Genomic DNA, 50786 nt, shown 5'->3' on the forward strand with positions numbered 1-50786 from the left:
AGCTCGCCCTCCCAGATGCCGAACACCGCTCCGTCCCGGTCGGCCAGCAGCGCCGCCCGGCCCGGCGGGAACGAGATCGGCCCCACCGCGGTCGTACCCCCGCGCTCCTGACTACGGGACACGGTCTCGTCCGCACTCGCCACCGCGAAATACGGGGTCCACGCGACGGCCGTGTTGACCCCGAAGTTCACCTCCGAGATCCCTGCGACCGGGACCCGCTGCACGCTCGCGACGCGGTACTGGTCGCCCATCGTGCTGCTCGTGCGCCACTCCCAGCCCAGCACGGCGCGGTAGAAGTCCTCCGCCGCCTGCAGATCGCGCGTGGTCAGACTCGCCCAGCAGGGTGCTCCGAACACCGAGTGACTGGCGGTGACCTCACCGTGCAGTGCTGCGTCGCTCTTCATCGTCGTACCGCCTGACCTGCCTGACACCACTGTCATCAAGGGGCGTGGATCGACCCCGGACTCGGGGGTCGCCCAAGAGCCGGGTGCCCCTTCGAACGCGCGGCAACCGCTGTTCCGCGCTCACCGCGCAGCGACCTACGCCAGATGAGTCGCACTGCCTGCCGTGGCGCGCAACAGACCGAGGCGGTCGGGGCTGTCCCGGCCGCCTCGATTCGGCTCACGCAGCCAAACCGCAGGTGGTGCCGACCGTCGAGATCTTCGGACTCGGCGTTCGCTCGGCTCGGTGCGTCCCGTCGAATGTGTCAACGGAGCGAGCAGTCCTACCGGCCGGTCCTCTTCACACGGCCCGCAGCCTTGTCCGCGGTCTCCTGCGTCTTACCGACGATCTGCTCACCGCGGCCCTCGACCTGCATGCCCTCGTCGTCCATGGCCTTGCCAGTGGTCTCTTTCATCTTTCCTTTGACCTGCTTGGCCTTTGCCTTCGCCTTGCTCATGATCCGTTGCCCTCCAATGAGGCTCGAATTGGTGCTTAAACCATGCGCTGGGCACGACGGCTCCGCAACCGAGCCACAAGGCGGTCGCGCAGCCATGTCCGTGAAATACGGCAGCACCAAGAAATGCCAGGACGAAACAGATCAAGGGCGAGATGATGGAGACCCCTCGGCAGAGTCCTGGGATATCAACCCATGCAGCCGTCAGGCCGGCGAACAGCTTCGCGGCAAGGCCCAAGAGACACAGTGGAACTCGCCCGGCGGATATGGGTCACGTCCGTTGGAGTGGTGTATCGACGGCCACTCGGGGATCTCGTTTTGAGGCTGTGCAGTGAGTTCGGTGGGCAGGGCGGTCTCGTCTGTTTCTGACTCGATCGGGTGGAGGCGGACCTTGGTCAGCAGGTCGAGTCGCATGTAGCGGCAAGCCTCGGTCCATGCGGCGCGCAGCCCGTCCTTCTCCCACTCCCATGTCGCACGCCGTGTCTCGACCACCTGTTCGGCGGTGTCGTTACGCGGCCTGAGCTGCCGTGCGTGGGCCGACATGGCGGCCCGGCCACGCGCCAGCGGATCGGCTCCGGTCGGCTGGCGGTAGACGGGCCAATCGCTCACCCAGGTGCGTACACCCATGACGTGTCTTCTCGGGCGGCCGGACTCCTGTCACCAGTCGCGGGCATCTCTCCCAGCGTCACCTGCCGGGGCTCTCGCGGCGCGCGGAGCGTCAGGCGGACGGTTCGTCGGGCACGGGATGCTCCGGACGTCGGCTGCCCGAGTGCGGGGCGCCCCTCCGGCCGGTGCCGGCCTCGTCCGTATCGGGAATCTCCATGTCTGGCTGCTCCTCGGTGACGGACTGTGTCGGGACGCCGACGACGTCCCAGGGGTCCTCGTCAGCGGTGGCCTGCTGATCGGGCGGATCCCTGGGTACCGGCTTCGGTATCGGCTTCTCGCTGGTCCCAGGGGCTTCCGGGCGGCGTTCGCTCACGGCGTTCTCGCTTCCTCGCGCAGGGGGGTGTGTAGTCGCAGGTACCCCGGGGGCCGACGATGATGCTGCCGACGATCAAGGCCCCGCCCCGAGGCTGGTCGGCGGCTGCGCGGAGCGTTGACGAGTTCCCCCACGGTCGTGCGCGACCGCCTCTCGATCCCGACGTTCTTCCGCCTCCGCGGCGTGGTCGCCCTTGATGCGCTCCCCGAGCGAGCAGGCCAGATACCGACGAGGGCGGGACCGCGTAGGTGGTCGCCGTCGGCGAAGCACTCCGCGCCGGTCGAGCATCGTCGAGGCGTCACAACTCGTCGGCATCGTAAGGTTTCCCCTGTGAATCTCCAGGAGTTGCTCGACAAGCAAGACTTCTATGATGCCCCGGCTGTGGTAGCAGGACTCTCCGCAGCCAGGGTACGAAGTGTGGCTACTCGTGGGGCAGTTCGGGTGAGCGCGGACTCGTGCTTTCGCATCGCGTCGTTGACAAAGGTCTTCACCTGCACCGCGCTCGTGAAGACCATGCGAGACAACTCCATGCCTCTTGGTACACCCGTCATCGAGTTGCTTCCTGACCTCGCACCTGACTGGCGAGCCGATGTGCGCCTCACCGTCGAGCAGATCCTCGGGCAGGTCTCGGGGCTGCGCGAGTCTGTGGACTCGACCGCCCTGGCCCCTCTGGGCGACGGACCGCATGCGCTCCAAGAGGCGGCCCGGCTCGTCGTGTGCACGGAAAACGAACACGAGCCCGGGACCCGCTGGTCCTACTACAACGGCAACTACATCCTGGCCGGTGCGGTCCTCGCCGCCGTCAGTGGCACTTCGTACGAGAGGGCGTTGGAGAAGACGCTGCTGGGCCCGTGGAATCTCTCTCGAACGAGCTTCGACGCACCGCGCGACGCGACCACCGGTTGGGACGGACCGACCGAACTTCCACTACTCGGCTACCCGCGTTCGCGCCGCCCCAGCGGAGGCTTGTGGTCGTCCGTCCCGGACCTCCTGGCCGTGGGCGAAGGACTGCTCGCCGATCGGGCCCTGCTGGACGACATCCGCCGGCCCCGCACCACGCCGGACGATCCCATGGTCTACGGGCTCGGATGGGCGCTCGGCCCTTCAGGTCAGATGTATCTCAACGGACGGCTGCCCGGATATCGGGCAGCGATGCTGCTGATCCCCGACAAGGACCACGTGAGTGTTGTCGTCACCAACCAGCAGCACGCCCTCCGCGCCACGGCAAGAGTCCTCAGCGACATGCAGCAGCCCTTGACCAACGACGACGTGGCAACAGCCATCGACCGTTTCGCTGCCTGAGCGGTTGCGGGAACGCATCCGTACGCCGCGGCGGGCGGCACCTGCCGTCCGCCGTCATGTGGACTTCGTGGTCAGCCCGCCGCGCGAGCGGCCAAGGGCTTCCCCGGCCGCGCCGCCTCGGCCAGGAACGGAGGCAGGCGCATGTGCACACGTACCTGCGCGCACATGCGAACTGATCTTTGCGTGGCCCCTCTTGAAGCAGCAGTCGACGTTCGACGCCGTCGGGCTCTCCACCGCCCTGCACACCGTCACCTACTGGGCGGCGAGCCATGCAGGCGCGGACCGACGCTGGAGACTCGAATGTGCCGTCACCACACCTCAGGGCCGCCGCCGTACCACTCGATGACCGGTGAGTCCGCCACATCGATCTCGTCCAAGCCCGCCCAGCCCGCCCGCCGCATGATCTCGGCCAAGCCTCGCAGACTGGACGCCGCCCCCACAGGCTCCCCGTCCACTCGTACTTGGCGCCCCTCCCCCTTGACGGGCGGGCAAACGGTCACGGAACGCTCGGTCATTCGGCAAGCATCGCCCGCAACCGCACGCCGCGCATCCGGACGTAGCACGCGGTGCTGTGTCGGACGCCGTGCTACTGCAGGAGGCGTACAGGTTCGTCTGGACACACATCACCGCTGTCCCGGGCGAGAGGCGCCTTCGGTGAGCCGGGCGTGCTCCTCCACGCCGACCGCCTGGTGAACGCCAGCGGCCGGCGGGTACGCGGCTCTCGACGCCGATCACGGTGCTGCGCAGTGCTCCGGGTCGAAACGCTGGGAGAGGACGACTTCTCAGTGAACGAGCGCCTTGCGCAGCCCGGGCTTCGATGCATCGGCCCACGCGGTCGGCAGTTCCCGTTCGCGACCTTCGGCCACGGCTTGCTCCTGGCCGTACAACAAGCCCCAGGTGAAACCGGGCTCTCCCGCCGCGTGCGCCGCCAGAGCCAGGTGCCGCAGGGCGTCCCGCGCGACGACTGTGTCCTGATGGTTCCCGAGCACCTTCTGTACGGCCTTGACGCGCTTGCCGAGCCGCTTGGCGGGTTTGCCGAGCGAGGTGCGCGCCGGTTCGGTGGCGTACCGCGTCTTCTTCGCCGCCTTGCGGGCCTGGTGGAGAGCCACGTCGCGTTCCGTCCCCGAAGAGAGCTCCAGCGCGTGTGCCACCCGGCCCGCCAACTGGTCGTACTCCTTGAGGATCGCCTTGACCATGACTTTCTCCGGCTTGCGAGCGGCCTTACGACGCAGCGGGGGCTGCTGCGTGAGCGTGGCCAAGGAATCAAGAAGCACTAGGTAACGGGGTGAGACCAGGGCGTCGAGAGTGCGCTGCCGCGCCTTGGAGGCACGGGAGACGTTCCACACCTGCAACCTGGCTTCGACGGGCCCAAGGACCAGCTCCGGGGGCGAGGCCCCGATGCGCACGCCGAGCCGTTCCATGAGGACCTCCTGGTCGCGTTCGGCCCCCAGCTCGCCGCCCAGCCACTTGAGCTCCTCCCGGATCGGATCGGTGACCTCACGTTCCAGCACCGCCCGGTAGGAACGCAGGGTGCTGCGCAGTCGGCGGCAGGCGACGCGCATCCTGTGCACCGAGTCCGGCAGGCCGCGGCGTACCGCGGGATCGAGGTCCACCAGGGCGTGCACCTGTCCGTCCACATACCTGAGGACCTCTTCGGCGGCCGAGCCGGGTACGACGATCTCGGCACGTGTGTGCGCCAGACGCGACGCTCCCGTTCCTGTTTCCTCCAGGGCCCGGCTCAGCTTGGACGGACTACTCGCACGGTCGATGCCCTCCTTGCGCAGCGCCTTGTCCACGAGGTCGAGCAGCAAGGGATCGGCGTCCTCGGCGAGTTCGACCTCCATCTCAGTCCATGCGGCCCGTTTGGCCGTGGCCAGAAGGGAGTCCGCGCGGACCTTGTCGAGGCTCAGCTCAGCGAGGACCGCGCCTGCGGAATCGACGAGGTGCCGCGTGCTGCGTGTGGACCGGATACGGACGACCGGCCTCAGCTCTACCCCTCGGGTGCGAGAAAGGGCCAGGTCACGCAGGGCGTCCGGAACCGTGTCGGACAACGGGACCTGCACCTCCTCCCGGCTGTCACCGGACATGGGCAGTTTGAGGTGCCAGCCCGCATCAGCCCCGCCGGTCCTTCGCCGCAGCGTTGCCGACGCTCCAACCAGGCGCAGGTCGTCAGTGTCGTAGTACACGGCGTCCAGTTCGTCGAGGCCCTTCCCCACGACCGATGCGATGCCGTCCACGCTGGTGAGGTCCGGCAGCCACGAGGTGTCATTGGCCGACGGGGCTTCGTACTTTCGCTCTGTCTCTCGCTTCGTATGGGTCATACCGGGCGCGTGCACGCCTCAGCGCCGCTCAAACACTCGTGAGGCAACATATGCGGCCTCCGGCAAGGAGGCCCGGCCGAGGGCCGCATCGAAGGACATGGTCGTGAAGGGCGTTCGCCGGTGCTCGCGCCACTCATGCCGTGGCGGGTGGGGCGGCGACACGCGTCACCGTGACCGCGACGGTGACAGTGACCGGCTTCGCGACGTCGTGGGTGGCGGGGTGGGAGCTGACGGCGGTCCGTACCCGTTCGTGGACGCTCCTGGCGGTGTCCAGGGCTCGGTAGCCCTCGGCCAGGACGCAGCGCACCTCGATGCGCCATCCCGAACCGTCCGGCGCCCGGTCGGCGCGGATGCCCGCCTCGGGCGGCATGCGGTGCGGTGCCGTGTCCGTCCGGGTAGCCGCGGCGGCTGCCGCGAGGCAGTGGGCCAGGCGGGGTTGCAGGCCGGCCACGCCGGGAACCGCGAGGGCTGCCTCGGCCGCGACGCCGAGAAGCGTGGGCGTGCCGGTGGCAGTCATGACGTGCCACCGCCTGTGGGATGGCTGGGACTCAGGGGCGGCCACGGCTCCAGAACGTCGACCACGACGATGTCGACAGTCGTCACTGCCAGACCCAGGTCCCGTCCTGCCGAGTGAAGGACCGATTGGCGTACCTGATCAACCCGGTCGGGCAGCGGGCGGTCGAGGGCAGCGGCCAGGGTCATGGTCACCCGCACGTCGGTGCCCTCGCCCGCGGGTACGAGCCGACAGGTCGAGGCCCTCACACCGGGGACCGTGTCCGCGGCCCGCCGCAGTACCTTCGCGGCAGCGCTCTCGGCGATCCGCAGCTCCCGGTCCGGGTCGGCCAGGGGCAGCAACCGTCCGAGCCGGATCTCTGCCCTGACGACGTTCATGACACGGTCGGCGAGTGCCTGCAGGCCGGGAGGGTCTTCCTCACGCAGCGCCCGGGTGGCCGCGTTCACCGTGGCCAGTCCCTCGACCGCCTCGCGGCAGTGAGGACAGGACACCGTGTGCGGGTCCGCGGCCGGCGCGGCGTCCCGCACCTGTTCCCAGACCCTGCTGAGCAGGCGGCCGCAGGGCAGTACCTCATCACCCACGAACGGGAGCAGGTCGGCGGCGGTTGGGCTGGTGCGGGGCCCGTCGGCATAGGGCCGTTCGGAAGGCCGGGCCTGCGGGTCGTCTAGCGCCATGGGCCCATCGCCTCCTGCAGGGATCGGCGTGCTCTGAACAGCCTGCCGCGCACCGTCTGCTCACTGGTCCGTGTCACGTGGGCGATCTCGTTGTAGGGCAGGCCCTGCAGTTCACGCAGGATCCAGCAGATCCGCTGACCGGCGTCCAGCTCGGCGAGCGCGCGGGACAGGGCCTCGGTGGCCGCGTCCTGCTCGGCGGACCGGGCGGGCTGGCAGCTCGCGTCGCCCGTCGCGGGTTCGGCGACGGTGTCCAGGGGGACAGGCGGCGGTCGGCGCCGCCGTCGCATGGTCAAGCAGCGGTTGATGGTGATCCGGTACATCCAGGTACTGAACTCCGCACTGTGACGGTACTCCGGTAGACGCCGCCAGGCGCTGACGAAGGCGTCCTGCACGGCCTCTTCGGCGTCCTGGGGGTTGCCGAGCATGCCACGGGCCAGGGCCAGGAGGGACCGGTGGTGCCGCTGGACGAGAACGGCGAAGGAGTCTTCGTCTCCCTCGGCCGCCCGCACGGCAAGCACTCCGTCCGGCAGGTCGCATCCCAGCTGTAGGGAAGCAGTACGTTGAGTCATGACGCTCTCGCAGGGGGCTCGGAAAGAGCGTGTACCCTCACCACGCCTGTGTGATGCACATCACACGTCACGTCTGTGAGAGGTACGCCGCCCCGGGTGTCCAACCTCTTGAGAGACACCACGCAGGTGTCACACCGAGCCACTCGAGGCGACCGCCATGACGGACAACATCACCAGCGTCGGCGGGGGCAGCCGGCCCGACACAGGCGTGAGCGCGCTGAAGGGCCGTACCGGGGCCGGAGCACCGGCCGAGACACGGGGGAAGACCACCATCGCGGACGGCGTGGTGGCCAAGATCGCGGGCATGGCCACACGCGAGGTACCGGGCATCCACAGCCTGGGAGCGGGGATGGCCCGCGCCTTCGGCGCCATGCGGGAACGTGTCCCCGGCGGAGGTGGAAGCGGGGGCGTCACGCGTGGGGTGAAGGTCGAGGTCGGCGAGCGCCAGGCCGCGGTGGACCTGGACGTCGTCGTCGAGTACGGCGTCTCCATCGTCGACGTCGCCGGCGCCGTACGCACCAACGTGATCAGCGCCCTGGAACGAATGACGGGACTGGAGGTCGTCGAGGTGAACATCGCCGTCGACGACGTCCACCTCCCCGACGAGGAGGAAGAGGCCGAACGGGACGAGGGCCGCGTGCGGTGACCGACCGCCGTGACCACGGCCATGCCCTGAGCATGAGCGGGTGCTCACACGGACGATCACGTTCGCGAGACGGGTGAGTGGATGATGAACGCAGCGACGACGGGCCTCGCGGCCGGCATGGCCCTGGGCTTCGCCGGATACTTCGGAGGCTTCTGGGCATTCCTGCTCGTCCTGGTTCTGGGTGTGGCGGGGCTGATCGTCGGCCTCGTCGTGCAGGGCGACCTCGACCTCCATGCGCGGAGGCAGCGGTGACTACCCGGCCCGGTTCCCAACCCCCTGGCGAAGGGGCCGGCCCACCGGGGCGATCCGCCGACCTGCCGCCTCCGGCCGAACGGGGCGCCACCGTCATCCCGGAAAGGGTGGTCGCCCGTATCGCCGCCAGGGCCGCGCGCACAGCCCAGTCCCGGCGCGCCGCCATACCGCCCGACCGGAGCGGGCCTGCGGCACCCAGCGCCTCCGCAGCCGTCCGTACCGGATCGGTGCGCCTGCACCTGGCCATGGACCTGCCCTACCCCACCGACATCCCCCACGTCTGCGAGCGGATCCAGCACGACGTCGCCGAACGGGTGACTCAGCTGACCGGCTTGGAGGTGGGAGAGGTCACCCTCACCGTCCGGCGGCTGCTGACCGCCGCCGACGCGAGCCGGGGACGGGTCCGATGAGGCGCCACGCGGCCCTGGCCGCCGGGCACGCCGCGCAGAATGGAGGACCGGAATGACACCCGACCCGGACCCTCCCGCACGCAGCTCCACGCCACCCGCGCGCCGTGTCACCGTGCCGATGACGAAGGAGCCGGAGGAGCCGAGAGAGCCGACAGAGCCCGGTCCACCCGAACAGGTGCCCCCTCCGCCGGACTTGGTGGCGGGCGAGCACGACAGACGGCACCGGACCCACCGCCCGTGGTCCGCGCGCCGCGTTCCGGCCGCGCTGGTCGCCTCGGTGATTCTCGTGGCGGCGGTCGCGGCGCTGTTCGACGTCGTCGCCGTACGGGCGGGACGCCCTGCGGCAGCCTGGCGACGGCACCTGGCCGACGAATTGGCCACCCGCCCCTTGGACGACGTGTGGGTGCTCACGGGGGCCGCCGTGGCCGCCGTCCTCGGCATCTGGTTGATCGTCCTGGCCCTCACCCCCGGCCTACGCCACTGGCTGCCCCTGCGCTCCCCCACGCCCGGGCTGCGGGCCTCCCTGGACCGCGACGGCGCCGCCGACCTGCTGCGCGACGCCGCCATGCGGGTCCCGGGAGTCAGCACAGGTCGCGTCCGGGTGCGCCGCCACCGCGTCAAGGCCCGCGCGGACGTCCGCTTCCGCGACCCCCAGCAGGTGAAGGACGACCTCACCGCCGTCCTCGGCGAGCAGCGCGACCGGCTCGTCCTCGCCCGCCCTCCCCGCATCGTCGTACGAGTGCGGCGACGCACCGACTGAGCGAAGACCCCCGACACCGGAGCCGACACCATGACGCCGCGAACCGTACTCAACCGCAGTCTGCTGGCCCTCGCCGGACTGGTACTGCTCGGCGGCGGTCTGCTGATTCTCTTCGCCGGGCTCGACGTCTACCGGCGACACGATCTGGTCCCGCCCGTCGGCTGGCCCCTGACCACCCCGCACGACGTCCTGCTCGGCTCCGCCGACCGGGCCCGCTGGAGCGGTCAGGGCTGGTGGTGGTGGCCCGCCGTCATCGCCGCCCTCACGCTCGTCGCCCTGCTCGCCCTGTGGTGGCTGCTCGCCCAACTCCACCGACGCCACCCCGGAGCGCTGCCCGTCGGCGGCACACCCCCGCAGGAAGGCGTCGAACTGCGCGACCACGCGCTCAGCGACGCGATCGCCGCCGAAGCCGGTGCCCTGCCGGGGGTTGAACATGCAACCGTGCACATCACTGGGCGGCCTGCCCACCCCCGCACCCACATCACGCTTGCTCTCACCCCCCAGGGTGCACCCGGCGCCGCCCTCGACGCCCTGTACGAAGGCCCGCTCCGTACCGCTCGTCGGTCCACCGGCTCCCCCGGCACCGCCCACATGCACACCGACGTCCGCCTACAGGTCGCCCACCACAAACCGCACCGCGCACAGTAAGGCAGGACACCGACGGCCTGCCTCAGCAGCGGATCCCGCTTGCAAGCACGAAGTGCTCCCAGTTGCCGGGCCCCGCGGGCAGGCGCACGGTGAACAAAGACGTGGCGGTCCTGGACGGGCCGCGTTTCCCAGCGTCTTCGAGAGGACGGCGATTCCGATGGCCAAGGCCAAGGGCAATGCGAAGGTGCATCAGATCAGGGGCAAGATGAAGGAGACACTCGGCAAGGCCCTGGGGGACTCATCTATGCAGCAGGCAGGGCGTGGGGAACAGCTGCGCGCCAAGGCACATGAGATGACGGAAAAGGCGACAGGCCACCTCCGTAAGCGGAGCGGGCACTGATCGAGGACGTACGGCTGATCCGCATCTTCGGGGGCTCGTGTCGTCAACGTCGATATCGCGCCGGACGCGGGTGATCGCGCAGTGGTTCAAGCGCCGCGCCCGCGCCCGTCCGATGGCTTCTCCAACCGGTCGCTCACTCCGGCCAGAAGACGTCGCTCAGTCCGGCCAGAAGACGAGGTCTAAGAGTCCGGGAACACCAGCCGACCAACTCCCGGGGCAGGCCATGCCGAGGGGAATCGCACGACTCGGGCCGCGTCAGCCCTCGTCCTCGTCCTCCTCTTCCTCCTCGGCGTACTCGTCCTCTGGCCCCTCTTCGTCGTACTCCTCTTCTTCCTCTTCTTCGTCGGGCGCCTCTTCGTCGTACTCCTCCTGCTCCTCGTCCTCCCCTGCCGCTTCCTCCGCTTCCAGTGCTTCCTCATGGCTGCGAACTACCTCGCCGTCGCGGATCTCCCCGCGCCAGCCCTCGACGTCCTCGTCAGCGAACGTGACATAGCGCTGGAAGTTCTTGAAGTCCAGCCGCAAACGGCGTCCTTGAACACGCCACAGGTTGCCCGTCTTCTCGAAGAAACCCGAGGGGTAGTACTCGACGACAAGCACAATCCGCGTCAGGTCGGGCGTGAGTTCGTGGAAACTGACACAGCCGTGAGTAGTGCCCTTCGCACCCTCGGAGCTCCACACGATTCGCTCGTCCGGCACCTGTTCCTGAACCGTCGCCTTCCAACCACGAGTCGAGGGGCCGACCTTCACCTTCCAGTCACTGGCGGTCTCGTCGTTCCGGGACACACTCCGTACGCCTTTGGTGAAGTCGCTGAACTCCTCGTACTGGGTCCAGTAGTTGTACGCCACGCGGATCGGCACACCGACGTCCAGTACTTCAATGATGTTCATCACCTTGGTACTGCCGGACTTGCCTCCGCGTCCCCCGCCGAAAACGTTCTTGACCTTGTCCATCACATTGTCTTTGAGGCCTTTGGCCTTCTCACCGACGAACGCCTTCAAGGGTGAATCACCTTTGAGGATGCGTCCGCCGATGCCGAGAACAGATCCGCCGTTCTCGGCCGTGTCAAGGAGTTGGTCGGTGACATCCCCCAACTTTTCCCCGGCCTTGTCGACGAGATGTTCGACCTGAGCACCGAGGAAGTCGGTCAGTTCGTCGCGCAACATGTCGAGGCCGGAGCCCTCTCCCCGGCCGGAGTCTCGCTCTTTGTCGGCCATGACCTACCTCCGCCGCGCGGGAGTCTTCTTGGCAGTCGCCTTCTTCGCGGGGGCCGCCTTCTTGGACGGGGCCTTCTTCGCGGACGCACTCTTCGTCGGTGCCCTCTTCGCCGCCGCCTTCTTGGCAGGGGGCGGAGACTTCTTCGCGGTCTTCTTCGCCGGCGCCGACTTCTTGGCGGCAGCCTTCTTGGCCGCGGGCCTGTGCGCCGCCAACTTCTTGGCCGGGGGCCTCTGCGCCGCGGTCTTCTTCGCGGGAGCCTTCTTCTCGGGAGCCCTCCTCGCAGGAGTCCTCTTCCTCGCGGGAGCGGCTTCCTTGGCGGCCGCCCTACGGGGAGAGGGTTTGGCCGCCTGCTTCTTTCCCGCTACGGGGCGGCGACGACGCCGTGGCGGCTCCTCCTCAGCCTCTTCCTCTGGCTCTTCCTCCTCCGGTTCTTCTTCCTCTTCTTCTTCCTCCTCCGCTTCTGCCTCCGGTTCTTCTTCCTCCGGTTCTTCTTCCTCCTCTTCCTCTTCTTCTTCGAATTCCCCCTCAGGCTCTTCCTCGCCCTCTTCCTCCTCCGGTTCCTCCTCGTCTTCGTAGCGCTCCTCGCCCTCCTCCGGTTCTTCCTCGCCCTCTTCCTCCTCGCCCTTCTCCTCACCGATGCGCAGCGTGCGCTCATGGAGAGAGTCGGCGAGACCGGCGAGGCGCCGGTCGGCGGTGGCGGCCAGGGCTTTGCGTCCGGCGTCCAACAGCTCGCCGCGCACCTGCTCGTTCAGCTCGGCGACTCCAGGAACGTCACCGAGTTTCTTCAGGCCGGTCGTCAACAGCTGCTGCGGATCGAGCCCAAATCGGCGACCTGCGAGATAGGTTGCCAGCCCGAAGGCGAAACGGGCTTTCTTCGTACGTCCGAGCACATAGCCAGCTGCGACCGCGGCGGCGAGGCCGATCTTGGTCGTGTCGTTCATGAGCCGGTTCCCTTCGGAAAGGGGAGGTGAACACACTCGAATACGGGCCAACATCCCCTGCTCAACCAGCGATTGAGACAGAAGCGGATCGCACGCGACGCGTCTCTCGGCCCGCTGAGAGCACCCCGGACACGCCATGCGGCCCCACCGGGGCAGGGCGTGACCCCACCGGGCAGGTTCGCTCAGAGCCATCCATGCCCGAAGATATGTACCCCTATATGGTGGAATTATAGTGTTCGCGCGTGGAGTATGGCGCGCGCTTCGACCACCGGAGAGACCATGGCCGCAGCAGAACCCCGGCGGCGATCCAGCAGCAGCAGCCGCGGCACGGACCGAGGGAACACAGGTGGCCCCCGGCGACGCTCCGGCAAGGGCAACGCAGCCTGGGCCATTCGTTCCGCCGTCGAACAACTTCAGGAGTTGCTCGGGCGGGCCCCCGAGTCCGTCTCGGCACTGAAATCCACCGAAGCCGGTTGGGAGGCCGACGTGGAGGTACTCGAACTGGAACGCGTCCCCGAAACCACGAGTGTGATGGCCACCTACCGAGTGACGCTGGACGAGGAAGGCGACCTGGTGGAGTACCGAAGGACGCGCCGCTACAGCCGCGGCCAGATCGACCGGCTGGGCTGAGGCCGCAACGGCCATGAAAGGAGGCACCATGACGGTGGTGCCACAGAGTGGAGGCGCTGTCGCGCGCGGTGGTGGCGGTGGCACCAGCCTCTACGACGTCTTGGAACTCATTCTGGATCGCGGGCTTGTCATCGATGTCTTCGTCCGCGTGTCACTGGTGGGGATCGAAATCCTCAAGATCGACGCTCGTATCGTCGTGGCCAGTGTCGACACCTATCTGCGTTTCGCCGAGGCATGCAACCGTCTCGACCTCGAGACCGGGAGGAAGGCACCGGCCCAGTTGACCGACATCGTCGGAGACACGGTGGAGAGCGGAGCCAAGGGCAAATCCAAGGGGGCCCTCTCCGGCGCGGCGGAAGCGGTCACCGATTCCCTCAAGGGGATCACCGGCCGTGACGGCGGCGAAGAGGAGGAGGCCGAGGAAGAAGACGAGGGCAAGGAAAAGGAACCCGTGGAGAGGCGACGGCGGCCGGCTCGGCGCACCTCCCGACGTGAGCGCGAATAAGGCTCGCCCGGCGAGAAGGAATGAGCCATGGCCGTATACATCTACTCCATCACCGGCAAGCAGCACCCGCTCCGCCTCGACGGTCTCAGCGGAGTCGGTGAGTCACCGGCGGGCCTGCGGGCAGTCACGGCGGGACCGCTGTGCGCTGTGGTCAGCGACGCACCAGAGGATCTACGCCCCAAGCGTCGCGACATCATCGCCCACCAGGAAGTGCAGAAGCGCCTCATGGCTGACGGCACTGTGCTCCCCATGCGGTTCGGCCTCATCGCCGAGAACGACGAGGCCGTCCGGCTGGCTCTGGAGCAGAATGCCGCGGACTATACGGACAGGCTTCAAGTACTGGAGGGGTGCACCGAGTACCACCTCAAGGCGTCGCAGGACGAAGACGCGCTGCTGCGGCAGATTCTGCGGGAGTCGGACGTGGCGCGAGAGCTCAATGACGAGATCCGCGTCGGCACCGCCGCCCCCGACACATCACTGCGACTCGGTGAGCTGGTCGCCCAAGAGGTGCAGGCACGGCAAGAGGCGCTGGCGGCGGGTGTGGTCGAAGCACTGCGCCCCTTCGCCCGGACGCTTGAAACATCCCAGCCGACGGGTTCGGACTTTCTCAACGTGTCGTTCCTGGTGACCGAGGACCAGGAAGACACGTTCCTCGCCTCCGAGTTGAGCGTCGCCCACCAGATGGGCGACGACTTCGACTTCCGGCTCAACGGCCCCCTGCCCCCCTACAGCTTCGTCTGAAGGAGTTCTCATGGGCTTGCTCACACAGCTCGTCACCCTTCCCCTGGCGCCCGTGCGCGGCGTCGTATGGGTCGTGGAGCGCGTCCGGGAGGAAGCCGAGAGCCAGTACTACGACCCCGCGCCGGTGCACCGCGAACTCGCCGAGCTCGAACGTCTCCTCGTCGCGGGCGACATCGACGAGGAGACGTTCGACCAGCGCGAGGACGAACTGCTCGACCGGCTGGAGGAGATCCGTGCCTATCGGCAGGGATGCAACTCCTGATCCGGCACGAGGGAATACGAGGCCGCAACCGTGACTGAACCCCTGGCCAACAGGCTTGGTTCCTATCCGTCCCGATCAGCGCCCCCCTACGCGCAGGGATCCTCCGCGAATCTCGCCGACATCCTTGAACGGGTACTCGACAAGGGCATCGTCATCGCAGGCGACATACAGATCAACCTTCTCGACATCGAGCTGTTGACCATAAAACTGCGTCTCCTGGTCGCCTCCGTCGACAAAGCGAAGGAAATGGGCATCGACTGGTGGGAGCACGACCCTTCGCTGTCCTCGCGGAGCAGGGGTGAACAGTCACTGGCCGAGGAGAACCGCCGGTTGCGGGCCGAGATCGATGCCATCCGCCAGGGCAACGCCCTCCCCGCAAAGGAGGAAGCGCCGCAGGACACGGGCCGCCGTCGCCGGGGAAGTGCTCGCGATGAGTGACCCGCTGACATACGCGTATGCGGTCGTACGCAACGTCGAGGGACTGCGGGAGGCCACCGCGTCGCTCCGAGGCGTCGCCGACTCCCCGGTCAGCCTACTCACCGACACCGGCGACGATCAGCTGGGGCTCGTGGTGAACCATGTGCCCGGACAGGACTTCCAGGAGGACGCCCTCAAGCAGCATCTCGAGGACCTTGAGTGGCTGGAGGCGGTGGCCCGCGCTCACCACGGCGTCATCGAGGCCTTGGGCGAGCGCACCACCGTTCTTCCACTGCGCCTGGCAACCGTCTATCTCGACGACAACCGGGCGCGGGAGGTGCTGGAAGCCGGGCGGACCATGTTCGCGGAGCGACTGGCTCGACTCTCCGAACATGTCGAATGGGGCGTCAAGATCTACGTCGAATCGTCCGCGGCCCTCGCGGCGCCGACTGTTCCCGCGGCAGACCTGACCCCCGGGCGCGCCTACCTGCGAAACCGCCGACAACAGCAAAGTGTTCGCGACACCGTGTACCAGGCGGCGCAGAAGGCCGCCGAGCGGGTGGAGGTCGCGGGCCGCAAGCACGCCTCCGACCGTGTCCGGCATCGCGTACAGCAGGGTCTTCTCGCCGACGCGGCCGGCGCCGTCGGCGAGAACGTCGTGAATGACGCGTACCTTGTGCCCCTGAAGCGTTGCGACGATTTCCTGGCCGACGTGGCGCATGCCGCTGACGGGCTGGACGGGGTGCGGGTCGAGGCCACCGGCCCCTGGGCTCCGTACTCCTTCGCCATGCCACTCGATGAATCCGGCGGTGCTGCAGCTGCGGAGGGAGCACCCCCGTGATCACGCCTGGCCGTGCACCCGAGGCGGAGCGGCTGCCTCAGCGGCAGGTCGCTCTCATCGATCTGTTGGACCGACTTCTGAGCGGTGGGGTCGTCCTCACCGGTGACGTTGTGCTGTCCATCGCTGACATCGATCTCGTACGTATCTCACTGCGTGCCCTGATCGTCTCCATCAGCGAGCAGAACCCCTCGCCATGGACGAGGACGAATCCGCCGCGAGGCGGCGACCATGACAGCTGAGGGCGAGAGACGGCCGCCGAGCCGCGCGGACGAGGTCGCGGAGGCCGCCGCACGCGCCTTCCGGCTGCTGCCCGCCGCCCCACGCGACCTGGACCCGCCGGCCGGCAAGGGCTCGCGTTCCCCGGCCCGGCGGATCAGCTCCGACCGCGACACCGTCGAACGAGACCTCATGAAGCTCGTCCTCACTCTCGTGGAACTGCTGCGCCAGCTCATGGAACGACAGGCCCTGCACCGCGTCGACCAAGGAGACCTCACCGACGAACAGGAAGAACGCCTGGGAGCGACCCTCATGCTCCTCCACGACCGCATGAGCGACCTGTGCGCCCAGTACGGACTGACCATGGAGGACCTCAACCTCGATCTCGGGCCGCTGGGCACACTGCTGCCGCCCTCCGACTGAACCCCCGGCAACGCGGTCGGCCTGCGCCGGCGCCCACGGGCACCTGCTCCGCTTCCAGCAGGAGAGCGAGTGCCCTCGGTCCAGCCGCGAAGAAGAGCGGCCATGTGAGACGTTCTGGATCACGGGTACTCCGTACACATGGATTTCTGGTCGAAAGAACCGCCATTGCCGCCGAGCCGGGGCCCCATTTCGACGGCGATAGCCGAGTACTTGAGAAGTACAGGGCCGCCTCCCGACGAGGGGACGGTTGCAGACGCGTCCTCCTTCGGCGAGGACTGGCAGCTCGGCCTGTATCTCTGTTACGAGCTGCACTACCGGGGTTTCGCCGGCGTGGACGCCGCCCGTGAATGGGACCCTGACCTGCTCAAGGCCCGGGCAGCCCTGGAGCGCCCTTTCCTGAAGGCCCTGCGCCACCAGGCGACACGGCATGAACGCGCCGCCGAGGCGCTGGAAGAACTGCTCGTCGAACCTCTGGGCGGCACCGGGGTCACCCACTACCTCCAAGACGACGGGGAGCTGTGGCAGCTACGCGAATACGCCGCGCAGCGGTCGCTGTACCACCTCAAGGAGGCCGACCCCCACGCCTGGGTGCTGCCCCGCCTGTGGGGCCGGGCGAAGGCCGGAATGGCAGCCGTGGAGTTCGACGAGTTCGGCGGCGGCCGGGCGGATCGGGTGCACGCGCGGCTGTTCGCCGACCTCATGGCCGACCTCGGCCTGGACACCACCTACGGGCGCTATCTCGACTCTGCCGGCGCCGAGGCACTCGCCGTCGTGAACCTGATGTCCCTCTTCGGACTGCACCGCGCCCTGAGGGGCGCACTGGTAGGACACTTCGCCACCGTCGAGATCACCTCGTCGCCCGGTTCACGGCGGCTCGCTCAGGCCATGCGTCGCACCGGCGCGGGACCGGCCGCCGAGCACTTCTACGACGAGCACGTCGAGGCCGACGCCGTACACGAGCAGGTCGTACGCCGGGAAGTCGTCGCGGGCCTCCTCGAGGAAGAACCCCACCTGGACAGCGACGTCGCGTTCGGCGTGGACGCCACCAACTACGTCGAGGACCGCCTTGCCGAGCGACTCCTCGGCGCGTGGCGGGCAGGCGAGTCATCGCTGCGTACGCCCGTCTGACCAGCAGGGCCCGGCCCGAACAGGTTCTCCTGCGCCCCGAGAACCGGAGATGAACCCCCATGACTCCCCTTGCTCTTCCCGGTGTCTACGCCCCACAACACGACACCGATCTGCTCGTGCATTCCCTGCGTCAGGAACCCCTCCCCCCGCAGGCTCATGTCCTCGACATCGGCACAGGTACAGGAGCTGTTGCTTTGGCCGCCGCACGGCTGGGCGCGAAGGTCACAGCCGTCGACATCTCCTGGCGGGCGGTTCTCAACGCCAAGGTCAACGCGGTGTTGGCGCGACTTCCGCTGCGTGTCATGCGCGGCAACCTGCTGGCTCCGGTGTCGGGCCGATCTTTCGATCTCGTCCTGTCCAACCCGCCGTACGTACCCTCACCCGACGCCGACTGCCCCCGCCGCGGCGCGGCCCGGTCCTGGGACGCGGGCTATGACGGCCGTCTTCTGCTGGACCGCATATGCCGGGACGCACCCGCGTTCCTGCGGCCCGGCGGAGTTCTGCTCCTCGTCCAGTCCGCCCTGAGCGGCGCGGAAGAGACGCTGAGACTGTTGCGGGCGGCCGGCCTGGACGCAGACGTCGTGGAACACCGCTACATCGCGATCGGGCCCATCCTTCGCTCCCGAAGCAGCTGGCTGCGAAGCCGCGGCCTGCTGGAAGGCGATGGCGGCAAGGAAGAGCTGGTGATCATCCGTGCCGAACGACTCCCCTGAACGACGCCGCCGCATCACCGCTCAGCGCACAGGACCCCTGCTCGTTGAAGGCCCGGTCGAAGTCACCCTGGACGACGGCACCACCGTGTCGTCCGACCGATTCTGCGTAGCCCTGTGCACCTGCCGCCGCAGCCGCACCTACCCGTGGTGCGACACCAGCCATCGAAAGCCCGCCGGACCGAGCCAAACGGACACTCCAGGACCCGAGGCGACATCCGAACTCGATCCCTGATCCGGGCTGACGCTCCCCCGGGGCTCAGACCTGCTTGAGAGCCGACTCGCGGCGTCCGGCACACGCAGAGACGACCCGGCGACCGTCCCGTCGGCTGCCGGCAGCACCTTGAGGCCGGCGACCCGTCAGGTATGGCGAATCCCCTCGTGCTGCTGTTCCACGACCCTGCCCAGGCGGGCCAGCATGCCCCGGTGCCGCAGTTGCAGCAGCGCTTCGGTCGCGGGGTTGTGGAGAGCGCCGCCCGGACCTCGCAGGGGGTGCTCGTCGCAGACGACGAGGGTTTCCTCACCCCACGGCCGAAGCTGGAGGAAGATCCTCGCAGTGCCCAGCGCCTTGAACGAAGCCTCCAGTTCGAGCTCCCTGCCCGTTTCGCTGTGGCGGACGGTCGTGACCCCGTCCGCCGACCAGGGACCCAGCCGCACGGTGTAGCGGATCCGGGAACCCACTTCGGGCCAGGCCTGGTCGAGGGGCGTGGACTCGGAGGGTCCCACCACCCACTCCCCGTACCGGGCCGGATCGGCAAGCACTGCCCACACCGCGTGCGGGGGGCGACGAATCAGGTGATGACGAACAGCCATACGACAAAACCTCCTGCCGTATCGGAACGTGTGGAGGCCCAGCGACGGGGGGCGGAGGCAGGCCGTCGGGTGGTTCCGTCGTGTGGCAGGCGCACCCGCCTTGGGCGGTCTACTGGTCGGCGCTGGGAACCGCGAGGGGTTCACCGGGGGCCTTCTTCTTGGCCGCTTCCATCTGTTCGCCGAGTTCGGTCAGTCGGTTGCGGCCCATGGCCTTGCGGACATCGGGGAACCACTCCTTCTCCTCTTCCTCGACGTGGTGGCGGACGTTCTCCATGAGGACGGTCATCTTGGCGTCGAACCGCTCATCGGCCGGGTCGAGGTCCTTGAGCTCAGAGAGCATCCACAGCACGACGTGGTGTTCCTCGACGCTTTCCAGGACGTCGTCCTTGGTCTCGGGGGACGCCTCGCGTGCGGCCGGGTAGAAAATCTTCTCCTCGATCCAGGTATGGGTGGTGAGTTCTTCGATCACCTGGTCGGCGATCTTCCGCTTCTCGGCATGGGCGCCGTCGCCGGCCTTCTCGAACTGCTTGAACAGCTTCTCCACCGTCTTGTGGTCTTCCTTGAGCAGCACAATCCCGTCCACAGGTATCCCTCCATATCGGCTTTCCCGGACGGCCCGTGCCGCCCAGGGGAACCGGGTACCCACTGCGGCCACGAACCTGCACAGCCGAGCCCGGATGACCCGGAATGATGACCCGAGTTGAGGCGTACGCATGTCAGTGACGGCGAGCGCCGCTCCCGTGCGACGACAGAGCCGAGGGGCCCGGATGTGTGCCTACTCTGGAAGAGGCAACACAGCGAAATCGGTCCCCGTCCTCATCGGAGCCGTCCTGTGGATTGTGGGCGCCCTCGGCCACGAGGTCGGCGGACGCAAGCACTACTGGTAGCAACCACATCGGCACAGGAAGCTCCGCAATCCGTGGACCTTACACAGTCCGTACCCGATGCAAGAAAAGAAGGCAGGCCAGGCCAAGGCCAAGCAGCCGAAGTCATCCCAGCCCCCGCACGGTGAGGGCCCCAGCCGGCACAAGGGCACCCAGCAGCACGGCTGGTCTCCGGATGTCGACGAGACCCGCCAGCAGGACAACCCGAGCGCGCACCGCTCGTTCCACCCCGACCAGCACGCTCCCGACAAGGGCCCAGGGCGCACGGTCTCCAAAGAAGAGGCGGGGAATCCGCACGGCAGGCCCGTGAAGAGCACGAGCGACCGCGGAGAGGAACAGAGCAAAGCCCGCAGTGACGAGAAGGGCATGCACGACACCGGCCCCAAGGGCCGCTCCCAGCGCCCCAGCGGAACCAGGGACGCGTCCGCCACCACAGGCGTCGACCCTCAGGACCCGCAGGACCCTCCCGGCAGCCGCAAGGCCCGCTGACCCTCGCGCCCAGTCTCTCGTCGAGGCGGTGACGTCACCGCCAACAGGAGCAGTGACCGCCGTCCCGACGGCGCGGGGCGACCTTCCGGGCTCCTCGGGCGTCAGCGCCCTCTCTTACCTGCTGGGACACCGGTAGCGCCGGAGCGATGCGCGCGAGCGGATTGACCGCCGGACTTCGGGACACACGCACGATGTGCTGAAGATACTTCTGGTCGCCCTGCTCGGCTCGCTGGCGGTGGCAGGCTCGGCTACCGCCGTCCTGGTGTCACCCTGGTGGTGGGCCGCGGCCTGCCCTTTGCTCGTGCTCGCGCTCGTGGCCGTCCACGATCTCGTGCAGCGTCGGCATTCCGTCCTGCGGAACTACCCGCTGCTCGGGCATCTCCGATTCGCGCTGGAGGCGCTGCGGCCAGAACTCCAGCAGTACTTCATCGAGCGCAACTTCGACGGCCGCCCCTTCGACCGTGACACCCGCAGCATCGTCTACGAGCGCGCCAAGGGCACCGACGCCGAGGAACCGTTCGGCACCGAACTCGACCTGTACCGGACGGGCAGCGAATTCCTCACCCCGTCCATGGCCCCCCGATCGGTGCGCACCGAGGCGCCGCGTGTCCGAATCGGCGGACCCGAGTGCACCCGGCCCTACGACATGGCCCTGCTCAACGTCTCGGCGATGAGCTTCGGCTCGCTGTCGGCCAATGCCGTACTGGCCCTCAACACCGGCGCGCAGCTGGGCGGCTTCGCCCACGACACCGGCGAGGGCGGCCTGTCGCAGTACCACCTGCGCCCCGGCGGGGATCTCGTCTGGGAGATCGGCACCGGATACTTCGGCTGCCGGACCGACGACGGGGACTTCGACGAGCGGCAGTTCGCCGAGAAGGCGGCGCACGAGCAGGTCAAGTGCGTGTCGTTGAAGATCGGCCAGGGCGCCAAGCCCGGCATCGGAGGAGTCCTGCCGGGCGCCAAGGTGAACGCGGAGATCGCCGCGGTCCGCGGCGTTCCACAAGGGGAGACCGTCATCTCGCCGCCCTTCCACCGCGTCTACTCCACACCGCGCGAGCTGGTGCGCTTCCTGGCCCGGATGCGCGAACTGACCGGCGGCAAACCCGTCGGGTTCAAGCTCTGCGTCGGCTCACGCCGTGAGTTCCTCGCCGTGTGCAAGGCGATGCTGGAGGAGGGCAGCGCACCGGACTTCATCATCGTCGACGGCGCGGAGGGCGGAACGGGCGCGGCGCCGCTCGAGTTCGCGGACAACGTCGGCCTGCCGCTGGGTGAGGGGCTGATGGCCGTACACAACGCCCTCGTGGGCGTCGGATTGCGCGACCGGATCCGGATAGGTGCAAGCGGCAAGGTCGCCACCGGCAGCGACCTTGTCAAACGCCTGCTCCAGGGAGCCGACTACACCAACTCCGCCCGCGCCATGATGTTCGCGATCGGATGTATCCAGGCCCAGCGCTGCCACACCAACGCCTGCCCTGTAGGGGTCGCCACCCAGGACGAACGGCGCGCCCGCGCCGTTGATGTTCCCGACAAGTCCCAGCGCGTACGGCGCTATCAGCAGGCAACGGTCAGGAGCGCTCTCCAGATCATGGCCTCGATGGGCGTCGACGACCCGCGCGGGCTGCGACCCCACATGCTGCTCCAGCGGGTGAACCCGCACACCGTCCGCTCCTACGCGGAACTCCACGAGTGGCTCACCCCCGGACAACTGCTCACATCGGCGCCCTCCAGCTGGGCAGCCGACTGGAAGTCGGCAGACCCGGACCGCTTCACCCACTGAACCCGGCACTCATTCCGAGGGCCGCACCGGACCGAAGGGCACTCCCGTGGCACGAACCGTCGCCCGCGTGATCGTCGACGCACTCAAGGACCTGGGCGTCCAGCACGTCTTCGGAGTGGTCGGAGACGCCTTGAACCCACTGACCGACGCGATCCGCACCACTGACGACCTGAACTGGGTCGGCTGCCGGCACGAAGAAGCCGCGGCCTTCGCCGCCGGAGCGCAGTCCCAGCTCTCGGGAACCCTCGGGGTGTGCATGGGAACGGTGGGACCCGGCTCCGTACACCTTCTCAACGGGCTCTACGACGCGGCCAAGAGCCGTACCCCCGTCCTCGCGATCTGTGGTCAGGTCCCCCTCGCCGAGGTCGGCAGCGACTACTTCCAGGAAGTCGACAACGACCTGCTCTTCCGTGACGTGGCCGTCTACCGTGCCACCGTCTCCTCCCCCGACCAGATGCCGCGGATGCTGGAGTCCGCCGTACGTACGGCCGTCAGCCAAGGCGGAGTGGCAGTGCTCACCGTGCCCGGGGACCTGGGCGACCAGGAGCTCAGCGACGACCGGCCCGCCCGCTTCGCCCTCACCCGCCCCGTCACCCGCCCGGACGACCCGGCGCTCGCGGCGGCCGCCGAACTCCTGAACGCCGCCGACCGCGTCACCCTGCTCGTCGGCCGCGGAGCGCGCGCCGCCCGCGCCGAGGTCCTTCGGACCGCCGACGTGCTCGCCGCGCCGATGGTCCTCACCCTCAAGGCGAAGGAGGGGTTCGAGGGGGACAACGACTTCCAGGTGGGGCAGACCGGTCTGATAGGCAACCCCGCCGCATCCCACGCGCTCGACAGCGGCGACGCGCTCCTGATGCTGGGCACCGACTTCCCGTACCGGGACTGGTACCCGAAGGGGTGCAAGGTCGTCCAGATCGACACCCGTGAGGAGCACTTGGGCCGCCGGGTTCCCGTGGACGTGGGTCTGACGGGCGATGTCGGCGCGACACTACGAGCCTTGCTCCCGCTGCTCAAGGCGGTCCCGGACCGCGGCCACCTGGACGACGCGCGGGACCGGTTCGCCCACTGGCAGGAAGGACAGCGGCGCCTGGCCGACCCCCGTCACGAGCGCCGCTGGACCGGGAAGCTGAGGGCCGCTCTGGACAACCGTGACCACGAGATCCGCCCCGAGGCGCTGGCCGCCGCGGTGGACGCCTACGCCGCCGAGGACGCCGTCTTCACCTCCGACACCGGAATGGCCACCGTCTGGCTGTCGCGCTTCGTCACCATGCGTGGCAGCAGGCGCCTGATCGGCTCGTACAACCTCGGTTCGATGGCCAATGCCATGCCCCAGGCCCTCGGGGCCCAGCTCTGGGCGCCCGATCGCCAGACCGTCGCCTTCTGCGGCGACGGCGGGCTGAGCATGCTGCTCGGCGACCTCATGACGGTCAAGACGTACCAGCTGCCGGTGAAGCTCGTGGTCTTCGACAACCGCCGACTGGGGATGGTCAAACTCGAACAGGAGCAGGCCGGCCTGCCTGAATTCGGCACGGAACTCGACAACCCCGACTTCGCCGCAGTCGCCACCGCGCTCGGCCTCACCGGCATCCGCGTCACCGACCCGGCCGATCTCCACGACAGCGTGCGCCGGGCCCTCGACACCCCTGGGCCGGTCCTGCTGGATGTGCTGACCAACCCCGAGGAGGTGGCCGTGCCGGGCAAGCCGACGGTGGCACAGGGGTGGGGCTTCGCGATCGCCAAGGTCAAGGAGATTCTCCCGAGCCGCGAAGGCTGACCGGGAGCACGGTCCCGTGTCCGCGCCGGGTCAGGGTGACGGTGCGGCTCACCGCCCGTGCGGTGAGTTGACGGCCGAGTGCCGCTGAGCCACACCGGGACGCGCTTGCCGAAATCGGCATCGAAATGGGCAACTGGCGCGACGGCGTGCGCGCCATCGGCGCCCTGATCCGGCGCCCCGTCACCACTGAAGCCACTCGGTCCCGGGAGGGGGCCGTAGAACCGTCTGCGAGGATGAGCGTATGACTGTGCGGAGCAGGAATCATGTGACGGTGACCGGCCAGTCCGGTCGCCCCGTGCTGATGCTGGCGCACGGATTCGGTTGCGACCAGAACATGTGGCGGCTGGTGGTACCGCTTCTGGAGCGCGAATTCACCGTGGTGCTCTTCGACCACGTGGGAGCGGGGCGTTCCGATCTTTCGGCGTGGAACGTGGAGCGTTATTCGTCGCTGGAGGGATATGCAGATGACGTGCTGGAGATCTGCCGTGAGCTGTCGCTCGGGCCGGTGACCTTCGTGGGGCACTCGGTGAGCGCGATGATGGGCGTTCTGGCTGCGGCGCGGGAGCCGGAAGCCTTCGCCGGTCTGTTCCTGCTCGCCCCGTCGCCGTGTTTCATCGACGATCCGGCCGCCGGCTATCGGGGCGGGTTCAGTGCCGAGGACATCGATGAGCTCCTGGAATCGCTGGATGCGAACTATCTGGGCTGGTCAGGTGCCATGGCGCCGGTGATCATGGGTAATCCCGAGCGCCCCGAACTGGGCGAGGAGCTCACCAACAGCTTCTGCCGGACCGATCCGGACATCGCCCGGACCTTCGCCCGGGTGACCTTCCTGTCCGACAACCGCGACGACCTCGCCAAGGTCACCACGCCCACCTTGGTCGCGCAGTGCTCCAGCGACGCGATCGCGCCCCCGGAGGTCGGAACCTTCGTACAGTCACAGATCCCCGGCAGCCGCCTGGTCACGCTGAACGCGACCGGGCACTGCCCCCAGCTCGCCGCCCCGGAGGAGACGGCTGCCGCGATCATCGCCTTCGCGGGTGCGGGCCGATGATGCGCAAAGCCAGTGACGGCGGAGGCAGCGAGAACCGTGACGACCACGCGGCGTTCTCCGCACTGCTGGAAGACAGCGCGGAGGACCTGTACGAGCGTGCGCCGTGCGGCTACCTCTCCACCCTGCTGGACGGCACGATAGCGAAGATCAACACGACGCTGCTCGACTGGCTGGGCCACCAACGCGGCGACCTGGTGGGCCGCAAGACGTTCTCCGACCTGCTCACCGTGGGAGGTCGGCTCTACCACGAGACGCACTTCGCTCCGCTGCTGCGCATGCAGGGAGAGGTCAGCGGAATCGCTCTGGAACTCAAGACGGCCGACGGCAGCCGTCTGCCGGTGCTGGTGACCTCCACGGTCAAGACCGGCAGCGACGGGCAGCCACTGCTGATCCGTACCACCGTCTTCGACGCCCGCGACCGCCGCGCCTACGAAACCGAGCTGCTGCGCGCCCGGCAGGAAGCAGAACGCGAACGCGAAGAACTGAAACGCCTCAACGCCACCCTGCAACGGACCCTCCTGCCTCCGACCCTGGTGAATGTGCCCGGCTTGGATGTGGCCGCGCACTACCACATCGCCTCGACCGACAAAGTCGGCGGCGATTTCTACGACCTGTTCCCTCTCGCCTCCGGAACGTGGGGGCTGTTCCTGGGCGACGTGTGCGGCAAGGGCGCGGCCGCAGCAGCCGTCACCTCCCTGGCCCGCTACACCCTGCGCGCCGCCGCCGTCTACGACCCCGACCCGGTCGCCGTCCTGAGCAACCTCAACACGGTCCTCAACCACGAATACAACGGCCAGGACCCGCGGTTCTGCACGGTCGTCTTCGGACTGCTCATCCCCGACACCGACCGAGGCGGCTTCCGTGTCACCCTGGCCAGCGGTGGCCACCCCCCTGCCCTGCTCATGCGGGCCGACGGCAGTGCCGACTACCTGCCCACCCCCGGCGGGCAGCTCATCGGCGCCCTGCCCGACGCCCACATCGCCACCACCAGCGTCCGCCTGGACCTCGGCGACACCCTGCTGCTCCACACAGACGGCCTCACCGAAGCACACACCGCCCAGATCACCGACGGCGACCGCTACGGTGACGACGCTCTCCTCGACTTCGCCCAGGCCCTGGCACCGACGACCGCCTCCGACGCCGTCGCCGCGGTCCGTGACCTGCTCGACACACTCGGCACCGGAGTGGACGACGACACCGCCGTGCTCGCCATCAGCGTGCCCCGGCCCACCAGTGAAGAGCAGCCGTGACCCAGCTGACCGTCCACACCCGCGCCACCCTCGCCGGGCCCGTCATCGAACTGTCCGGAGGACTCGACAACAACAGCGCCCCCGACGTACGTACGCTCCTCCCCCGCCTCACACTCCAGGCAGGCCAGCAGCTCGTCATCGACCTGACCGGCATCACCTTCTGCGACTCCAGCGGCATCACCGTCCTGATCGCCGCCCGCAATCGCGCCCTCGCCGCCCGGGCAGACATCGCTCTGGCAGCGGTCCCCGACCGCGTCAGCCGAATGCTCCACATCGTCGGGCTGGACCAGGTCTTCCCCACCCACCCCACCGCACAAGCAGCCGCGGCAGCCTGGACACCACCCACCTCTGAATGAGCACCTGCCGCGGTTTCATACGTCGCGGCGCCGCACGACGACCACGGGGAACAAGACCGCGCCGAGCGGCCGAACTTCGTACACGATCCAGGAGCCGGCGACCGTGGCGGTGTAGCCGAGGGATTCGGGATCCGGCGGCCAGTTCTGAACCAGGCGGTGACGACCACCGCGTGGTTGACGTCGGCGCCCGAAGCACCCCGGGATGGGTGATCGGGACGCCTGCGTGGCGCCCGTTGAGGATGGCCCGGGAGACCAGGAAGGAACCGGTGGAGACGGCCGTGCCGACGGCGGTCCACACGCCGGCAGTCGCGTCGTGCCAGCAGAGTCAGTGGGCGGAACGGGACCTTGGGACCGGACAGTTCGGCGAATGAGTTCGCCTGGGACCGGGTCTGTCAGTCGGCTTTGAAGGAGGTGCGGATCATCTGGTCTTGCGCCTCCCTGCCTTTCCTGCCTTCTCTGTTGCTCGGAGTCGGACCGTGTGCGAGCCGGTGTTGGCCGCACTCTGCGGTCAGGCGCTGTCAAGCAGTCGTACCACTTGGCCATCGCGGGCGCTGGACCGCGCGGCGTCCAGGACGGTGGCGGTGGCCACCGCGTCCCAGGGATCGACGGGAACAGGTCCCCCACCGCGGACCGCGGCGGCAAAGGCGGTGTAGAACAGGTCCCACCTGCCACGGGCCGAGGCGACGGGCTCGACGGCGTCTCCGCGCCGCACCTGGCCCCAGAGGTGTTCGGGCTCGGTACCCCAACTGTCACCCTCGGATTGCGGGGTCGCACCAGTCATCAGCGCGCGGTCCTGACTGTCCCTGTGATCGACGACGAAGGTCCCCCTGGTCCCGGTGACGCGCAGGCTGGGTCCCGGGGCACCCTGCCGCCAGCTGCCCCACAGGTGCGACTGCACTCCGTTGCGGTGGGTCAGGGCCACAAAGACGTCGTCGTCGAGTCCGTCCTCGTCCTCACGATGGTGCATCTCGGCGTACACCCGCTCCACCGGGCCGGACAGCACCAGAGCCTGGTCGACCAGGTGGCTGCCGAAGTCGACGAGGGTTCCACCGCCCGCGGCAGGAGCACCTGCCTCGGGCCGGAAGACCTCGAACCGGGATTCGTAGCGGACCACGGCGCCGATTTCGCCGCTGTCCAGCAGCGTCCGCAGCGTGAGGAAGTCGGAGTCCCACCGGCGGTTCTGGTACACCGTCAGCGGACGGCCGTGCTTCTCCGCGAGCTCGACGGTCGCACGGGCCGAGGCCGCGTCGAGTGCGAAGGGCTTGTCGCAGACGACGGCCAGGCCCAGTTCCAGCGCCTGCCGCACCAAAGGGATGTGCGTGGCCGCGGGCGTGGAGACGGCGACCGCCTCGGCGCCGGCGCGGGCCAGGTCCTCCAGTGAGTCGAAGGTCGGCCGGCTCACGTCCTGGGCGACCTGGGCTCGGCGCTCGGGCGAAGTGGTGACCACGCCCAGGAACTCGTATTCCGGGGCGGCGGCGAGCAGTGGGGCGTGGAAGACGCGGCCGCCGAAGCCGTAGCCGATCAGTCCGATGCGTACGGGGGTGTCCAAGGTGACTCCTCTGTCTTCGTTCTGTCTACGCCACGTCGACCCGGGGGGAGAGATCAGCGCCGTCCTCCTCGTCGATCGGCCCGGAGATGACGACGCCGTCCACGCCCTGGTCCAGAAGCGAATCCACGGCCCTGTCGATGCCCGCCCTCTCGTCTTCCATGAGTTGACCACACGGAGTGCGTAGTCGATGTCCCGCACGGCACGCTCGACGCCCGTAAGCAGCAAGGCCGGACCGCACAAGGCCGTGCCGAGCGTCACCACACCGACGGACTGGTGTCATGGTGTCTCCCGACCTTCGGCAATCGATTCCTGGTCCCACTCCGATACATGACTGCGCTGTCATGACTGCGCAGTCATATCTACGCAGCGGGGCGGGGCACGTCAAGACTTCGCACAACATCTCTGTAATCCGGTCTCACCGGAGGAGCCGCGCTCGCGTGCGTGCCGTGTCGCGTGCGGGGCGCGGGTACCTCGAGGCAGGTCTGTGCCTGGCGCAGGACGGTGTCCGCGCCGCGTGGCGCACCGCCTGCTCGCCGTCCGTCCAAGGTCAACGACGCCGCGGAAGGCCGGCAGGTTGGAAAGGGCTCAGTGCACCAGGGTGGGGAGAATCCACGCCCTGGGGAGCGCACGGAGGGAATCGACTGCGTAACGCGGCACGAGCCTGAAAGACACTGAAACACCCCTCCGCGCAGGTCAGAAGCTACGGGAACAGTATCGCCGCAGGTCGGAGCCTCCACGTAGACACCTTCAAGAGGATTTCGAGCTGGGCGGCGATTCTCTTTGATCCCACGCTCGTTGGGACACTCCAGCGAACGCTGGGGAGAATCCGGGGTGCCGGAAGTCGAGCCGGGGCAATGGAGGCCCACTGGGCTACACAGGCGCGAAGGTCGGGAAGTCGGCGGACTCGTTCACCTCCGCCCAGACCGTCTTGCCGTGCCGGGCGTGACGCGTGCCCCAGCGCTCGGTGAGTTGGGCGACCAGGAGCAGGCCGCGTCCTCCTTCGTCGTAGGTACGGGCGCGGCGCTGGTGCGGGGTGGTGGTGCTGGCGTCGGAGACCTCGCAGAGGAGGGCGCGGTCGTGGATGAGGCGCAGCTGGATGGGGGGCCTGCCGTAGCGGATGGCGTTGGTGACCAGTTCGCTCACCACCAGTTCGGCGGTGAAGTCGAGGTCCTCCAGCCCCCAGGTGCTCAGCTGTTGGGAGACGCTCGACCGGGCCCCGGCAACTGCGGCAGGGTCGGCCGCCAGGTCCCAGCTGGCGACCTGGCAGCCACCGAGGGCGTGGGTGCGGGCCAGGAGCAGGGCCACGTCGTCGTCCGGGCGAGCCCGTAGCAGGCTTTCGAGCACGGTGTCACAAGTGGCCTCCAGGGAGGCAGTGGGCTGGGCAAGGGCCTGGCGCAGCAGGGTGAGGCCAGTGTCGATGTCGTGGTCGCGGGCTTCGATCAGGCCGTTGGTGTAGAGGGCGAGGAGGCTGCCTTCGGGCAGGTCGACCTCCGCGGCTTCGAACGGCAGGCCGCCCAGGCCGAGCGGCGGGCCCGGTGGCAGGTCGAGGGTGTCGACGGTGCCGTCCCGGGTCACCACGGTAGGCAGGACGTGGCCCGCGCGGGCGAGGGTGCAGCAACTGCTGACGGGGTCGTAGACCGCGTACAGGCAGGTGGCGCCGAGGTCCCCGCCGGCTTCGATGTCCGGGTCGGCTTCGATGTCCGGGTCGGTGGAGACTTCCGCGGACAGGCGCAGGACGACGTCGTCCAGATGCGTGAGGAGTTCGTCGGGCGGCAGGTCGATGTCGGCCAGGGTGCGAACGGCGGTCCGCAGCCGACCCATGGTGGCGGCCGCGTGGATGCCGTGGCCGACCACGTCGCCCACCACCAGGGCGACTCGGGCTCCCGACAGCGGGATGACGTCGTACCAGTCGCCGCCTACCCCGACCCCGGCGCCTGCGGGCAGGTAGCGGCAGGCGACCTCCACGGCGGACTGCCGTGGCATACACGGCGGGAGCAGGCTGCGCTGGAGGCTGAGGGCGGTGGCGCGGGCGTGGGTGTAGCGGCGGGCGTTGTCGACGGCGACGGCTGCCCTGGCGGCGATCTCCTGCGCGAGGAGCAGGTCCTCGTCGTCGTAGAGGCTGGGATTGCGGTGGCGGGAGAACTGTGCGACGCCCAGGACGGTGCCACGGGCACGCAGGGGAACGACCAGCGTCGAGTGGGTCTGGTGGGCGTCGACGCCGAGGTCGGGTCCCGGGTTCACCGGCGAGCGGTCGAGAGCCCCGTCGAGGTGGTGCCGTGAAGGCTGCCCCGTGGTCAGGGCGCGGTCCGGCGGCGATCCGTCCGGGTAGGTGTGGAGCTGCTGCCGCGTGATGGTCGCCTCCGGCCAGTCCTCGGTCACCGACCGCTGGGCGACCCGGCGCAGTAGCAGCGGTTTCTCCTCCGGGGTGTCGTGTCCGTGGAGCGCGGAGTCGAGCAGGTCGACGGTGGCGAGGTCGGCGAAGTGCTCGGTGGCGAGGTCCGCCAGTTCCTGTGTCGTGCGGGAGATGTCCAGGGTGGTGCCGATGCGCAGGCCGGCCTCGTTCACCATCGCCAGCCGCCACCGCAGTCGGAGGTCCCGCTCCTCCTGGAACGCCATGACGCCCTGCTCGGAGGTTCGGTCCACGTATTCGGTCGTCGCCGCGATCAGTTTGCGTGCCGCCGCGCTGATCAGCTCGGCGTCGCTCGTCAGTCGCGGCAACTCTTCGAGCAGCCTGTCGAGAGCGATGCCCTGTGCGAGCCGGTGAGCTCGCAGCATCGCGCTGAGGGATATTCCGCGCCGGGGCAGCCGACGCGCCCGTTCGACGTCGGCGACGGGCGGATCGCTCCGGCTCAGCTCGATGCCGTGCTCGAGGCCGCCCAAGACGCCGGCTATGTGCTCGGCGATGTTCTGCGATGTCATGCGGGCGATCTCCGGGTCTTTCGACAGCTCCGGGATTTCACGTCGTAGGCACCGCTCCACGTCGGCGATCAGCCTGTCCGCGCTCAGACCGAGTTCATGCGCGGCACGGGACACAAGGCTGTCCGCGGTGACGTCCACAGGGATGACGTTACGCCGAACAGGCGAGAACGCATCGGCAGGAAACGGATGGAGCGGGGTGCCCTCACGACCGTGCTGCTGCCCTTCCGCCGGTCGACGCTCGCGAGATCGGCCGACGCGCTCTGCCCTGCCTCGACGGGACGAGGCCGGGCGGGATTCCCAGGAGTCGGCGCGGATCACCCGACGGAGTCGGCGTACTCCTCGCCCCGGTCGGCCTCCGCTGCCACCGGCTCCTCCTGGCGGTGCTTGCCGGTAGCCCGGCGGCCGGGCAGGACCGCCAGGACTATCAGGGTTCCGCCGGCCATGATGACGCCGCCGATGAGGCTGGTGTGGGCGATGGCGTGGGCGAACGACTCCTGGACCGCGCTGATCAGGGTCTGGGCCTGCTGGGGTCCGCCGCCCGGGTTCTTCGCGACCTGTTCGGCGACCGCGAGGCCGCCGCCCACCGAGTCCTTGGCGGTGTCCATCGCGGCGGCCGGGAGGTGGCCGCCGATCAAGTCGGTCAGCTTGTCCTTGTAGGACGTGGCGAGGAGCGAGCCGAGGACGGCGATGCCCAGAGAGGCGCCGAGTTCCAGCGCGGTGTCGTTGGCGCCACCACCGACGCCCAGCTCCGACTCGGGGAAGGAGCCCATGATGGTGTCGGTGGCCGGGGACAGGCTCAGACCGATCGCGAATCCGAGCAGCAGCAAAGGCGCCAGGAAGTCGGTGTAGGTCGAGCCCGACTCGACCCGCGTGAGCAGGAAGACGCCCGCGGTGCCGACCACCATGCCGGTTCCCACCACCGGCTTCACGCCCAGCTTCGGGGCCAGTCGTCCGGTCACCGCGGCGCCGACGAAGACGGCCCCGGCCAGCGGCAGCAGTCGTACGCCGGTGTCCAGCGCGTTGTAGCCGAGGACGAACTGGAGGAACTGGGTGGCGTAGTAGATCGAGCCGAAGGTGCCGAAGAAGAAGAACAGCACCGCGAGCATGGAGCCGCTGAAGGGGCGCTCCTTGAACTTGCGTACGTCGAGCATGGGGTGGGGGTGGCGCAGCTCCCACGCGACGAAGGCCGGCAGGCCGAGACCGGCGACCACGGCCGCGGTGATGGGGCCGGTGCCCCAGCCGAAGTGCGGGCCCTCGATGGTCGCGTAGACCAGGCTGCCGACGGTGACGATCGAGAGCAGACCGCCGACGTAGTCGATCTCGCCCATCTTCTCCGCCTTCGACGGCGGCACCAGGAGCAGTGCGCCGACGACGCCGACGACCGCGATGGGGACGTTCATCAGGAAGGTCGAGCCCCAGGCGTGGTTCTCCAGCAGCCAGCCGGCCGCCAGCGGACCGGCGGCGATGGCGAGGCCGGAGGTTGCGCTCCAGGCCGTGACGGCCTTGGCGCGCTCGGCCCTCGGGAAGATCGCGACGAGCAGCGACAGGGTGGCGGGCATCACGACGGCGGCGCCGACGCCCATGATCGCGCGGGCGGTGATGACCAAGTCGGTCTCGTCGACCAGGCCGCCCATCACCGAGCCGCCCGCGAAGATCAAAAGGCCCAGGACCAGCGCGCCGCGGCGGCTGTACTTGTCGCCGATCGAGCCCAGTACGAGCATCAGCGCGGCGTAGGGGACGGTGTAGCCGTCGATGACCCACTGCAGGTCACTGCTGGACAGGCCCAGGTCCCGGGTCATGTCGGGCGCGGCCACGATCAGCGACGTGTTCGCCATGACCACGATCAGCAGGCTCAGGCAGAGCACCAGCAGGGCCCACCAGCGTCGTGGGTACGGCTCCGTCATCTTCTCGGCGGGCGTGTGGGCAAAGAGCGGCATCGGAAGCTCCTCAGGGCGAAGCGGCAGCTTCAAGGGGTGGTGGGTCTGCAGGAGCAGTGCGGGCACGGCCACGGCACTGCGGGCTATTTGCTCAACGGTGTGCAGACTAGTTTGTTGCCCATTGATGTGCAAGTATCGAGGCGCCCTCCCCCGTCGACCGGAGGTCCGACATGATCAGCCACGCGTCACAGGCGGCGGCCGCCGCCAGACACAGCTCACCCGGGCCCGCATCCTCGAAGCGGCAAGGCAGCAACTCGGCCACGATCCCGACAGCAGCCTCAGTGACATCGCCGAGGCGGCCGGCGTGGTGCGTCGTACCGTCTACGACCACTTCGCCGGCCGGTCGGCGCTGGTCGAGGGGCTCGTCACGGACGCCGCGGAAGCGCTGCGACGGGCACTGGCGGCCGTGACGAGCCACGATCCCGACGCCGTAACCGCCATGGCCCGCTTCGTCCTGGCCCTGTGGCCCGTCGGCGACCGCTATCGCATGCTGCTGAGACTCGCGCCTCAGGACCTGGGAGCGGAACGCGTGAACGAAGTCCTCGACCCCGCCCGCGACATGGCGGCGTCGATCATCGAGCGGGGGCAGCGGCAGGGCGTCTTCCGGACCAGCGTTCCGCCCGGGCCGCTCAGTCGGGCACTCGAAGGGCATCTGCTGGCGCTCCTGGAGTGCGTGAACGCCGGAACCTGGCGCGACGACGGCACACGCACCGCGACCGCCGCCCTGATCGCGGTGGGAGCGGACGTCGACCTCGCCGTCGCACAGGTCCGCCGGCTCGGCCGTCCCGAGCCCGTCGGCGCCTAGAAATCCCGTCCGAGTCCGAGTCCGACTCCGGCGCCTTGTGCGCGCGTCCGGAGATCACTTCCCGAGAGGACCCGAGAGGACCCGAGAGGAAAGCCATGTACCAGTCCCAGCATGACCAGGAGCCCGTGGGCGAGCCGTATTACGGTGACGCCGCCCTGTATGTGAGCTCCCCGGCACCGAGGAGGCGGCGCAGGATCATCGCCGTCGCGTCCGTGGCGGCGATGCTGGCCGGCGGCGTCGCCCTCGACCGGGTTGCCGCGGCCCGCGCGGAGAGCCGTACGGCGGAGGCGTTCCAGGAGGGCATGGCGACCCCGCAGCGGCCCTCGGTGCACGTCAGCGGCTTTCCTGTACTCACTCAGCTGGCCGAGGGCAGCCTGCGGCACGTCGACATCACCGCCCACGACATCCCGGCGAGCGGAACGACCCGGCCGCTACCGGTGACGGAACTGACCGTCGGTCTCGACGGGTTGAAGACTTCGGGGAGCGCCGGCGAGGCCCATGCGCGCAGCGTCGAGGCGACCGCCTTCCTGTCGTACGAGGACGTGTCGGGCGCGCTCGGCCTGGAGGTCTCGCAGGGCGACGAGCCGGGCCGGGTGGACGTGCGGGCCGGCCTGCCGCTCGTCGGTGACGTGACCGTGAGTACCGCCGTCTCGGCGGTCGGCGGCAACCGCATCGCCTTCACGGACGTCCGTGTCACCCAGGGCGAGTTGATCCCTCCCGTGAAGGCTCTGCTCGACAGGGCCTTGGAAGAGCCCGTCCCCCTCCGGAACATCCCCGAGGGGTTGCACCTGCGGTCGGTCACCACGACGAAGAGCGGGATCAGCGCCCGCTTCACCGGCAAGGCGGTCACCTTCCACCCGAGTTCGTCGTCCGCGTGATCCCTCGGGGGTGTCAGGTCGGAGTGGCGGCGAGGACGCGCGCCCGGCCGGCACGCGCAGTGTGTCGCGTCGGTTCACGGACGGGCTTGGTCACGGCGCTCGGAGCTTGTCAGTCGAGGTCGGGCAGCGGGCGCCGGGCGACGTCGTGGGCGTCCTCCGAGGGAACACCCAGCACGCGCAGCATGCATCTCGGCCAGGTTCGAGGCCGCCTCGTCCCCGTCGAGTTCCGGGCGGGCGAACCGCAGCTCCACCAGCGCCAGCAGGGAGCCGCCCAGGGCGGTCAGGGCGACGGTCGGATCGGCGAGGGTGAAACGGCCGGAGGCGATGCCGACCTCCAGGTCACGCACGGCGCGCGGAGCCAGTCCCGATGTGGAGTGGATGTGGCCGAGGCCGCGGTGGCGCAGAACCTGCATCAATTCAGGTTGCGAGTCGGCCAGGCGGGCGCTGAGGCGGAATCCCGCCGCGACGAGTTCCGCCGGGTCGTCGATGCCCCGCAGGTGTTCGTCGAAGGTCTGGCCGAGCTCTTCGAGCGCGTCCATGACCGCCGCGTCGAACAGCTCCGTCTTCGATGCGAAGTGGTCGTAGAAGGAGCCGAAGCCGACATCGGCGCGCTCCGCGATGGCCTGGATGCTCGCGCTGGTGTCCCCGGTCTCGGCGAGGATCTGCCGGGCCGCTCGGACGAGCGCCTGACGGATCTCGGCGCGGCGTCGTTCGAAGCGGTTGCGGGACGGGGCTGACATGACGATTTCGTCACTGACTCCCGATCCAGCTATTGACGATCGAAAAGTCAAAGCTGATTATCTCCTCATTACGGCAATGTTGCTTGGAGGACACCATGTCCGAAACCCGCGTCAACGCGGTCGGCGTCGCGGACGTCAGGACGGCCCACCAGGACCTCCACAGTGAGCAGGGAGCCCTCCGCGGCGAGCACCCGGGCCGGGCCCGAAATCCTGTGATCAAGGTGGCGGACCTGGCCTGGCTGGAGTTCGAGAAACCCGACCTGGACCGGGCCGAGGTGTTCGCACGTGACTTCGGCTTCGGGGTCGCCGCGCGCACCGACCGTGAGCTGTGGCTGCGCGGCACCTTCGCCGGCTCGCCGTGCATGGTGATCCGCAAGGGGCGCGCCAGCAGCTTCATCGGCCCGGCGTTCCGCGCGGCCGAGCGGGCCGACCTGGACCGGCTGGCCCGCGCCACCGACTCGGACGTAGGCGACGCGGACATCCCCGGCGGCGGAAGGGTCGTCGACCTGCTCGACCCCTCCGGCTTCCCGGTCCGGGTCGTGCACTGTGGCGAGCAGCTGCCGGGGCTGCCCGAACAGCAGCCGCTGCTTCTCAACTTCGGTACGGACCATCGTCGTACGAACGTCACGCAGCGGCCGCCCCGGGAGCCCTCCCGTATCCAGCGCCTGGGGCATGTGGTGCTGGAGACACGGGTGTTCGCCCGCACCCTGGACTGGTATCTCGACACGCTCGGGATGATCGTGTCCGACTTCCTGTTCCTGGACGGGCAGCGCGACCGTGGTCCGACGATGGCGTTCATCCGCTGCGACCTGGGGACGGTACCGGCCGACCACCACACCCTGGCCATGCACCTGGGGCCGGGCAACGGCTACGTCCACTCCGCCTACCAGGTCACCGACCTCGACGCGATCGCCGCCGGCGGTGAGTACCTGGCTGAGCGCGGCTACAAGCGCAGCTGGGGCATCGGCCGGCACATCCAGGGCAGCCAGCTGTTCGACTACTGGCGCGACCCCGACCACTTCATGCTGGAGCACTTCGCCGACGGCGACCTCTTCTCCTGCGACCTCGAACCCGGTTGGGCACCCATGTCGACCAGCGGCCTCGCCCAGTGGGGACCGCCGGCCACCCGCGACTTCCTGGGCGCCAACCCTTCCCCCGCCAAGCTGCGCGAGGTCATGACGGCCCTGCGCGGCGACAACGAACTCGACCCCGCACGCCTGCTGTGCCTGATGAAAGCGATGAGCTCATGAGCGCCAACGTTCTGCGTACCACCGACGGCTGGTGGGTCGTCCGGGACGAACGCGCCGTCCGCATCGAGACCAAGGCCGTCACCACCGCCGAACTGCTCGCCGACCGCGACGCGGTCCGGGAGGCCGCCGACTCCGGCGATCCGGGTACTCCGCTCGCCGACCTGGCCGCCCTCTCCCCCGTCACCACTCCGTGCCGCGTGGTCGCCCAGATGGTCAACTACCGCAGCCACGCCAAGGATTCGGGCTTCACCGGCGATATCCCGCCCGCCTTCTTCCGCAAGGCGTCCGGCTCGGTCAGCGGCCCTCAGGAGAGCATCGTCCAGCCGCGGCATGTGAAGTTCCTGGACTACGAGATAGAGCTCGGCCTGGTCATGGGTGCGTCCCTCCCGGTCGGCACCGTCGTCGAGGAGCGGGACCTTCCCGCCTACGTCGCCGGTCTCGTGATCACCAACGACGTCAGCGCCCGAGACGTACAGCTGACGAAGACGCAGTTCTACGAGAGCAAGTCGTACCCGACCTTCACGCCCACCGGCCCCTACCTGGCCCTGCTGGAGCAGGAGGACTTCGCCCATCTCCTGGACCTGCGGCTGAAGTTGTCCGTCAACGGCGACCTGCGCCAGGACCGCACCCTCGCCGACATGATCGTCCGCCCGGCGCAGGCGCTGACCCTGCTGGCCCGCTTCCAGGCCCTCGCTCCCGGGGACCTGCTGCTGACCGGCACGCCCGGCGGCACCGCGCTCAAGGCCCCGCCCAAGGCCGTCGAGAAGATCGGCTCGCTGCTGCCGCCCGCCATGAAGTGGAAGGCGTTCTTCAAGAGCCAGGCGAAGAACCCGCACTACCTCCGGCGCGGCGATGTGGTGACCGGGACGATCGCCACGCCTGACGGGCGGATCGACCTCGGTGAGCAGCGCACCCCCGTGACCGACGCGAACTGACCGACACGAACCGTGACCCGAAGTGAGCCGCACATGACCGTCGAGCACAACTCGGCAGACGTACCCGTGGTGATTGTCGGAGCGGGGCCCGTGGGCGTGACCGCCGCCCTGTTGCTGGCCCGGCGTGGTGTGAGGACCGTCGTCCTCGAACGCCACCACGACGTCTACCCGCTGCCGCGCGCCGTCGCCACGGACGACGAGGTGCGCCGCATCCTCCAGGCCGCAGGGGTCCAGGAGGAGTTCGCCGCGATCGCCCGCCCCGCGCGGGGGCTGCGGCTGCTGGACGCCGGGCACCGGGTGATGGCCGAGTTCCCGCGCGTCGCGCAGGGAGCCCACGGCTTCCCGCAGACCAGCATGTTCGACCAGCCCGAGCTGGAACGGCTGTTGCGCGACACCCTCGCTCGCACCCCGGCGTGCGAACTGCGCGGCGGAGTGGAGGTCGTCGGCGTCGCACAGGACGGCCACGGTCCGGTCCGCGTGACCTACCGCGACGACGAGAGTGAACACCTTCTGCGGGCGGATGCCGTCCTCGGCTGCGACGGCGCGGGCAGCCTGATCCGCGACGCCATCGGCGCCGGGTGGGAGGACCTGCGCTTCGAGGAACGCTGGACGGTCATCGACGTGCGCACCAGCCTTCCGGTCCGCTGCTGGGAAGGTGTCGAACAGGTCTGCGATCCGCAGCGGCCGGCGACGTTCATGCGCGTCAGCGAGGACCGCTACCGCTGGGAGTTCCGGCTGCGGGACGACTCGGCACTGAGTCACGAGCGGCTGCGGGAGCTGATCGCTCCCTGGGTGGATCTCGCGTACGGCGCCGACTTCGAGGTGATGCGGCAGGCGCGGTACACCTTCCGGGCGCGGGTCGTCGATCGCTGGCGCCGGGGGCGTGTCTTTCTCCTCGGCGACGCCGCCCACCTCACCCCGCCGTTCATCGGGCAGGGGCTGTGCGCGGGCCTGCGCGACGCCTACAACCTCACCTGGAAACTCGCCCGGGTTCTCCAACAGGGCGCCGACGAGCGACTGTTGGAGACCTACGAGGTCGAACGCAAGCCGCACGCCCGCCGCATGGTACGGCTCGCGGTCGCCATGGGCTGGGCCATGACCGGCGGCCAGGACGGTGCCGCAGCCGTTCGCCGCGGTGTCCTGAGCGCGGCCGTCCGTATCCCTGGCCTGAGTACGGCGGCCGCACGCGACCTCAGTCCCGCCCTGACCGCGGGGCCGCTCGTACGCCGTCGCACCCGCTGGAGCGGCCGCGGTCTCGTGGGCACCTTCTGCCCCCAGCCGTGGGTGACCGTCGACGGACGGCGCGCCCGCCTCGACGAACTGCTCGGCGACTCCTTCGCCCTGCTGACCGCCGTACCGCTCTCGCCCTCGCTGAAAGCGGTCGCCGACGGCCTCGGTGCCCGGACCGTTCGCGTGGCCGACCTCGGTGACGACGGACACCTCGCCGCCTGGCTGCGCGAGGGGCGGGCGGACGCCGTGCTGCTGCGGCCCGACCGTGTCGTGATGGACGTCGTCCCGCCCGGCGGCGGCGACTTCACGGACACCGCTGCCTGGGCGTCCCTTCTGCACTCCACACGAATCCCTTTCCCTTCCCAACGGACCGTTGAGAAAAGCCTGTTGAGGAGCACAACGCGATGAACACGCCGTACCCGGACCCCTTCTTCACCCCTGATCCGCAGGCCGCAGCCGCCAGTCGCATCGTGGACTTCGCCCACTGGGCGGCCGGGCACCGGGGTGTTGCCGTGGACTCGGACTACGCCTCCCTGCACCACTGGTCGGTCACCGACCTCGAAGGATTCTGGGGCGCGGTGTGGGAGTACTTCGACATCGAGGCGGCCACGCCCTACCAGCGGGTGCTGGAGGACGAGCGGATGCCCGGCGCCCGCTGGTTCCCCGGCGCCACCCTCAATTACGCCCACCACGCCCTGCGCAGTCTCACGGACGACGACGTGGCGATCGTCGCCCTCGACGAGACCGGTTCCAGCCACGAGGTGACCGGGCAGCGGTTGCGTGCCCAGGTCGCCTCCGTCGCCGCGACCCTGCGCGACCTCGGCGTGGGCAGGGGCGACCGGGTCGTCGGCTACCTTCCCAACACCCCGCACGCGATCGTGGCGTTCCTGGCCGCCGCGAGCCTGGGCGCCGTCTGGTCCGTGTGCGGGCAGGACTACGCGCCCAAGGCCGCCGCCGACCGCTTCGCGCAGCTCGAACCCACCGTCCTGATCACGGCCGACGGCTACTTCTTCAACGGCACCACCCACGACCGACGGGAGGCCGCCCTCGAACTGGCCCATGCGCTGCCGACGTTGAAGGCGACCCTGCTGGTCGACCATGTCGGTCTGCCCTGGCCCTCGCGGAGCTGTCCCTCGCTGGTCATCCCGTGGGAGGACGCGTCCACCCGCACCGAGCGACTCGACTGCACACCCGTGCCGTTCGACCACCCTCTGTGGATCGTCTTCTCCTCCGGCACCACGGGCCTGCCCAAGGGCATCGTCCACGGTCACGGAGGCGTCCTGCTCGAACATCTCAAGACCCTCGGCCTGCACTCCGACCTCGGTCCCGGCGACCGCCTCCTCTGGTACACCACCACCCACTGGATGATGTGGAACCTGGTCGTCTCCACCTTGCTGACCGGCGCGACCACCTGCACGTACGACGGCAGTCCCGCCCCGCTGACCCGCCCGGACGTCCTGTGGGAACTGGCGTCCCACCACCGCGTCACCGTCTTCGGCACCAGCCCGCAATACCTCCTGGCCATGGCCAAGTTCGGCATCGACCCGTCCGTGCACGACCTGTCGTCGATCCGCGTCGTCGGCTGCACCGGCTCCGCGCTGCCCGCCTCCGCCTACCCCTGGGTCCGCGACCACGTCGGCGGTCACGTCCTGCTCGCCTCCATCAGTGGAGGTACCGACATCGTCTCCGGCTTCGCCGGCAGCGCGCCCACGATCCCGGTCTGGGCGGGGGAACTGTCGGCTCCGCACCTGGGTGTGGCACTCGCCGCGTACGACACCGAGGGCCTTCCGGTCGTCGACCGGGTCGGCGAGCTGGTCGTCACTCGCCCCATGCCGTCGATGCCGCTGTCCTTCTGGAACGACCCCGACGGCGCCCGCTACCACGACGCCTACTTCTGCGCGTACCCCGGCGTGTGGCGACACGGCGACTGGATCACCCACACGGCCCACGGCTCGGTGATCGTTCACGGCCGCTCCGACTCCACCCTCAACCGCAACGGCGTACGCCTGGGCAGCGCCGACATCCACGACGTCGTCGAACGCCTCCCGGAGATCGCAGAAGCGCTCGTCATCGGTGCGGAGGAAGCCGACGGCGGCTACTGGATGCCGCTGTTCGTCGTCCCGGCACCCGGCGTCGCCCTCGACGACGCTCTGCGCGACCGCATCCGCGACGCCATCCGCACCGGCGCCTCACCCCCGCCACGTCCCCGACGAGATCCTCCAGGTCCCGGCCATCCCACACACCCGCACCGGCAAGAAACTCGAGGTCCCGGTCAAACGCCTGCTCCAGGGCACCTCCGTCGAGCAGGTCGTCAACCCCGCGGCCGTGGACGCTCCCGAACTCGTCGACTACTACGCCCGTCTGGGCGCCGAACGCCGCAGCCGAAAGACCACGGCTTGAGAACGGCACAGAACACCACCGCCGCCGGCTCAGGGCGCGGCGGCCTCGGGGGCCAGGGCGCTCGTGTGTCCGGTTGCGCGCGTCGGCCCGGCCGAATCCCGGGCTGAAGCGGGACCGCGTCATGGACGGATGACCGGCACGCTCCGTTCCACGGTGTAGGCGTGGGCGGCCGTCAAGACCGTGTGCTGGTCGGTGACGATCCCGGCCACCTGCTCGGACTTCAGCAACTCGTCCACGGCGGCGCGGCTGTCGGCTCCGACGACAACGCTTCCGTGGTAGCGGCGGAAGGTCGGGTTGTCGTGACAGACACCGAGTGTGGGGTGCACGAACCGCGACCAGGGCAGGAACGTGTACGTGCGCAGGTCGCGCGCACCGGCCTCGTGGAGCGCGGGACCGATGCGGTCGTGGACGTACGCCCGGAACGCGCGGCCGCGCACCCCACGGCGCCGGCGCAGGAGCAGGACCGTGCGGTGGCCTACGGCGTCGTCGTGGCCGTCGGTCCACCAGCGGCCTCCGCCGGGTCCGGTGACCTGTCCGAGGACCCGTTCGAAGAGATTCTGCTCATCCAGGTAGACCTCCCGCATGCGCATCGGCATGGCGAGCGCGGCGACCGTGCTCCCGAACCGCACCTCGGCCACGCCGTCACAGCGCCAGTTCGCCGGAACGGTCGTACCCACGGTGGGAGACGACGGCCAGTAGCCGTGGTCGGTGGGCGAGAAGTGCCGTTGGACGTACTCGGCCATGTTGGGCAGCCGCCCGGCGATCTGCGCGTGCGGTCCCGCCCAGTACCCGACGGCGCTCTCCCTGGGCAGGTCCGTGCGGAACCAGACCGGGGACATGAAGGAGGTGGTCTTGACAGGTCGGCTCATGAATTCTCCTGTACGGACCGGCGAGCTCAGTGGTGAGCGCCCCGGATGCGGTCGATGACGTGCAGCGGGTCGCCGGGTGGTGTGTCGCCTCGCCAGGCGACGTGCTGGTCGGGGCGTACGACGACCAGGTCCCGCTCGTAGAGGGCCCGGGCGCGGGTGTCGCGCACGTCGACGACGTCGAGGGGAACACCGCGTTCGGCAGCGGCCTCGACGAGTGCGGTGACGTCGTGGTCGGCGAACCGCAGCAGGGTGAAGCCTCGATGAAAGAGGTCGAACAGGGCGCGGCCGTCCTCCAGCAGCACGCTCGGCGGCCTGGCGCCCGGCCAGGTGCTGGGCGTGTACTCGTCCATCGTCTGCCGAGGAGCCTGGCCGCCGCTCTCGTGGCAGACGGCGGGTGAGGTGTCGTAGCGGTAGCCGAGTTCGATGCCGAGGGCTTCGTTCTCCAGGTTCCCCAGGTCGCTGATCTCTCGGCCGGTCCTCCGCCTGGTGCGTGCCCCGAGCCAGCGTTCGCTGTGCAGCTCGGCCCGGTTGGTGGCCATGACCGCCGCGCGTACGAAGCAGTGGCGCACGGCAGCCTGGCGGTTGCGCAGCGCCACCGACCGGCGCTCCTGTTCATAGGCGCGCAGGAGACCGGGAGTTCCCCAGCCCTGGAGTACTCCGGCGAGTGTCCAGCCGAGTCCGATGGCGTCACCGACTCCGGTGTTCATGCCGTAGCCGCCGGTGGGCGTCACCTGGTGGACGGCGTCGCCCGCGAGCCAGACCCGGCCGCGGCCGAAGGAGTCGGCGACGGTCAGTCTCGGGGTCCATGCGTTGGCGACCAGGACGTCCATCTCGAAGCGGCGGCCGAGGCGTTCGTGGACGAACTCGCGCGGGTCGATGCGGTCGGCGTCGGTGCGCATGCCGAGCGGGGCGTGCAGGGTGAAGGTGTCGCCGTCGTTCTGCGAGATCACCGTCCATCCGGCGGGAGACTGCAGATGCCAGACGGTGCCGAAGCGGTTGAGGATCTCGGTGTCGGACGTGGTGAAGTGCACCAAGTAGAAACGGCCGTCGGCGGGGCGTTCCCGGGTCTCCCGGAAGGCTCGTGCGAGCGTCGCCACCGTGCGGGGAAGGCCGAGTTCCTTGACGACCAGCTTGCGCAGGTCGGTCTCGTCGAGCCCGATGCCGAGTTGCCGGCGGGTGCGGCTGCCGGCGCCGTCGCATCCGGCGAGGTAGCGGGCGCGGACCGTGCGCCGACGGCCACCGTCGGCGGACACCAGGTGGGCGGTGACGCCCTCGGCGTCCTGCTCGAAGCTGTCCAGTCCCCAGCCGTACCGCACGGTGACGTGCTTGGCGCGCGCCTCCAGCAGGTCCCGCAGCGCCGGTTCGAGGATCACCTGGGACACCCGCATCCAGGGTTCGAGAGGCAGCGTGCCGTCGTTGCGCTCACGGATCGTCTCCCGCGTCTCGTCGACGCTGGGGTACTCGAACGTGGCCAGCTCCCAGCCCACCGCGCTGGTCGCCCACGTCACCTTGGTGCGGCGATCGGTGGGGATGGCGACCTCGCGCAGGTCGTCCGCGACGCCGAGGCGGCGGTACAGCTCCATGCTGCGGCCGTTGGTGACGTCCATCTTCGGGTGTCTGGTCGTGGAGGTGTTGCGCTCCACGAGCAGGGTTTCCACACCGTGGTGCTCCAGCTCCATGGCCAGGGTCAGGCCGACCGGGCCCGCGCCGACCACCAGCACCGAAGTCTCCTCGACCGCACGGGGTGTTGGCTTGCTCATCTCGTAGCTCATTTCTGGAAGAGGACGATCAGGTAGGCCACCACCAGGTCGGGCTCCACGGTCACCACCTTCTGAAGAAAGCTTCACTTTCGAGACTGATGTCAGTCAATAGAACTGACGAAATATTCAGGACGTCTGGGTGGACGGTTAGAGTGCGGGTGGATCGAGTACGGATGTGTGGAGGATGCGATGGCCGACAAGACCGCGCCCCGGCGTGCCGACCAGCGACGGGCGCGCACGCGAGCCTCCCTGGTGTGCGCGGCACAACGCCTGCTGGCCGAGGGGCGCACCGACGTCGCGGTCCTGGAGATCACCGAGCTCGCGGATGTCGGGGTCGGTTCGTTCTACAACCACTTCGACACCAAGGAAGACCTCTTCCGCGCCGCGGTCGAGGACGCGCTGGAGTGGTTCGGCGGTCTCATGGACCAGCTCACCGCGGACATCGACGACCCGGCGGTCGCGTACGCCCAGAGCTTCCGGATGACCGGCCGCCTGCACCGCCGCTACCCGCAGCTCAGCCGGGTTCTCCTGAACCACGGGCTCGAAGTGGCCTACTCCGACCGCGGGTTGGCGCCGCGCGCACTGCGCGACATCCGTACCGCGGCGGCCGCCGGACGCTTCGAGGTGGAGGATCTGGACCTCGCCCTCGCCATGACGGTCAGCGCCCAACTGGCCCTCGGTTCGCTCCTGCACGCGCAGCCCGACCGTGACGATGCGAAGTCCTCGGACCTCGTTGTCCGTGGACTGCTGCGCCACTTCGGCATGACCGCCGACGAGGCCGCGCGGATCTGCTCGCTGGACCTGCCCGACCTGGACATGGTCGACGCCGCCGTCAGGTGAGCGTCCTCTGCTGGTCCGCGAGACGGCTCACGCGTCGGCGGCAGCCTCCGCGAGCGCCGCGGACGCGACGTCGTCGACCACCGCACCCGCCTGGTCCTCCGGCACACCGGCCGCGATGAGCGTCGCGACGGCGACCCGGGTTCCGTCGTCGTCCAGCGCCCCGGTGTTGACCGCTTCCAGCAGCGCGACCGTCATGGCTTCCAGTCCGGCGCTCAGCGCAGCGGGCGGCAGATGGGTGTGAAAGACGCCGTCTCGCTGCCCTCGCTCCAGGATGGCCGTGGCCTCGTCGCGGGCCGGTGCCAGGATCTCGGCCACGCGTTCCATACCCAGGTCCTTCCGCGCCAGCGCCACGAGCATCCGATAGCGGTCCCCTACGGGCCACACGGAGAGCACGAAGTACGCGAGGGCCCGCTCGGCCGGCTCCGTCGAGTTCGCTCCGGCCGAGACGACGCTCCGAATCGCCTCGGACGCCTCCCCGGCAAGAGCCTCCAGCAACGCCGCGCGTCCGGGAAAGTGCCCGAAGAGGGTGCGCCGCACGACACCGGCGGCTCGCGCGAGTTCCTCCAGGGTGACGTCGGGATTCCGTCCCAGTTCCTGGCGGGCCGTGGCCAGGATGCGCGCCCGGTTGGACCGTGAATTACGTCGCATCGGCTCGCGGGCCACGGGCTTGGGCACGGAAACAACCTCGGTGGATCAGTAGGGGGTGGACGACGGACCGGGACGAGCCGCCCGCCCAGTCTGCCACGGGTCCTTCAGCGTGATCCGGAACCGGATCTGTTCCGGGCCCCGCCGGGCCGGCGGGGCCCGGCCCGGCGGTCAGTCGTCGCAGACACCGGTTCCGCCGAGGGCGGGGACGGTGACTTCCGGGCGAGTGAGGGAGCGGGCGCCGAGTCGGAACTGGTCGAGTTTGTCGATGATGGTCCGGCCGACGGGTGTGTGGCCCCAGACGCTGATGCCCTGGTGGGTGGTGGGCTGCCAGGTGGCTTCGTCGATGGTGACGGGATTCCAGCCGACCTCCCATTCGAAGCCCGAGGGCGTGCGGGCGTAGTACGAGAGCTCTTTGTCATTGGTGTGCTGTCCCACGGACAGCGCCATGTCGAAGCCGAGTTCGTACACGCGCTGGTAGCTCCGGGCGATGTCGTCGAGGGTGGCGGCCTGGATGTTGAGGTGCTGGACGCGGGTGCGGATCGGGTCGATCGGCAGACCCTGGACGGCGGCGACGGCGATGGAGTGGTGGCGTTCGTTGACGCGCAGGAAGCGGATCTTGAGTTTGACGCCGCTGATGGTCTCGTCGATGCAGTCGGTCAGACGTGCGTCGAAGACGGTGTTGTAGTAGCCGCGGATCTGCGTCGGTCTGGTGGAGGTGATCGCCACGTGGCCCATGCCGGAGTCGCCCGTGACGAATCCGGAGGCGAGCATGCGCAGGGGCTCCGCCGACTTCACCGGCGTGGTGTAGATCTCCTGCGTGATGCCTTTGGGCCCCGGGAAGCACAGGAGGCGTTCGACCCCGCGCAGAGCGGCTTCTTCGGCGGTGCCCTGGACGAGGGGGACGCCGTGGGCGCGTACGCGGGCCTCGATCCGTTCGAACGTGGGGTGGTCGGCGATGTGCCAGCCGGTGGCCACGACGTCCTCGGCCGGGCCGCGCCTCAGCAGGAAGCGGCATTCCTGGTCGTCGAGGCGGAACCGCATCAGTCCTGCGTCAGGGGCGTCGTGGTGCATGCCGATGGCGTCGGTGCCGAAGCGGCGCCAGTCGGTGAAGCGGTTCGTCTCGATGACGATGTAGCCGAGGTGGACGGCACCGAAGACGGACTGATGCGCAGGCGTGTTCATCGGCGCCCGGCCAGGAAGTCGGCGCACAGGCGGTTGAAGAGTTCGGCGCGTTCGTACTGGACCCAGTGCCCGGTGTTGGCTGCCAGGTACAGGTCGCAGTTGGGCATGCGATCGGCCAGCATGCGCCCGCCCTCGGGCCGGTTGACCTTGTCCTTCGCGCCCCACAGCACCAGCGTGGGCACGGGCAGGCGGGCCAGGCGTCGGTCGCGGGTGAGGTCCATTCTCCACAGGGTGCGCAGGGCGTTCGGGCCGGACGGGCGGCGCAGTGGCGGAGCGGCGATGACCTCCGGATCGATGCTGTCCCGGTAGCGCGCGTCGATGACCTCGTCGGGCACGTCGGCGGCGTTGAACACCAGGTGGTCGCGGATGAACTTCTCCAGCTTCAGGCGCGAAGGCCCTTCACCGGAGTAGTAGTTCAGCAGGCTGTTCAGACCCGGAGTGGGCAGGGCGCGGGTGGTGCCGATACCGCCCGGGCCCATCAGGACCATGCGGTCGATCCGGTCGGGCGTGTCCAGGGCCAGTCGCAGGGCGCAGGCACCGCCGTAGGAGTTGCCGACCAGGTGGGCCCGCTCCAGGCCGAGTCGGTCGAGCACGCCACGGATACCGTCGGCGAGATGACCGAAGGGGTCCGCGCCGTCGACACCCTTGGTGCTGCGTCCGTAACCGGGCAGGTCGGGAACGACGACCCGGTACTCCTTGGCCAACTCCCCGATGTTGCGTGCGTAGTTGGCGACGCCGGAGGCCCCGGGGCCGCCGCCGTGCAGCAGCAGGACGGGAGAGCCGTCGCCGGTCTCCGCGACGAAGATCTTCTTGTCCCCGACGTCGAGCAGGCGCTCCCGCATCGGCGGCAGTTCGGTATGCGTGGTCATGTCGGTCCTCACAGAGCGGTGGTCGGGATCGGGTGCGGCACGGGAGCGAATCCGGTCAGGGGCGGCGAGAGTTGAGCGCCCGCGGGGGCGGCGGCGTAGACGTACGCGTCCGGTCGCAGGGCGACGGTGGCCGCGCGGTGTTCGGCCAGCCAGGCGAGCAGTACGTCGTCGCTGTCGACGAGGGTGCCCTCCGCCGGGCGGGATCGGGCCGGTGTGATGGTGAGCGAGGGGATGCCGAGGCGGTCCCACGCGGGCTGGGGCGCGGCCGATCCGGTGTGCAGGAGCAGCCAGCGGCTGCCGAGTGCGTCGTCCAGCCGTACGCGTTCGCCGTCGGGCCCGGTCATCCAGGGCTGGGGTATCTGCCAGCCGGACGCGCGGGCCCGGGGGCGGGCCTGCAGACCCTCGGCGTAGCGGGCCACGGGGATCCAGTTCGCGTCCTGCAGCCAGGCACCGAAGCCAGGCACGCGGTTCAGGACCCGTAGCCCCGAGTCGCGGACCCTCGCCACCGGCCGTCTCCGTTCGGTGATCATCCGCCCGACGAACACCGCCCGCTCGGTGACCTCCTTGACGTGCGGTTTCCGCTCCGTCTCGTAGCTGTCGAGCACGGTCTCGGGCAGCTCGCCACGGAGGACGGCGTCAAGTTTCCAGCACAGGTTCGCCACGTCGCGCACTCCGGCGGCCATGCCCTGGCCGATCCAGGGCGGCATGGCATGGGCGGCGTCACCCGCGAGGAAGACCCGGCCCGCCCGGAAGCGGGCGGCGAAGCGCACGTGGTGGCTGTAGACGGTGGTCCGCAGGATCTTGACGCTGTCCCGGCTGATCCCGTACCGGGCCACCAGCTCGTACACCGCCTCGTCGCCGGTCAGGTACTTCTCGTCGTCACCCGGCAGGATCGGGAACTCCCAGCGGTGGTGACCGAGCGGGGTGGGGCAGTCCACTGCGGGCCGCGCGGGGTCGCAGCGGAAACGCAGCCGGTCGTGGTCCGGCCAGGGCCTGAGCATCTCGGTGTCGATGACCACCCAGCGGTCTTCGTACGTCCGGCCCTCATAGCCGATGTTGAGCTGAGCGCGGGTGAGGCTGGAACCGCCGTCGGCCGCGATCACGTACGAGGCACGGAGGCGGTGGACGGAGTCGTCGGCCGAGCAGACCACCGTCAGTTCCACGCCCTCGGCGTCCTGACGCAGCCGCAGGCACTCGTGCCGCAGCAGTACTTCGACGTTCGGGTGGCGGGCGACCCCGTCACGCAGGACCTGCTCCAGCGCCGGCTGGTAGATGAACATCTGCGGCGGATGGCCGTGACCGCGTGGGGTGGGATGCGCGCTGAGGAAGGTGCGGCCCCGGGCGTCGACGAAGTCGAGGGGCCGGTCGGCCAGCATGTCCTGCTTGAGCCGATCGGCCAGGCCGATGCGCTGCCAGATCCGTACGACCTCTTCGTCGGTCGAGATGGCCCGGGCTCGGGAGAAGACCTCGGCGTCGCGTTCGAGCACGACGACCCGAAGGCCCAGCGCGCCCAGCAGGTTCGCCGCGGTGACGCCCGTGGGCCCGTAGCCGATCACCGCCACGTCATAGGCACTGCGTTCGGCACCGTCTTCGGCGCTGACCTCGGCACTGACTTCGCTCACCAGGCCACCTCACTGTCGTCCCTGTTCGCGATGTGCTGCGAACCCGTTGCTGTAGCGTTTACTCCAATTGGAACGAGCGCTACGGTAAGCTCGGTGCAGGACACGGTCAAGTGCCGGCACAACAGGAAGGGCACCCCCATGACCAGGCCGCAGACACCGCGCAAGAAGCGTGCGAACGGGGTGGAGTCGCGGCAGCGCATCCTCGACGCCACGGTGGAGATCGCAGGTGAGCGCGGGTACGAGGGCACGTCGATCGCGGCGGTGAGCGCCAAGTGCGGACTGCCCGCCAGCTCGATCTACTGGCATTTCAAGGACAAGGACGACCTCATCGCCGCGGTCATCGAGCGCAGCTTCGAGACCTGGCTCGCAGCCGTCGAGCTGCCGGTGGAAGAGACGGGCACACCGCTGGAGCGGGCCACGGCCATGGCGGCGAACGTGGCGAAGTCGCTGGTCGACGCGCCGGACTTCCTGCGTCTCGGCCTCATGCTCGCTCTGGAGCGGCGGCCCGCCGAGCCTCGGGGCCGGACGGTGTTCCTCCAGGTCCGCGACATCGCGAGCCAGAAGATCACCGAAGTGGTCGAGTCGCTGTTCCCCGGCCTGGACGAGGACGCCGTGCGCACCCTCACCACCTACGCCGTCGCGGGCGCCGACGGCCTGTTCGTGCAGCGGGAGATCAGCGGCGACGCCGTCGACCTGGTGTCGATGTTCGAACTGCACGCCCAGTTGATCCACGACGCGGCGACCCGCCTGGCATCGAGGAGCACGGGATGACCATGACCGCCCACCAGCGTGCGGAAGCCGGCCGGCTGCTGCGCGAGGCAGCACATCATGTGGCACCCATCGACCCGCTGTCGACACTGTTGCCCAGCATGGACCTGGCCGACGCCTACGCCGTCCAGCAGGACAACATCGCCCGGCGCCTGGCCGACGGGGCCACTGTCGTCGGACACAAGGTGGGCCTGACCGCGGCCGCGATGCAGCAGCTCATCGGCGTCGACGAGCCCGACCTCGGGCACCTGCTGGACGACATGGTCCACCGCGACGGCGGCACCATACCCGCGGCGCGCTACTGCCGGCCGCGCGTCGAGCCGGAGATCTGCTTCCGCCTCGCACGGCCCCTGCGCGGTCCCGGCATCACCGTCGAGGACGTCCTGGCTGCCACCGACGCGGTCGCCCCGGCTCTGGAGATCGTCGACAGCCGGATCCGTGACTGGAAGATCACCCTGGTCGACACGGTCGCCGACAACGCCAGCTCCGCCGGGCTGCTCTGCGACCCCTGGACGCCCCTGACCGACGCGCCCGATCTCTCCACCGTCCTCGTCGACCTGGTCGTCGACGGCGAGCGCGTCGCCTCGGGCAGCGGGAAGGAAGTGCTGGGCCACCCGGCCGCCGCGGTCGCCTGGCCGGCCAACACCCTCGCCCCCTTCGACACCGCCCTGGAGCCCGGACACGTGGTACTGCCCGGCGCCATGACCACCGCCCCCTTCGGCAGCGCCGCCCAGAAGGTCGTGGCACGCTTCACCGCCCCCGGCCCGGGGGGACGTAGGCCTCCTCCTGGTGGGGCCGAACGTGTGGGCCTGCACCGGGGTGGTAGGGGGACCGCGGGAGGGGGGTGGGGG

Annotated in this window: 53 protein-coding genes and 3 pseudogenes; 33 read left to right on the forward strand and 23 right to left on the reverse strand. The window is 69.3% G+C overall.

Annotation, left to right across the window (positions count from 1 at the left end; translation table 11 throughout):
* From KVT44_RS51145 to KVT44_RS51160, 4 genes are all read right to left on the reverse strand, one after another.
* The coding region (locus tag KVT44_RS51145) for a VOC family protein (RefSeq protein WP_217575489.1) at window positions 1-404 on the reverse strand (404 nt) is incomplete at its 3' end.
* A gap of 320 nt (window positions 405-724) precedes the next feature.
* Window positions 725-994, reverse strand: a complete 270-nt coding sequence (locus KVT44_RS60875) for a CsbD family protein (protein ID WP_308314373.1) — start codon at window positions 992-994, stop codon at window positions 725-727.
* 105 nt (window positions 995-1099) lie between these two features.
* Window positions 1100-1522, reverse strand: a complete 423-nt coding sequence (locus KVT44_RS51155; RefSeq protein WP_217575573.1) for a hypothetical protein — start codon at window positions 1520-1522, stop codon at window positions 1100-1102.
* A gap of 91 nt (window positions 1523-1613) precedes the next feature.
* Window positions 1614-1874: a hypothetical protein gene (locus tag KVT44_RS51160; protein ID WP_190174655.1), complete on the reverse strand. Its 261-nt coding sequence runs from the start codon at window positions 1872-1874 to the stop codon at window positions 1614-1616.
* A gap of 441 nt (window positions 1875-2315) precedes the next feature.
* Here KVT44_RS51160 and KVT44_RS51165 point away from each other — a divergent pair, with 441 nt between their 5' ends.
* Window positions 2316-3176 carry a serine hydrolase domain-containing protein gene (locus KVT44_RS51165; RefSeq protein WP_364567827.1) on the forward strand — a complete coding sequence of 287 codons (861 nt, stop codon included), beginning with the start codon at window positions 2316-2318 and terminating at the stop codon, window positions 3174-3176.
* A gap of 782 nt (window positions 3177-3958) precedes the next feature.
* Here the strand turns inward: KVT44_RS51165 and KVT44_RS51175 are convergent.
* The 4 genes from KVT44_RS51175 to KVT44_RS51190 all read right to left on the reverse strand — a co-directional run bounded on the left by KVT44_RS51175 (window position 3959) and on the right by KVT44_RS51190 (window position 7254).
* Window positions 3959-5497 carry a CYTH and CHAD domain-containing protein gene (locus KVT44_RS51175; RefSeq protein ID WP_217575493.1) on the reverse strand — a complete coding sequence of 513 codons (1539 nt, stop codon included), beginning with the start codon at window positions 5495-5497 and terminating at the stop codon, window positions 3959-3961.
* A 133-nt stretch (window positions 5498-5630) separates the two neighbouring features.
* Window positions 5631-6014: a hypothetical protein gene (locus KVT44_RS51180; RefSeq protein WP_217575495.1), complete on the reverse strand. Its 384-nt coding sequence runs from the start codon at window positions 6012-6014 to the stop codon at window positions 5631-5633.
* On the reverse strand, window positions 6011-6685 hold the full coding sequence (locus KVT44_RS51185) for a hypothetical protein (protein ID WP_217575497.1): 675 nt from the start codon (window positions 6683-6685) through the stop codon (window positions 6011-6013). The genes KVT44_RS51180 and KVT44_RS51185 overlap by 4 nt, the downstream gene beginning before the upstream one ends.
* The gene (locus KVT44_RS51190) at window positions 6676-7254 is read right to left on the reverse strand and encodes an RNA polymerase sigma factor (protein WP_217575499.1); all 579 of its coding nucleotides are present in this window, start codon (window positions 7252-7254) and stop codon (window positions 6676-6678) included. The genes KVT44_RS51185 and KVT44_RS51190 overlap by 10 nt, the downstream gene beginning before the upstream one ends.
* A gap of 157 nt (window positions 7255-7411) precedes the next feature.
* Between KVT44_RS51190 and KVT44_RS51195 the strand changes: the two genes are divergently transcribed.
* The 6 genes from KVT44_RS51195 (at window position 7412) to KVT44_RS51220 (ending at window position 10310) form a co-directional block, all read left to right on the forward strand.
* Window positions 7412-7900, forward strand: a complete 489-nt coding sequence (locus KVT44_RS51195) for an Asp23/Gls24 family envelope stress response protein (protein WP_190174648.1) — start codon at window positions 7412-7414, stop codon at window positions 7898-7900.
* 81 nt (window positions 7901-7981) lie between these two features.
* Window positions 7982-8152: a hypothetical protein gene (locus KVT44_RS51200; protein ID WP_190174659.1), complete on the forward strand. Its 171-nt coding sequence runs from the start codon at window positions 7982-7984 to the stop codon at window positions 8150-8152.
* Window positions 8149-8562 carry an Asp23/Gls24 family envelope stress response protein gene (locus KVT44_RS60365; RefSeq protein WP_217575501.1) on the forward strand — a complete coding sequence of 138 codons (414 nt, stop codon included), beginning with the start codon at window positions 8149-8151 and terminating at the stop codon, window positions 8560-8562. The genes KVT44_RS51200 and KVT44_RS60365 overlap by 4 nt, the downstream gene beginning before the upstream one ends.
* A 52-nt stretch (window positions 8563-8614) precedes the next feature.
* Window positions 8615-9322: a DUF6286 domain-containing protein gene (locus tag KVT44_RS51210; protein WP_254651029.1), complete on the forward strand. Its 708-nt coding sequence runs from the start codon at window positions 8615-8617 to the stop codon at window positions 9320-9322.
* Between the two features lie 30 nt (window positions 9323-9352).
* A complete protein-coding gene (locus KVT44_RS51215; protein ID WP_190174646.1) occupies window positions 9353-9970 on the forward strand; it encodes an alkaline shock response membrane anchor protein AmaP in 618 nt (205 codons plus the stop codon).
* A gap of 157 nt (window positions 9971-10127) precedes the next feature.
* Window positions 10128-10310 (forward strand): CsbD family protein, encoded by a 183-nt coding sequence (locus KVT44_RS51220; protein WP_060895567.1) that lies wholly within the window; start codon window positions 10128-10130, stop codon window positions 10308-10310.
* 255 nt (window positions 10311-10565) lie between these two features.
* On the opposite strand, the gene KVT44_RS51225 is transcribed toward KVT44_RS51220, so the two are convergent.
* Both KVT44_RS51225 and KVT44_RS51230 read right to left on the reverse strand, forming a co-directional pair.
* Window positions 10566-11525: an SRPBCC family protein gene (locus tag KVT44_RS51225; RefSeq protein WP_217575503.1), complete on the reverse strand. Its 960-nt coding sequence runs from the start codon at window positions 11523-11525 to the stop codon at window positions 10566-10568.
* Between the two features lie 3 nt (window positions 11526-11528).
* The gene (locus KVT44_RS51230; RefSeq protein WP_217575505.1) at window positions 11529-12467 is read right to left on the reverse strand and encodes a histone protein; all 939 of its coding nucleotides are present in this window, start codon (window positions 12465-12467) and stop codon (window positions 11529-11531) included.
* A 279-nt stretch (window positions 12468-12746) separates the two neighbouring features.
* Between KVT44_RS51230 and KVT44_RS51235 the strand changes: the two genes are divergently transcribed.
* The 11 genes from KVT44_RS51235 (at window position 12747) to KVT44_RS51285 (ending at window position 18575) form a co-directional block, all read left to right on the forward strand.
* The gene (locus KVT44_RS51235) at window positions 12747-13097 is read left to right on the forward strand and encodes a gas vesicle protein (RefSeq protein WP_217575507.1); all 351 of its coding nucleotides are present in this window, start codon (window positions 12747-12749) and stop codon (window positions 13095-13097) included.
* A 28-nt stretch (window positions 13098-13125) separates the two neighbouring features.
* The gene (locus KVT44_RS51240; protein ID WP_217575509.1) at window positions 13126-13602 is read left to right on the forward strand and encodes a gas vesicle structural protein GvpA; all 477 of its coding nucleotides are present in this window, start codon (window positions 13126-13128) and stop codon (window positions 13600-13602) included.
* Window positions 13603-13629: 27 nt separating this feature from the next.
* Window positions 13630-14343, forward strand: coding sequence for a GvpL/GvpF family gas vesicle protein (locus tag KVT44_RS51245; RefSeq protein ID WP_217575511.1), 714 nt, complete (start codon window positions 13630-13632; stop codon window positions 14341-14343).
* Between the two features lie 10 nt (window positions 14344-14353).
* Window positions 14354-14605 (forward strand): gas vesicle protein GvpG, encoded by a 252-nt coding sequence (locus tag KVT44_RS51250; protein ID WP_190174640.1) that lies wholly within the window; start codon window positions 14354-14356, stop codon window positions 14603-14605.
* A 30-nt stretch (window positions 14606-14635) separates the two neighbouring features.
* The gene (locus KVT44_RS51255; RefSeq protein WP_217575513.1) at window positions 14636-15043 is read left to right on the forward strand and encodes a gas vesicle protein; all 408 of its coding nucleotides are present in this window, start codon (window positions 14636-14638) and stop codon (window positions 15041-15043) included.
* Window positions 15036-15863, forward strand: a complete 828-nt coding sequence (locus tag KVT44_RS51260; RefSeq protein ID WP_217575515.1) for a GvpL/GvpF family gas vesicle protein — start codon at window positions 15036-15038, stop codon at window positions 15861-15863. The genes KVT44_RS51255 and KVT44_RS51260 overlap by 8 nt, the downstream gene beginning before the upstream one ends.
* Window positions 15863-16102: a gas vesicle protein gene (locus KVT44_RS51265; protein ID WP_217575569.1), complete on the forward strand. Its 240-nt coding sequence runs from the start codon at window positions 15863-15865 to the stop codon at window positions 16100-16102. The genes KVT44_RS51260 and KVT44_RS51265 overlap by 1 nt, the downstream gene beginning before the upstream one ends.
* Window positions 16092-16502 (forward strand): gas vesicle protein K, encoded by a 411-nt coding sequence (locus KVT44_RS51270; protein WP_067384958.1) that lies wholly within the window; start codon window positions 16092-16094, stop codon window positions 16500-16502. The genes KVT44_RS51265 and KVT44_RS51270 overlap by 11 nt, the downstream gene beginning before the upstream one ends.
* A gap of 138 nt (window positions 16503-16640) precedes the next feature.
* Window positions 16641-17630, forward strand: coding sequence for an iron-containing redox enzyme family protein (locus KVT44_RS51275; protein ID WP_217575517.1), 990 nt, complete (start codon window positions 16641-16643; stop codon window positions 17628-17630).
* Between the two features lie 59 nt (window positions 17631-17689).
* Window positions 17690-18343 carry a HemK2/MTQ2 family protein methyltransferase gene (locus KVT44_RS51280; RefSeq protein WP_217575519.1) on the forward strand — a complete coding sequence of 218 codons (654 nt, stop codon included), beginning with the start codon at window positions 17690-17692 and terminating at the stop codon, window positions 18341-18343.
* Complete coding sequence (locus KVT44_RS51285; protein ID WP_217575521.1) at window positions 18324-18575, forward strand: CDGSH iron-sulfur domain-containing protein; 252 nt, start codon at window positions 18324-18326, stop codon at window positions 18573-18575. The genes KVT44_RS51280 and KVT44_RS51285 overlap by 20 nt, the downstream gene beginning before the upstream one ends.
* Before the next feature lie 125 nt (window positions 18576-18700).
* On the opposite strand, the gene KVT44_RS51290 is transcribed toward KVT44_RS51285, so the two are convergent.
* On the reverse strand, window positions 18701-19153 hold the full coding sequence (locus tag KVT44_RS51290; RefSeq protein ID WP_217575523.1) for an SRPBCC family protein: 453 nt from the start codon (window positions 19151-19153) through the stop codon (window positions 18701-18703).
* A gap of 109 nt (window positions 19154-19262) precedes the next feature.
* On the reverse strand, window positions 19263-19736 hold the full coding sequence (locus KVT44_RS51295; protein ID WP_217575525.1) for a hemerythrin domain-containing protein: 474 nt from the start codon (window positions 19734-19736) through the stop codon (window positions 19263-19265).
* Between the two features lie 361 nt (window positions 19737-20097).
* On the opposite strand from KVT44_RS51295, the gene KVT44_RS51300 reads away from it, so the two are divergent.
* The 6 genes from KVT44_RS51300 (at window position 20098) to KVT44_RS51325 (ending at window position 26734) form a co-directional block, all read left to right on the forward strand.
* Window positions 20098-20526, forward strand: a complete 429-nt coding sequence (locus tag KVT44_RS51300; RefSeq protein WP_217575528.1) for a hypothetical protein — start codon at window positions 20098-20100, stop codon at window positions 20524-20526.
* A 193-nt stretch (window positions 20527-20719) separates the two neighbouring features.
* Window positions 20720-22303, forward strand: a complete 1584-nt coding sequence (locus KVT44_RS51305) for an FMN-binding glutamate synthase family protein (RefSeq protein ID WP_217575529.1) — start codon at window positions 20720-20722, stop codon at window positions 22301-22303.
* Between the two features lie 46 nt (window positions 22304-22349).
* The gene (locus tag KVT44_RS51310; protein ID WP_217575531.1) at window positions 22350-24077 is read left to right on the forward strand and encodes a thiamine pyrophosphate-dependent enzyme; all 1728 of its coding nucleotides are present in this window, start codon (window positions 22350-22352) and stop codon (window positions 24075-24077) included.
* Between the two features lie 241 nt (window positions 24078-24318).
* A complete protein-coding gene (locus tag KVT44_RS51315) occupies window positions 24319-25128 on the forward strand; it encodes an alpha/beta fold hydrolase (RefSeq protein ID WP_217575533.1) in 810 nt (269 codons plus the stop codon).
* Window positions 25125-26378 (forward strand): SpoIIE family protein phosphatase, encoded by a 1254-nt coding sequence (locus tag KVT44_RS51320; RefSeq protein ID WP_190174628.1) that lies wholly within the window; start codon window positions 25125-25127, stop codon window positions 26376-26378. Before KVT44_RS51315 ends, KVT44_RS51320 begins: the two co-directional genes overlap by 4 nt.
* Window positions 26375-26734 (forward strand): STAS domain-containing protein, encoded by a 360-nt coding sequence (locus KVT44_RS51325; protein ID WP_217575536.1) that lies wholly within the window; start codon window positions 26375-26377, stop codon window positions 26732-26734. Before KVT44_RS51320 ends, KVT44_RS51325 begins: the two co-directional genes overlap by 4 nt.
* 508 nt (window positions 26735-27242) lie before the next feature.
* Here KVT44_RS51325 and KVT44_RS51330 read toward each other — a convergent pair.
* The 4 genes and pseudogenes from KVT44_RS51330 to KVT44_RS51345 all read right to left on the reverse strand — a co-directional run bounded on the left by KVT44_RS51330 (window position 27243) and on the right by KVT44_RS51345 (window position 33139).
* Complete coding sequence (locus KVT44_RS51330) at window positions 27243-28283, reverse strand: Gfo/Idh/MocA family protein (protein ID WP_217575538.1); 1041 nt, start codon at window positions 28281-28283, stop codon at window positions 27243-27245.
* A 31-nt stretch (window positions 28284-28314) separates the two neighbouring features.
* A pseudogene (locus KVT44_RS51335) lies at window positions 28315-28556 on the reverse strand (transcriptional regulator); the annotation flags it as partial.
* Between the two features lie 597 nt (window positions 28557-29153).
* The gene (locus tag KVT44_RS51340) at window positions 29154-31340 is read right to left on the reverse strand and encodes a SpoIIE family protein phosphatase (RefSeq protein WP_217575540.1); all 2187 of its coding nucleotides are present in this window, start codon (window positions 31338-31340) and stop codon (window positions 29154-29156) included.
* 176 nt (window positions 31341-31516) lie between these two features.
* Entirely contained in the window at window positions 31517-33139 is a 1623-nt protein-coding gene (locus KVT44_RS51345) for an MFS transporter (RefSeq protein WP_217575542.1), read from the reverse strand.
* Window positions 33140-33263: 124 nt separating this feature from the next.
* Here KVT44_RS51345 and KVT44_RS51350 point away from each other — a divergent pair, with 124 nt between their 5' ends.
* Together KVT44_RS51350 and KVT44_RS51355 are read left to right on the forward strand one after the other, a co-directional pair.
* Window positions 33264-33944 carry a TetR/AcrR family transcriptional regulator gene (locus KVT44_RS51350; protein ID WP_217575543.1) on the forward strand — a complete coding sequence of 227 codons (681 nt, stop codon included), beginning with the start codon at window positions 33264-33266 and terminating at the stop codon, window positions 33942-33944.
* Between the two features lie 95 nt (window positions 33945-34039).
* Window positions 34040-34822 carry a DUF2993 domain-containing protein gene (locus tag KVT44_RS51355; RefSeq protein WP_217575545.1) on the forward strand — a complete coding sequence of 261 codons (783 nt, stop codon included), beginning with the start codon at window positions 34040-34042 and terminating at the stop codon, window positions 34820-34822.
* Window positions 34823-34931: 109 nt separating this feature from the next.
* Here the strand turns inward: KVT44_RS51355 and KVT44_RS51360 are convergent.
* Window positions 34932-35568: pseudogene (locus tag KVT44_RS51360) on the reverse strand (TetR/AcrR family transcriptional regulator).
* An 89-nt stretch (window positions 35569-35657) separates the two neighbouring features.
* Between KVT44_RS51360 and KVT44_RS51365 the strand changes: the two are divergent.
* From KVT44_RS51365 to KVT44_RS51380, 4 genes and pseudogenes are all read left to right on the forward strand, one after another.
* Window positions 35658-36812, forward strand: a complete 1155-nt coding sequence (locus KVT44_RS51365) for a VOC family protein (RefSeq protein WP_217575547.1) — start codon at window positions 35658-35660, stop codon at window positions 36810-36812.
* Window positions 36809-37747 (forward strand): fumarylacetoacetate hydrolase family protein, encoded by a 939-nt coding sequence (locus tag KVT44_RS51370; RefSeq protein ID WP_217575549.1) that lies wholly within the window; start codon window positions 36809-36811, stop codon window positions 37745-37747. The genes KVT44_RS51365 and KVT44_RS51370 overlap by 4 nt, the downstream gene beginning before the upstream one ends.
* A 12-nt stretch (window positions 37748-37759) precedes the next feature.
* Window positions 37760-39385 (forward strand): bifunctional 3-(3-hydroxy-phenyl)propionate/3-hydroxycinnamic acid hydroxylase, encoded by a 1626-nt coding sequence (locus KVT44_RS51375; protein ID WP_368857615.1) that lies wholly within the window; start codon window positions 37760-37762, stop codon window positions 39383-39385.
* Window positions 39382-41377 (forward strand): annotated as a pseudogene (locus tag KVT44_RS51380) (acetoacetate--CoA ligase). Before KVT44_RS51375 ends, KVT44_RS51380 begins: the two are co-directional and overlap by 4 nt.
* A 119-nt stretch (window positions 41378-41496) precedes the next feature.
* Here the strand turns inward: KVT44_RS51380 and KVT44_RS51385 are convergent.
* Both KVT44_RS51385 and KVT44_RS51390 read right to left on the reverse strand, forming a co-directional pair.
* Entirely contained in the window at window positions 41497-42246 is a 750-nt protein-coding gene (locus KVT44_RS51385; protein WP_217575553.1) for a hypothetical protein, read from the reverse strand.
* A gap of 26 nt (window positions 42247-42272) precedes the next feature.
* On the reverse strand, window positions 42273-44006 hold the full coding sequence (locus KVT44_RS51390) for an FAD-dependent monooxygenase (protein ID WP_217575555.1): 1734 nt from the start codon (window positions 44004-44006) through the stop codon (window positions 42273-42275).
* A 189-nt stretch (window positions 44007-44195) separates the two neighbouring features.
* Between KVT44_RS51390 and KVT44_RS51395 the strand changes: the two genes are divergently transcribed.
* Window positions 44196-44846 (forward strand): TetR/AcrR family transcriptional regulator, encoded by a 651-nt coding sequence (locus tag KVT44_RS51395; RefSeq protein ID WP_190174182.1) that lies wholly within the window; start codon window positions 44196-44198, stop codon window positions 44844-44846.
* Window positions 44847-44873: 27 nt separating this feature from the next.
* Here the strand turns inward: KVT44_RS51395 and KVT44_RS51400 are convergent, their stop codons facing one another.
* From KVT44_RS51400 to KVT44_RS51415, 4 genes are all read right to left on the reverse strand, one after another.
* Window positions 44874-45521, reverse strand: a complete 648-nt coding sequence (locus KVT44_RS51400; protein ID WP_217575557.1) for a TetR/AcrR family transcriptional regulator — start codon at window positions 45519-45521, stop codon at window positions 44874-44876.
* A 141-nt stretch (window positions 45522-45662) separates the two neighbouring features.
* The gene (locus KVT44_RS51405) at window positions 45663-46676 is read right to left on the reverse strand and encodes a VOC family protein (protein ID WP_217575559.1); all 1014 of its coding nucleotides are present in this window, start codon (window positions 46674-46676) and stop codon (window positions 45663-45665) included.
* Window positions 46673-47545, reverse strand: a complete 873-nt coding sequence (locus tag KVT44_RS51410; protein ID WP_217575561.1) for an alpha/beta fold hydrolase — start codon at window positions 47543-47545, stop codon at window positions 46673-46675. Before KVT44_RS51410 ends, KVT44_RS51405 begins: the two co-directional genes overlap by 4 nt.
* 8 nt (window positions 47546-47553) lie before the next feature.
* Window positions 47554-49167 carry a bifunctional 3-(3-hydroxy-phenyl)propionate/3-hydroxycinnamic acid hydroxylase gene (locus tag KVT44_RS51415; RefSeq protein ID WP_308314372.1) on the reverse strand — a complete coding sequence of 538 codons (1614 nt, stop codon included), beginning with the start codon at window positions 49165-49167 and terminating at the stop codon, window positions 47554-47556.
* A 138-nt stretch (window positions 49168-49305) separates the two neighbouring features.
* On the opposite strand from KVT44_RS51415, the gene KVT44_RS51420 reads away from it, so the two are divergent.
* Window positions 49306-49938 carry a TetR/AcrR family transcriptional regulator gene (locus tag KVT44_RS51420; RefSeq protein ID WP_217575563.1) on the forward strand — a complete coding sequence of 211 codons (633 nt, stop codon included), beginning with the start codon at window positions 49306-49308 and terminating at the stop codon, window positions 49936-49938.
* Window positions 49935-50786: 2-keto-4-pentenoate hydratase (locus KVT44_RS51425; protein ID WP_217575565.1), on the forward strand; the 852-nt coding region annotated here is incomplete at its 3' end. The genes KVT44_RS51420 and KVT44_RS51425, both read left to right, overlap by 4 nt.

This window comes from Streptomyces sp. GbtcB7 (assembly GCF_019091445.1).
GTDB classification, from domain to species: domain Bacteria; phylum Actinomycetota; class Actinomycetes; order Streptomycetales; family Streptomycetaceae; genus Streptomyces; species Streptomyces mirabilis.

Coding starts and splice junctions, on each gene's coding strand:
- KVT44_RS51350 (WP_217575543.1), top strand. CDS start 33,264: ATGTGCAAGTATCGAGGCGCCCTCCCCCGTCGACCGGAGGTCCGACAT.
- KVT44_RS51315 (WP_217575533.1), top strand. CDS start 24,319: ATGACTGTGCGGAGCAGGAATCATGTGACGGTGACCGGCCAGTCCGGT.
- KVT44_RS51395 (WP_190174182.1), top strand. CDS start 44,196: ATGGCCGACAAGACCGCGCCCCGGCGTGCCGACCAGCGACGGGCGCGC.
- KVT44_RS51370 (WP_217575549.1), top strand. CDS start 36,809: ATGAGCGCCAACGTTCTGCGTACCACCGACGGCTGGTGGGTCGTCCGG.
- KVT44_RS51345 (WP_217575542.1), bottom strand. CDS start 33,139: ATGCCGCTCTTTGCCCACACGCCCGCCGAGAAGATGACGGAGCCGTAC.
- KVT44_RS51420 (WP_217575563.1), top strand. CDS start 49,306: ATGACCAGGCCGCAGACACCGCGCAAGAAGCGTGCGAACGGGGTGGAG.
- KVT44_RS51300 (WP_217575528.1), top strand. CDS start 20,098: ATGCAAGAAAAGAAGGCAGGCCAGGCCAAGGCCAAGCAGCCGAAGTCA.
- KVT44_RS51220 (WP_060895567.1), top strand. CDS start 10,128: ATGGCCAAGGCCAAGGGCAATGCGAAGGTGCATCAGATCAGGGGCAAG.
- KVT44_RS51225 (WP_217575503.1), bottom strand. CDS start 11,525: ATGGCCGACAAAGAGCGAGACTCCGGCCGGGGAGAGGGCTCCGGCCTC.
- KVT44_RS51410 (WP_217575561.1), bottom strand. CDS start 47,545: ATGACCACGCATACCGAACTGCCGCCGATGCGGGAGCGCCTGCTCGAC.
- KVT44_RS51385 (WP_217575553.1), bottom strand. CDS start 42,246: ATGAGCCGACCTGTCAAGACCACCTCCTTCATGTCCCCGGTCTGGTTC.
- KVT44_RS51240 (WP_217575509.1), top strand. CDS start 13,126: ATGACGGTGGTGCCACAGAGTGGAGGCGCTGTCGCGCGCGGTGGTGGC.
- KVT44_RS51195 (WP_190174648.1), top strand. CDS start 7,412: ATGACGGACAACATCACCAGCGTCGGCGGGGGCAGCCGGCCCGACACA.
- KVT44_RS51245 (WP_217575511.1), top strand. CDS start 13,630: ATGGCCGTATACATCTACTCCATCACCGGCAAGCAGCACCCGCTCCGC.
- KVT44_RS51200 (WP_190174659.1), top strand. CDS start 7,982: ATGATGAACGCAGCGACGACGGGCCTCGCGGCCGGCATGGCCCTGGGC.
- KVT44_RS51390 (WP_217575555.1), bottom strand. CDS start 44,006: ATGAGCAAGCCAACACCCCGTGCGGTCGAGGAGACTTCGGTGCTGGTG.
- KVT44_RS51405 (WP_217575559.1), bottom strand. CDS start 46,676: ATGAACACGCCTGCGCATCAGTCCGTCTTCGGTGCCGTCCACCTCGGC.
- KVT44_RS51215 (WP_190174646.1), top strand. CDS start 9,353: ATGACGCCGCGAACCGTACTCAACCGCAGTCTGCTGGCCCTCGCCGGA.
- KVT44_RS51210 (WP_254651029.1), top strand. CDS start 8,615: ATGACACCCGACCCGGACCCTCCCGCACGCAGCTCCACGCCACCCGCG.
- KVT44_RS51250 (WP_190174640.1), top strand. CDS start 14,354: ATGGGCTTGCTCACACAGCTCGTCACCCTTCCCCTGGCGCCCGTGCGC.
- KVT44_RS51185 (WP_217575497.1), bottom strand. CDS start 6,685: ATGGCGCTAGACGACCCGCAGGCCCGGCCTTCCGAACGGCCCTATGCC.
- KVT44_RS51180 (WP_217575495.1), bottom strand. CDS start 6,014: ATGACTGCCACCGGCACGCCCACGCTTCTCGGCGTCGCGGCCGAGGCA.
- KVT44_RS51280 (WP_217575519.1), top strand. CDS start 17,690: ATGACTCCCCTTGCTCTTCCCGGTGTCTACGCCCCACAACACGACACC.
- KVT44_RS51235 (WP_217575507.1), top strand. CDS start 12,747: ATGGCCGCAGCAGAACCCCGGCGGCGATCCAGCAGCAGCAGCCGCGGC.
- KVT44_RS51355 (WP_217575545.1), top strand. CDS start 34,040: ATGTACCAGTCCCAGCATGACCAGGAGCCCGTGGGCGAGCCGTATTAC.
- KVT44_RS51175 (WP_217575493.1), bottom strand. CDS start 5,497: ATGACCCATACGAAGCGAGAGACAGAGCGAAAGTACGAAGCCCCGTCG.
- KVT44_RS51230 (WP_217575505.1), bottom strand. CDS start 12,467: ATGAACGACACGACCAAGATCGGCCTCGCCGCCGCGGTCGCAGCTGGC.
- KVT44_RS51275 (WP_217575517.1), top strand. CDS start 16,641: ATGGATTTCTGGTCGAAAGAACCGCCATTGCCGCCGAGCCGGGGCCCC.
- KVT44_RS51260 (WP_217575515.1), top strand. CDS start 15,036: ATGAGTGACCCGCTGACATACGCGTATGCGGTCGTACGCAACGTCGAG.
- KVT44_RS51365 (WP_217575547.1), top strand. CDS start 35,658: ATGTCCGAAACCCGCGTCAACGCGGTCGGCGTCGCGGACGTCAGGACG.
- KVT44_RS60875 (WP_308314373.1), bottom strand. CDS start 994: ATGGCTGCGCGACCGCCTTGTGGCTCGGTTGCGGAGCCGTCGTGCCCA.
- KVT44_RS51290 (WP_217575523.1), bottom strand. CDS start 19,153: ATGGCTGTTCGTCATCACCTGATTCGTCGCCCCCCGCACGCGGTGTGG.
- KVT44_RS51155 (WP_217575573.1), bottom strand. CDS start 1,522: ATGGGTGTACGCACCTGGGTGAGCGATTGGCCCGTCTACCGCCAGCCG.
- KVT44_RS51190 (WP_217575499.1), bottom strand. CDS start 7,254: ATGACTCAACGTACTGCTTCCCTACAGCTGGGATGCGACCTGCCGGAC.
- KVT44_RS51270 (WP_067384958.1), top strand. CDS start 16,092: ATGACAGCTGAGGGCGAGAGACGGCCGCCGAGCCGCGCGGACGAGGTC.
- KVT44_RS51320 (WP_190174628.1), top strand. CDS start 25,125: ATGATGCGCAAAGCCAGTGACGGCGGAGGCAGCGAGAACCGTGACGAC.